This is a genomic window from Pseudoalteromonas sp. SS15, assembly GCF_049257195.1.
Classification (GTDB): Bacteria; Pseudomonadota; Gammaproteobacteria; order Enterobacterales; family Alteromonadaceae; genus Pseudoalteromonas.
The window spans coordinates 1-57,671 of sequence record NZ_JBMMUD010000013.1 but is presented as its reverse complement, the minus strand read 5'-3'; the positions used below and the strand labels follow the sequence as shown (position 1 = coordinate 57,671).

Genomic DNA, 57,671 nt, shown 5'->3' with positions numbered 1-57,671 from the left:
GCAATGCTATTAAGTTTACCGACTCAGGGTCAGTAAAAATCAAAGTCCACCTTGAACAAGATAGCGCTATGGCACATACCGTCACATTCAGTGTGATCGACTCAGGCCCTGGCATTGAAGATGACGATATTGAAAAGCTAACTCAGCCTTATGTGCAAAGTAGCGCAGGCAAAGTAAAAGGCGGTACTGGCTTGGGACTGGCGATTACCGCACGCTTACTCGAACGTTTAGGTTCAAAGCTCGAAATTGCCAGTCAGTTAAATAAAGGCAGTGTGTTTAGTTTTAGTTTAAATCTTGCCATTGGTGAGCTCAGCCTTGTACCACAACGCCTTCAAGAAACAGACTGCGTGACTGGGCTTAATATCTTATTAGTCGAAGATTTAGAGTTAAACCAAAAAATTGCCATTGAGTTTATGGCTGAAGATGAGCACAAAGTGAAGCTCGCGACCACAGGACAGTCAGCACTCGATTTACTCCAGCACCACCAGTTTGATGCCGTACTACTCGATATGAACCTACCCGATTTGACCGGTCAAGAAGTACTTAAGTCATTGAAGAAAATAGAGCATAAAAATCAGCGCACGCCTTTCCTCGCGTTTACTGCAAGTTTAAGCCCGGATGAAATCAAAGAATATATGATGCTGGGGATCAAAGACATTGTTGCTAAACCCATCAAACAAGAGAAGCTACGCCAAGCGCTCAGTGATTCACAGACACTGAAAGAGCCTACCATCAGTGTTGAACTGGCTGATGTGCTATACGATGAAACCGCGGCGAGCTCTTTACAGAAAAACTTTAATGAAGATGAAGTATCTTCTATTTACAATGAATTCGTGCTTTCTGCGCGCAACAAATTAATTAGCATTCAGCAGCAGTTAGACATAGACAACGACCAATGCATTAAAATGCTGCATCGCCAAGCGAGTACAGCCTTGCAATTAGGCTTTAATCGCTATGGGCAAATGCTAAAAACCATCGAACGCCGTTTACTAGAAGATAAATCTGCCCACGAAGAACTTACCCAAGCCATGGTCTTGTGGCAAGACAGCTTATCGGCATATTTGCAATTCGTTCGCTCCCAAACGCTGAATTAAGGCGTTTTATCGCGCAGAGTCGACACCTAGAAGTAAATTCGTCATGCTAATGACAAGTGTGGATATCACACATATAACAAAACAAAGGGAACCATTATGGCATTACTTAAAACACCACTGGCGCTGGCCGTCAGTTTAGCCGTATTCGGTGCAAGTGCTCCTGCGCTTGCTAATGCTGATAGTAAAGCAACCGATAAGGCCGCTGTAAAAACTGAAGCTAAAAAATCAGACAAGTGGGATGTACTAAACCCACCAGGTGAAAAGCAAACTATCACCATCGACACCAACGAAACGACATGGAGTAACTTAGACGTTAGTCCTGATGGCAAAAACATTATCTTCGATATGTTAGGCGACATCTATGTGATGCCTATTTCAGGTGGTAAAGCAACTGCAATTACCAATGACAGAGCATGGAACTTCCAACCGAAATTCTCTCCAGACGGATCTAAAATCGCATTTATCTCTGACCGTGAAGGCGCTGAAAACCTATGGGTTATGGATGTGAACGGCGAGAACATGCGTAAGGTCTCTGGCGAGTCTCACAACCTACTTCATAACCCAGCTTGGTCGCCAGATGGGCAGTATATTGCGGTTAAGCAAGGTCAAGTAACGGGTCGTACTATTCCAGGTGGTTCAATTCGTATGTACCACATTTCTGGTGGTAAAGGTGTAGTTGTACGTGAGCGTCTACATGGTGCGAAGTCACAGAAGAACGTTGCAGAACCTGCTTTCTCAAAAGATGGTAAGAAGATTTACTACTCAGTTGATGCCACGGCAGGTGTACGCTGGCAGTACAACAAGAACGCACTTGAATCAGTCTTTGAGATCCGCTCTTGGGATTTAGCAACCGGTGAAGAAGAAACTGTGATCCGTGGCTCAGGCGGTGCAATTCGTCCAACGCCAAGTCCTGACGGTAAATCGCTTGCGTTTGTAAAACGTATCGAGAATGGCAAAGAGATGCAAAGTGCTCTGTATATCAAAGATCTTAAGTCGGGTATCGAAACTGAAATCTTTGCAGGCCTAGACCGTGACTTACAAGAAGCAAACGGTGCACAAGGTAACACGCCTGCATTTGCTTACACGCCAGACGGTAAAGCATTAGTGTTCTGGTCAGGTGGTGTATTCCACAAAGTAGATATTGCTAGCAAACAAGCACAAGTGATCCCAACGCGTGTTGTGGCTGAAAAGCAAATCACGCCAGCGCTGAAGTTTGCCGTAGACGTTGCCCCTGACACATTCAAAGTGAAACTGGCACGTTGGTCACAAATTTCTCCAGATGGTAAAACAGCCCTATTCCAAGCACTTGGTCACCTTTACACCAAAGACATCGCGTCAGGTAAAGTAAAGCGTGTGACTAAGCAAAACGACCACTTTGAGTTCTACCCTAGCTTCTCTCGTGATGGCAAATATATTGTCTATACAAGCTGGGATGACCAAGATTTAGGCGCGGTTCGCGTGGTATCTGCAAAAGGTGGTAAAGGCAAAGTGATCACGCAAGAGCCAGGTCACTACATCAACCCGAGCTTCTCACCAGATGGTAAAAAAGTACTTTACCGTAAAGTAACCGGTGGTTACTTACTCAGCGGTGACTGGTCAATGGAACCGGGCATTTACTTAACCAGCGTTAAGGGCGGTGAAGCAAAGCGCATCATCAAACGTGGTGACAATCCACACTTTGGCGCTGACAGCGATCGCATCTTCTTCAATGTTGCAAGCAGCGAAACTAGCCGTGAACTTAAATCAGTAGATTTAAACGGTCAGCAAGAGCGCTCACACTTCAAGGGTGAGTACATCTTTGATTACCGCGTATCACCAAACGGCAAATACGTGGCCTTCATTGAAAACTTCAATACCTTTGTAGCGCCATTCACAAGCACAGGTAAAACACTGTCAATTAACAAGGGCACTAAATCATTCCCTGTTAAGCAAGTGTCTAAGTACTCTGGTGACTTCTTAAACTGGAAAGCTGACAGCAGCGCATTAACTTGGGCGTTTGGTCCTAACCTTTATCAGCGCAAGCTAACTGATACATTTGCGTTCTTAGAAGGCGCAGCAGATGATGTCAGCGAGCTAACGGCTGAAGGTATCGACTTAAGCTTCGAGAAAAAAGCGGATAAGCCAGAAGGCCTATTAGCCCTAGTTGGCGGTAAAGTCGTTACTATGCGTAACGCAGACCAAGAGCAAGAAATTATCGAAGACGGTGTGGTACTTATCGAAGACAACCGCATTATCGCAGTAGGTACGCGCAGCGATGTGAACATTCCTAGCAAAGCAAAAGTCATGGATATCTCAGGTAAGACTGTGATCCCAGGCCTTGTTGATGCACACGCGCACGGCAGCTATGGTAGCCGTAACTTACAGCCTGAGCAGAACTGGAACCAGTTCTCTAACGTAAGCTTTGGTGTCACAACCATCCACGATCCATCGAACGATTCAAACGAAGTGTTCTCAATGGCTGAGCTTCAGCGTGCTGGTCTAACGGTTGCACCACGTATTTACTCTGTAGGTCGTATTTTATACGCAGGTAATGCACCGGGTTATAAAACGCCAATTAACAATCTTGAAGATGCAAAATTCCACGTTAAGCGCCTAAAAGATGCGGGTGCTATCTCGGTGAAGAGTTACAACCATCCTCGTCGTGACACACGTCAACAAGTGCTAGAAGCAGCGAAAGAAATGGAAATCATGGTGGTGCCTGAAGGCGGGTCTAAGTTCCAACAGAACATGAATATGATCATCGATGGTCACACGGGTCTTGAGCACGCACTACCAATTCCAAACATCTACTCAGACGTTGTACAAATGTGGAGCCAAACTAAAGCGGGCTTTACACCAACGTTCAACGTCGCTTACGGTGGTATTAAAGGTGAAGATTACTTCTACGATACAACAGAAGTATGGAAGAACGAGCGCTTAAAAGCATTCGTACCTGAGTACATTCTTAACCCACGCTCAATTCGTCGCCCTACGGCACCTGAGCACCACTATAACCACATCAATGCCGCTAAATCTGCGAAGCAACTACGCGATAAAGGCGTTACAGTTCACATTGGTGCACACGGTCAACGTGAAGGCTTAGGCGCGCACTGGGAGTTATGGTCAATGGCACAAGGTGGCTTCACAGCATGGGAAGCGCTACGTAGTGGTACCATTGACGGGGCTAAATACCTAGCGCTAGACAATGACATTGGTACTATCGAAAAAGGCAAATTAGCCGACTTAGTGATCATCGACGGTGACGTTCTAAACGATATTCGTCAGTCAGAAAAAGTCGCTTACACAGTACTTAATGGCCGTATCTATGATGCTGCAACCATGAACGAAGTAGGTAACTACAACCGTCAACGTCAGCCATTCTTCTTCGAGAACGGTAGCAAAGCACCTATGCACTCAGCAACCGAAGCGTATATGGAAGAAAAAGCACACAAATATCACTGGAAGCATTAATAACCTGAGCTCAGGTTAATTATTACAGTTTGATGTAGTGTAAAAACTTCAAAAGGCCGCAAATCAGCGGCCTTTTTTACATTCATAAAAAAATAACCTAAATTTGCAACAAAATCGGACGATAACTGTAGACGCAACTAATAATTGTTCTAAACTTTGCACCTATATTAGTCACCATCTCAAGTAAGATATAATCTTAAAAAGGAATGCGCTATGACCAGCCCATTGACGTCTTTCCGCTCATTGAATTTGAGCAGAAAACTCATCGCCGCGTTTTTAACTGTGGCCCTAGTTCCTATCGTGGTAATCATTTCAATTGCGCTATATAAAGCTTCTACCGCGCTAGAACAACAAGCCTACTCACAACTCGCTGCAGTGGGTGAGATAAAAAAAAGTGCGGTTTCTAGGCATTTCGAAAGCGTCAAAGATAATTTATATACACTGGCAATCAGTCAAAAAACCGCTGATGCCTCTAAAGCATTTATTGCTAGCTTCAATAAGCTTGAAGGATTAAACAGCAAACCACAGAGTTTAACCCGTTACTATCAGCAAGATTTCAGTAGCAAGTTCAGGGCGGAAAACCCAAATACCTCTGTACCAAGCTCAATTTTAGATGGCCTTAGCCCGAAAGCACTTGAGCTGCAGGCTCGTTATATTGCTGACAATCCGCACCCGCTAGGTGAAAAGTCTGCACTAGACTCAACCGGTCACAATGATGCCTACGACCTAGCACACCAAAAATTTCATAGTTTTTTCAGTGAAGTAGCTAATGTCTATGACTTCTACGATATCTTTATTATCGATAATCAAAGCGGCTATGTTATTTATTCTGTTTACAAAGAGTTAGACTACGCGACGTCACTCAATAACGGCCCTTACGCAAACAGTAATCTCGCCTCAGTATTTAATGAAGCCAAAGACTTATTCAGCCAATCTGATTTTGCGTTTGTCGATTATAAGCAATATTTACCTTCTTATAATGCACCGGCCAGTTTCATTGCGGCCCCAATTATCTATGATGGTATGCCACAAGCAACACTGGTATTTCAGTTATCAATCGACGCATTAAATAGTATCATGACTGAGCGTGAAGGCTTAGGTGAAACTGGCGAAACCTACCTCGTTGGCCCTGATGGCTTAATGCGTTCAGACTCTTATTTAGACCCTGAGAATCACTCTGTCGTAAACTCGTTCAAATACCCGTCAAAAGGCAATGTCGATACCGAAGCCTTTGAATTAGCTATGTCAGGTCAAGAAGGTGAAAAAGTCATCACCGATTACAATGGCCAACCTGTGCTATCTGCTTATCGCAATATCGATGTATTTGGCAATAATTGGGCGTTACTGGCTGAAATCGACGAACAAGAAGCTTTCTCAGCTGTCACATTATTAAGAAATGTACTGTTAGGAATTCTGGCAGTTGCCATCGCTTTTATTGTCGCTGTCGCTATTTTCTTTGCTCGTTCACTGACACAGCCAGTGCATGAACTCATGGCCACGATGCGTCGCGTAGAAAAAGAAGGGGATTTCTCGCTTCGTGCTCCTGTTTCTTCTAAAGACGAAATTGGTCGCTGTGCAGTGGCGTTTAATTCACTGTTAGAAGCACTGCAAACTTCAATTAGCGCATCGAATCGCGTGCTTAATGAAATGGCTGACGGTAAATTCCATGACCGTATTAAGGTTGAATGTAAAGGTGAACTAAACACCCTTAAGCAAGCAACCAATAACTGTGCAAATAGTTTAGATGTGGCGATTGGTGAGATTAACCATGTCATCAGCGCTATGTCTCAAGGTCAATTCGACAAGCAATTGCAAGCACCTATGTCAGGGGACCTTGCGCACCTTAAAGACAACATTAATTATTCTTTAAACTCACTCGATAGCACCATGAATGCCATTGTTGAAACCATGGCCAATGTCGCGAAAGGCAATTTCACTGACACCATTCAAGTTGAAGCACAAGGTAAGCTAAACGAACTAAAAGTCAGTGTGAATGATTCTGTAAAAAGCATCAATGGTGCCGTTGCCGAGATTAATATGGTAATGGGTGCTATTCGTCAGGGTGATTTCTCTAAGCGTGTTAACTTACCACTGCAAGGTCAGCTTGAAGCATTGAAAGACGATATCAATTTCAGCGTTGCCAACCTAGCTGAAATCATTAGTGATATCAGCAATGTCATGGCTGCTGTAAATAAAGGTGATTTCAAACATATCGTTGAATGTAACGCTGAAGGTGAGCTAGGCCAACTTAAGCAAGACATTAATGCCTCGATTAACAGCCTAGATAAAGCGATGAGCGAAATTTCTGCGGTGATGATGGCAATCAGCCATGGGCGCTTTGACAGAACAATTGACTCTCCAATGACGGGGCAGCTTAATACCCTGAAACAAGACATCAATCGCTCGGTATTAACTCTGGACCAAGTGATTCAAGAGCTTGCAAGCGTCATGGCGGCGATGTCTGAAGGTGACTTCACTCAGAAGATTGAGTCAGACCTACAAGGCCAGCTACTTCAACTCAAAGAAGACATTAATGGTTCAACCGATACCATTTCTGATGCCATCAATGAAGTGACACAAGTGCTTAGCGCAGTGGCTCAGGGTAATTTAACACACTCAATTAATAGTGATTACCAAGGGGTGTTCTTAACCCTTAAGCATGATGTGAATAGCACCATTGCGAAACTTACAGAGGTGATCCAAGGCATTCAGATTGCCGCAAATCAAGTGTCACAAAGTGCTGGCGAAATCGCTAACAGCAACACCGAGATAAGCTCACGTACCGAAGAGCAAGCAGCCAACCTTGAAGAAGCCAGCGCCAGCACCAGCAATATGTTGGATGAAATTGGTCAAGTTGCTGACCAATCTGGCGTAGCGGTGCAACTCGCTGAAAGCGCCGAAGCTATTGCCAAAGAAGGTGGCACATTGTCACACGATACGGTATTGGCCATTGACGAAGTTAACACGGCGAGCAAAGACATTAATGAAATCGTGTCTGTTATCGACGGCATCGCTTTCCAAACTAACTTACTCGCCCTTAACGCTGCGGTAGAAGCGGCGAGAGCCGGTGATAATGGTCGCGGGTTTGCCGTTGTCGCCAATGAAGTTCGCGAATTGGCTGGTCGTAGCGCATCTTCAGCTCGACAGATCAAAGACATCATTGCCAATTCGAACGCCAAAGTAGAACAAGGCACTGAATTGGCGAATAGTTCGGGCCAAAAGCTAGAACAAATTGTTGGTGCAGTTGCGCAGGTTAACCAATCTATTGTGAAGATCAACCAATCGACCATGACTCAGCAACAGGCTATTCGAGAAGTCGATACGGTTGTGCAACGTCTAACTCATCTTATTCAAGAAAACTCAGCCATCACAGAAGAAACCATGGCTGCCGCTAAGCAAATGGCCGACCAAGCGCATAATATGCGTCGCTCATTGGAGTATTTCAATTTAGGTGAAAGTGAGTTTGCAGAGCCAACTTTGCTGGTACATCACTACAACCGATAGCCCCCTCCAGTAAACACAAAAACGGCCCATTTTGGGCCGTTTCTTTTTATGCAAACTCAGTTAATACTTTTCATTTAAGAGAGTTTGTAGCTCATCAATTTGCTCTGGTGTTAACTTGGTTTCTTTCAGTAATGACGTGATCAACTTAAACCCATGGTCGCCTTCGCCGTCTGCATCAAACGAGAACTTAAATACTTTAGGCGCTTTAGTTGGCTTAACTGGTTTTGGTGCACCTGGCGGTAACGGTGGCTCTGGTGGGAGGTGAAGTGTAAAGTCTTCACTATTATGTTGTACAAATACCACTTTGTTTACTTCGCCATCTTTACCCAGCTTTTGGACCACCTTATCTGCAAAGATAGTTACTTTGTTATCATTTAAGTCGATTTGTTCGAGCACCTCTTCAACCTTCTGACGTGTTTCAACGGTTAAATCCGCCAACTTTTCAGCTAGCACATCACTACCTAACTCCGCTTTATCAAGTTTAATGACTCGAACATTGCTGTTATGGCCTTCGCTCACCATCACTTTTACATCACCATTGATTTGTTTAACTTTAATCACATGATGTGTTTCTGTATCTGTTGCGTAGCTGCTGGCTGCAAAAACAAGGCCTGCAGCGGCAAGTGCTTGGGCGACTTTTTTATACTTAATGGTTGAAAACATGGTCTTCTCCTTATGGTGCGATTTATACACGCTGAAATAAAATATCGACCTAGCTATAGAAAAAGGCATGCCAAATAACTTTTTATAGTATTTTCATGGCGTTACTAATATTGCTTGGAAAAGCCAATGAAAAATATCCTGATATCAGGATATGAAAAGGCGGATATCGGGAATGCTTAGTTGATGAAATCTAACAGCTAAAAAGAGCACTGATTAATCTGCATAATTTCATGAACTTATAAACCACTTGCGATTTAACACTTTGGAATGCATCTTGTAATAAGTGGTTTAGAAGCGGTTTAAAGATCTAATTGGGAGAAGGTGTGACGATTAAGCGCTATTTTATTCTGGGCATTTTGGCGATATTTCTTTTACTTGCAGTGAGCCAAACCTTGCTGGTATTACATTTCAAATCACAAGTCAGTGCAGATATCACAGAACAATCTAAAGTGATCACTAAGCAACTCATTGGCAAAGCTCGAGAAGACATAAATAATATTGTACAGGGTCTTGGCACAGATGCTCCCAAAGTAGTCATCATCTCTGATCAGATCACTATTAGCAATTCACCCACGTTACCACCTCCGCCTCCTAAACCTAATACCCCATTAAGTGCCCCCAAGCCACCTGAGAGTCCCTTACCTGCCCATCCTGTAAGACCTCAAATAAACATTAAAACTGAAGTGCTACAGAATGAGCTGAACTCGGTATTTGTTCACTTCGAAGACGAAAACAAAATAAAGCAAGTCATTATGAAAGAGCATAATGATCAAACTCAAAGCCAAAGCTTTGAAAGATTTACGTCACTCATTTTATGGAGCATCGCCTTATCAACACTGATTGCCATTGGGCTTATGCTGTACTTTGTGCACCGCCTTACCCAACCAATCACTGCACTCAAGCAAGGCTTCTATGATTTATCAGACGGTAAGCTCGGCACTCAACTGCCAGCGCAAGGTGTCGGTGAAATTGCAACCTGCATTGACAGCTTTAATGCCACCAGCAGCAAGCTCGAGCAACTCAATCTGGTCGAAAAACAATTACAACAACAAAAGCAATTGGCTGAACTCGGCGAACTCAGTCGCGCTATCGCCCATTCTTTGCGAAACCCATTACATACTTTGGGTCTCACGCTTGAGCAATTTTGGCAAAGCCAAGACAGCCAACTCAAGGACAGCTTAAAAACCATTGCGGATAATAAAATCGCGCATTTAAATAAGAGTATCAGCGCTTTGTTGCAGCTCAGTAATCAGGACTCTTCTAGAGCGCAAGCTGTGCCAATTTCTGCCGTTTTACAAGATATTCAACTCGAAGTAGGCCAACTTGATTTTGACCTTAATATTCAAGTAGCTGATAACTTATCTATACAAGGTGCTGAATCGGAGATCCGCGCTATATTGCACACCCTGTTAGTTAACGCCATTGAGGCGCAACAAGCCAATCAAAACCCTCAAGCGATTGAGGTGAAAGCCTATTCAGCACAAAACACGTTATTTGTGGAAGTTGAAGATCATGGCGGTGGTTTTGAAGCACAAATTCTTGCTCAGCTATTTAACCCCCATGTGAGCAGCAAGGCAGATGGTGCAGGCATGGGGTTATATTTAGCCAAACGCTTAGCAGAACTTTACTATCAGGGTGATATTCAAGTACAAAACACACAAAATGGCGCACGTGTTACCTTGCAACTAGCGCAGTCATCGGTTGAAGAAGGAGCAGTTCATGACTAAGCCACAACCTATCTTGTTGGTTGAAGACGACCAGGCTCAAAATACCCTGATCAGCGCCATGTTAAGTGCTGCGAACTATCAGGTTTATAGCGCATTTAGTGTTGAAGATGCCATCATCACCCTTAAAAATCACGCAGACATCGAACTTATCTTTACCGATTGGAAGCTAGGAAATCTGTCGGGCATGGACTTAATTAAATATGTCCGCGCACAACAAAAACACATAGGCATTGTCGTCGCCACCGCTTATGGATCAATTGAGCACGCAGTTGAAGCCATTGAGCTCGGCGCCGACGATTATTTAAGTAAGCCGTTTCAGCGCCAAGAGTTGTTGCTAGCACTCGCTAAAGCCAATAAGGCTAATCAGTTACGTCTTGCCAACCAGCAGCTCAGCTCGCAAATAAGCGAGCAAAATCAGTTGGTCGATATCATTGGTCATGCTCCCTGTATGCAGAAAGTTTTCCAGAGAATAGAACGCGTCAGTGCCACCAGCGCCACGGTGCTAATTAGTGGAGAAAGCGGCACGGGTAAGGAGCTTGCTGCGCGCGCGCTTCATCAACTCTCAAACCGTAGTAAACAAGCATTTATCGCCATTAACTGCGGCGCTATTCCTGAGAACTTAGCCGAATCAGAGCTCTTTGGTGCACTTAAAGGCGCCTATACAGGGGCGAACCAAGACAAACTCGGTAAATTTACCGCGGCCAACAAGGGCACGATATTTTTAGATGAAGTGGCAGAGCTGAGCCTCAATGTACAAACCAAACTACTGCGCTTATTACAAGAAGGTGTGGTGACGCCGGTAGGTGATACCAAAGAGCATAATATTGATGTCCGAGTGCTTGCAGCAAGTCATAAGAACCTGCAGCAAATGGTACAAGATGGCTTATTCAGAGAAGATTTATACTACCGCTTAAATGTGGTGCCGTTACATATGCCACCACTGCGTGAGCGACAAGAAGATATTCCGCGATTAATCGAACATTTCTTAAAACGCTTTAGTAAACAGTATGGTATTGAAGCCCCCCAGTTAAGTAGTGCACTGCTAAAACATCTCCTCAACTTTAATTGGCCCGGTAATGTGCGACAACTCTCCAATACTCTAGAACAGTTTGTACTGTTACAAGATGAAGCTGAGCTAAAAGAAAACCTAAGCAACACGGCTAACACGTCACAAAACAATGGACTGTTTACCTTGCCAAGCGAGGGATTGAATTGGGATGAATTTGAGAGAGGCTGTTTGCAGCAAGCACTCAACCGAGAAGGCGGTAATAAAACCCAAGCAGCTAAGTTATTAGGCATTAGCTATAAGCAGTTTTTATATCGTCTAGAAAAGCATAATTTAAATTAAAACAGATCGTATTGCGCTCCATTGCACTATTAATATTAATTGCTTAAGCAAATGCCTCGAGGGGGTAACAACTTGGATTCAGTCACGCAAATTTTACTCGGCAGCGCAGTCGGCTACGCGACATTAGGCAATAAACTTGGTCGTAAGTCATTACTCGTAGGCGCGGCATTTGGCACCCTGCCCGACTTAGATGTGTTGATAAACTTCGGTGGTGATGTCGAAAACTTTGTTTATCATCGCAGCTTTAGCCACTCGCTGATTGTGCAATTACTGCTTAGCCCTGTATTTGCGTGGTTAATTGCAAAAATGCACTGGGCAAAATCTGTGTCGCTGACACGCTGGTCTATCGCCATATTTTTAATCCTGAGCACCCATGCTCTACTCGATACCTTTACGGTATACGGCACGCAATTACTTTGGCCATTAAGTAATTATCCATTTGGTATTTCCAGTGTGTTTATTATCGACCCCCTATATAGCCTACCTTTGCTAGTTGCGTTTGTTGCCCTGTGTTTTGCCCGCTCACAACCCTATGCAAGCAAAATTAACTCCACTGCGCTGGTATTGAGCTCGCTTTATCTGACTTGGAGCCTGAGTGCTAAATGGTTTATAGACAGCAAAATACTAGAGGCATTAGACAAGCAAGACATCACTTTTAAACAATTCGAAAGTACCCCTTCGCCATTTAATACTTTGCTTTGGCGCGCCGTAGCGACCACAGAGCAAGGCCACTATGAGATTTATGCATCGGTTTTTGATTCAGTAGATGAGGTAGATATTCGATTTCATAAAACAGCAAATCATGTCCTGGATACCTTGAGCGAAGATCAACGTATTGCCTTGCTGCAAAATTTTACCAAAGGTCTATACGGGGTTTACCAACAAGGCCAGACTTATATTTTTAGTGATTTAAGAATGGGCTTAGAAGGTTTTTATGTGTTTTCTTTTGAGATAGCCAAACAGGCTGAAAGCAGCATTAAACCAAGCGATTTCAGACAACTACAAAATCGCCCTCCCCTTAGTCGAGCAAGCCTAGTATTCGATAGGATCACCAATCCAAATATCGATTTATCACAAGTTAAAGCTAATTAATAAGACATAAAACAATAAAAACTTATCGTTTTTCGGTAAGTTTTTATTGTTTTCCAAATTTAACACGTTTATGCTTTACCTATAACAGTAACTTATTAAGGATAAAACATGAACGCATTCAAAAAATATATGGCGCGAGAGCGCAAGCAATTAAAAAGCTCAATCTTTCTAGTGGCAATGTGGAGTTTTCTCGGACTGCTCTCAATTGTTTTTTTGATCACAGGGCTAGAGCCACAAGATAACCTGTATGTTGAAGTCAGAAATGCGCTGCAATTAGGCGCTGATGGCTTAGTGGCGCTAGGGCTACTACTTGTATTTTCTAGATTACTCAAGAGTTATGAGCAAGGTCAGCAGGTATTTAATGCTATCAGCTTACAAACCAACCTACTGATCGCCAGAGTTATCTTACTCTATGCACTTATCGCTAAGCCTTTGCTGAGCATCGTACTTGAAATGATTTATTTCGATATTGATATCAGCATGATGGATTACTTTGCCAATATTGAGATCGTACTCGCCACTGCCGGATACATCCTTCATGTATTTTGTGCCAACAATAAGGTCGCCCAAGACCTCCAAGAAGAACAAGCGTTGACGATTTAATAATGGCTATCATCATCAATTTAGACGTTATGCTCGCAAAACGAAAAATGAAATCTAGCGAGCTTGCCGAACGAGTCGGCATTACGCCGCAAAACCTCAGCGTGCTAAAAAGTGGCAAAGCCAAAGCGATTCGCTTTAGTACCTTAGAGGCTATTTGTGATGCACTGGACTGTCAGCCTGGTGATTTGATTGAATTTCAAAAGGACAATAACGATGAAAATTAATACTGAATTTAACTATCAAGATAATATCATTGCCATTGAAGCAAATATGTTTGGCAAAGAGGTTATATATCTGAATGGCGAAAAGGTATCAGAGCAAAGGAACATCTCATCAAATGGTCGCCACTTAATTCAAGTAGATGAAGAACAACTTGAGATAAAGTTCAAAGTTGTCTCCCAGCTAACTGGCCCATTAATTATTGAGTTAAGTAATGAACAAGGGCTAATTGAATCGAAAACCGTTGATCTAATGTACGAGCTTGAACAGCAACAACTCAATGATGGCATTCGATTCACACCAGAAGAGTATAACTGGAAAGATGAAATTGAGTTTCCGGCACAGTTTGTTGTGTATGGTTTGCTTATTGCCCCGATTCTACTTTGCCAAATTCTAGAAAAGTCACCCATAGAGGCAACTTGGCCAGATCAGGTGACATTTTATGGCTGTATCGGTCTGGCAGTTATCGCCTGCACAGAGATTGTTTATCGGATTTTAAAACAATTTAAAATATTAAGCTCACAACAAAAACATCTGATTTAAACTAAAAATGACTAGAAAACGATATGGATGATACTGACTCAGTGCCATCCATTATTGTGTACTAGACACGCTTTGTTACTTTAGACTAACGATGATTGATACAAGTTTAGTGTTTTCTCAACAGCACCTTGCAAGGTTAAGTTAGCAGAAATATCTTGCTGTAAAAGCTCTACTTGCTGCTGATAATAAGCCGGGTTTTCAAGATATTTGGAAATTTGTTGGATCAAACCTTGAGGTGTAGGTGCTGGAAAAGTGGTGGGTTCAAAGTTATTTGCCATCAAGGCCGAAAAGTTTTTCGTGGTGATTGGCTCACCAAGATTATGAACATTGACAGGCAATACAGCCGTATTATTACATAATGCGTCCATCGCGGAACGAGCGCAGGCTAGTGCGAGACCAGCTTGCTGGTATTCTAAACCAAGCTCAGATGTATACCCTCTAAAGTCAATTACCTGCTTGCCTAATGAAGAGTTAGTTTGCTCTATTAGTTCTTTTAATTCTGACGAAAACTTCCCTTCACCGAAAACAAGTAGTTTTACGTCATTATTTAGTTGATATAACTCAGGCAAGACATCGTTGATCAACATAGTCAAAACCGCAAAGTGTCGTTTATCGATACGACTTCCATACATTAAAGTAAAAGGTTCTTTATTTTTGCTAAGAGGGTAAGGACGTACACCATTTAAAATAAGCGACGAATTTTTATGTAGCTTTGGATATTTCTTAGTTTGCTCATAGGTATTGCAGCGCACACAAATTAATTTTTGAACCCAACGACGTATCATAAATGAACGAATATCATATTTGAGCTGGCCATGTATCGTTGCAACATTCGGTGCGCCTGTTAGCTTTGATGCCATAACAGCGAGTGAAATACCTAATCTTTGATGGCCGTGAACGATATCAATTTGCTGCTCTTTAATTATCTTTTTAATAAAAAATAAGTTTTTCAGATAATTAATGTCATTCACTTTTCGCGCATAATGTTTAACCTGAGGCACCAAATGCTCTGTTTGCCCCCCCGCGTTTGACACCAGAACAACGTGATGTCCAGATTCTGCTAGCTGATTTGCGAGATCACACACATGAACCTCTGCACCACCCATATGAAAGTTTTTAGTAATCAGCAATATGTTTAGTTTTTTCATGGTAGACAGAGCTTCCTCACGTTGATGACATCTAGGCTATACGCCATGTTACTTTGGCAAAATAATGAAATTAGGCTTCAAAGCTAAACACAATACTTTCATCGCTATTGTGTTTTTATTTTAGAGCCAAGTAATCAAGTAAAAGGAGTATATCTCACCTTATTAAATCAAGAAAACCAATGTGCTCTTTCTGATCAGTTTAAACTCAAAGCTTTAAGTTAATGAGGCATAAAGCATTCCGAACCACATTCACAAAAATCGATTGAACTAATCAAAACAATCCATTTTATTTAATTAGTCAAACCCACTATCTTAGTTGCCAAGCAAAGGGGCACAGCAACAGGATGTCCCAAACGTAGTAATTACAAACTAACTAAGAGAGTAAACATTATGACTACTTCATTGATCAACACACAAATCAAACCATTCAATGCAACGGCTTACCACAATGGCGACTTCGTTGAAGTAAGTGAAAAAGACCTACTAGGTAAATGGTCAATCGTATTCTTCTACCCAGCAGACTTCACATTTGTATGTCCGACTGAACTAGGTGACCTTGCTGACCATTACGCACAGCTTCAAGACATGGGCGTTGAAGTTTACTCAGTATCAACTGACACGCACTTCACACACAAAGCATGGCACGATGCGTCAGACACAATTAAGAAAATCCAATTCCCGATGATTGGTGACCCAACAGGTCGTATTACACGCAACTTCGGTGTAATGATTGAAGAAGAAGGTTTAGCACTTCGCGGCACTTTCGTTATCAACCCAGAAGGCGAAATCAAAGTGGTTGAAACACACGACCTTGGTATCGGCCGCGCAGCTGGCGAGCTAGTTCGTAAAGTACAAGCAGCTCAGTACATTGCAAGCCACGACGGTGAAGTATGTCCTGCTTCTTGGCAGCCGGGTGAAGAGACATTAGCGCCGTCATTAGACCTAGTTGGCAAAATCTAACTATCCTTCATCTTTCGCACTGCACCAGTCTTGGCTGCGTGCAGCAAGAAATCTCTAGGATATTAATTTAGTTAATTAAAGGCTGTTACAGCAACAGCCTTTAATAAGCAAAAATAAATAGGACAATCACCATGCTAGACCAAAACATTAAAACGCAATTACAAAGCCACTTTGCTGCCATTACCGATCCTATCGAGCTAGTGCTTGCCCTAGATGACAGCAACAAATCAAACGAATTAAAAAGCTTAGCAAACGATTTAAGTTCATTAAGCACGCACATCACAGTCTCTGAACAAAGTGATGCGACTCGTGCACCGAACATGTCTGTGCGCTCTCCCAATCGTAATACACAAATCGATTTTGCGGGCATTCCTATGGGTCATGAGTTTACCTCACTGGTATTGGCACTGTTACAAACAGGTGGACACCCAAGCAAAGCCTCTGAAGAAGAGCTGAGCATCATTGATGGTATTGCTGAACCATTAAACTTTGAAATCTATATATCTCTGAGCTGCCAAACTTGTCCGCAAGTCGTGCAAGCGCTTAATACTATGGCGGCCAGAAACAGCAACATTAAAGCGACTATGATAGACGGTGCACTGTTCCAAGACGAAGTGAACGCACGCAATATCATGGCTGTACCAAGTGTATATCTAAATGGTGAGCAATTCTCACAAGGCGCCCTATCGCTGAACGATATTCTCAATAAACTAGACACCGGCGCGGCGGCCAAACAAGCCGAGAAGCTCAATGAAAAAGACCCATTTGACGTACTAGTTGTAGGTGGTGGCCCTGCAGGTGCATCAGCAGCCATTTATGCCGCACGAAAAGGCTTAAATACCGGTGTTGTCGCCGAGCGTTTTGGTGGCCAAGTTGCCGATACCCTCGCCATTGAGAACTTTATTTCAGTCAAAGCCACTGAAGGGCCAAAGCTGGTTGCACAACTTGAAGAGCACGTTAAAGAATACGATGTCGATATTATGAAAGGCCAACGCGCCGCGGGTATTTCTCGCGGTGACTACATCGAAGTGCCCCTTGAATCAGGTGCGACATTAAAAGCCAAGTCAGTGATCATGGCAACGGGTGCACGCTGGAGAAATATGAATGTACCAGGCGAGCAAGAATACAAAGGCAAAGGCGTCGCTTACTGCCCACACTGTGACGGCCCATTATTTAAAGGCAAACCGGTTGCGGTGATCGGTGGTGGTAACTCAGGTATCGAAGCGGCGATAGACCTTGCAAACATTACCTCGCACGTCACCGTATTAGAATTTGCTGACACATTACGTGCCGACGAGGTGCTTATTCGTAAAGCCAACAGCTTGTCGAATATCACTATTATTAAGAATGCACAAACCACCGAGGTACTTGGCGATGGTCAACGTGTAACAGGCTTAAGCTACACCGACCGCGTATCGGGTGAACAGCACCAAATCGACTTAGCGGGTATTTTTGTACAAATAGGCTTAATTCCGAACAGTGAATTTTTAAAAGAAACCGACGTACAACTGAGCCGCTTTGGTGAAATTGAAGTCGACAAATACGGCGCTACTAGCATGGCAGGCGTGTATGCCGCGGGTGATGTAACTGATTCAGCATTCAAACAAATTATTATCGCCATGGGCTCAGGGGCAACCGCCAGCTTAGGGGCTTTTGATTACCTCATTCGCCACAGCGATGAAACACAAGATGAAGCAAGCGCAGCGTAAGAAACTGCGCCCAAACAACCAATTTACTCCTAATACTTGCGTTACCCAAACTAATTGGTGAGACAGCAAGGCGGCAATCGAACTTATCCCCTTGAGCTTAGTAGGCTAAGTGATTGGGGTAAGTGAGAGTAGGTAACGCTGCTGACTCTTCAAGAAGGAAGGGTAAATACACCCAGCAAGTCAAAGCGGCCTTTAACCTCGGTTTCAGGCCGCTTTCTTTATTATTAACCCAAACCTGTCTACTTATTCCGCATTTGCACTGCACTTGGCTATACAAGTGTAAGGCCAGAGATTATGCTGTTCGGCCAAATTAAAGATGTTGAGGTGATGTATTATGAGCACGGCTTTTTCTCGTCGTTTTATGGAGCTGGTTGAGCAATTTGCTGGCGGAAACAAACGCCAATTTGCCATTTTAACAGGCAAGTCACCTTCGCATATTTATCGTATTTGTCGTGGTTTAAGTCGCCCTTCAATGACCTATCTTGAACATCTTTATAGCCTATTTAGTATCGACTTAAACTGGCTATTAACTGGCGAGCAACCAGTCGATAAACCGTTTTCATCTAGCCAAGACGAACTATTAATGGTGCCACAACTCGACGTTGAGGCCAGTGCGGGCTTTGGTAGCATGGGTGGCAGCGAAGATGTCACTGAACAGTTTGCGTTGAATAAACGCTGGTTAAGCTCACAGCTTGGTGTGCACAGTGACCGTTTGGCATTCGTGTCTATTCGCGGTGACAGTATGCTGCCAACCCTTGAGCATGGCGACATGGTGCTGGTTGACTTAAGTCAGCAACAAGTCAGTCGTGAAGGCGTGTATGTTATTCAAACTCAAGATGGCTTAATGGCAAAGCGCTTAAAGCAAAAATCTGATCATATTGCTGTGGTATCAGATAACGACGCCTACCCAAGCTGGCAAATTAATAGTCAGAACGCCGAGCAACACGGCGTGGCGGGTCGCATTGTCTGGTGTGGCCGTAGCCTTTAACTGCTAAAAAGCCGCATTGCTCAGCAGCAATTCGGCTTTTCCTGACAGGCTACTTACTCAAACCGCACTTGGCTCTATATTGTGCTTTTTAAGTAATTTATAAAAATCGGATCGATTGCGCTTAGCAATTTTCGCGGCCTCAGCTACATTGCCTCGGGTGATCGCGAGCGCTTTTTGCAAATACTCGTACTCAAACTGCACTTTTGCTTCGTTTAAACCAATAAATGGGGCATCTGTTTCTTCGGGTAAAGCCTCATTAATCGTTTGCAGCGAAATAAGCTTGCCCGGCGTGAGTGCCACCGCATACTCAACCACATTATGTAATTGTCGAATATTACCCGGCCAAGGGTATTGCACTAGCCTTGCTATCGCATCGCGGCTAAATGACTTGTCGGCAAATTTTGCCAAAAAGTGATTCGCTAACAGAGGGATATCTTCTGGCCGCTCTTTTAAACTTGGCAAGGTAATAGAAATAACATTAAGGCGATAATATAGATCTTCACGAAATGTGCCTGCTTCTACCGCTTTTTTTAAATCTTTGTGGCTGGCACTTAAAATTCGCACATTAATGGGAATTTCGAACTCTGCACCAACCGGTCTGATCTTGCGCTCTTGTAATACGCGTAAAAGCTTCACTTGCAGATCCAATGGCATATCGGCAATTTCATCTAGAAATAAGGTGCCATTGTCGGCCAATTGCGCCAAACCCACTTTATCTTTGGTTGCGCCAGTGAAAGCCCCTTTTTGATGACCGAATAATTCTGACTCCAATAAATTAGCGGGCATCGCGCCACAGTTAATGGCGATAAACGGGCCCTCACTCACTGCACTGGCTTTATGAATTGCCTGAGCAGTAACTTCTTTACCCGTGCCACTTTCACCTTGAATTAATATATTGGCCTGACTGCGAGAAATCGCCTCTAACTTATAGGCTAGCGTGTGCATTAAATCACTTTCATAGAATACACCATGAAACTCACCGACTTTTTTCTCAGCGCTTGAACGCCGCTCTAACACCCCGTCTAGTAAGCGCTCTAATGCTGCGATGTCGATTGGCTTAGTTAAAAAACCCGATACGCCCGATTCGGTCGCTTTAATGGCTTCTTCAATTGAGCCATGGGCGGTCATGATGATCACAGGTAATGCGCTAAAGCGCTTATTAACTTCATTAAATAGTGCCAGTCCATCCATGTGCTCCATACGTAGGTCGGTGAGCACGACATCAATGGCGTGCTTTTGCAAAATAGACAGAGCAAGAGTGGCACGATGCGCTAAATGTACTTGATACCCTAAGCTTTCTAAGCGCAATGACAGCAACTCTGCAAAGTGGACATCATCGTCAACAATCAATAAATTTGTATTCGCCATCCTCTACTCCTCATCGTTTAAGGGTTGTAGGCTTTGCTCTAAACGCTTGCGTTGCAACTGCGCGAGCTGTGCTTTTAAGGTATCTAATTGAGTTGCCACTTCGTTCAATTCTGCGGTTAAGCGTTTTACGGCTTTTTGCTGAACATGCAATGCGCCAGCAAGCTTTTGAGTGTGTTGGTTTTCTCTTTTCAGTAACGCAAAAAAGTGTTGATACGATTCTGGCCAAGGCGCTTGTTTTTGCACCCGCTTTAGCGCAGCCAAACGGCTCGTGCTACTTTTTGCTCGGCAATAGCGGTTAAAAAAGTCATGTAAATACGATTCATGCAAATATCTATCGTTGTGCTGAAAGGACTGCTTCTCACAAGCTACTAAGTACCAAGACATCAATACCGATACGGGCGCATAACTAGGCAGTTGCACCACTGGCACTTTAGGCTCAACGGGACTTGGATCACTACTCAGTACACAACCAGTCAGTAACCAAGGACAAATAAACCAAACAAATCGTTTCATACTAAGCCGCTCCTAGGCCAAATTTAATGGTGACATGACCACCTTGTTGAGCGCGAATGATCAGCGCACCTGACATCGCTTTACAGCATTCATGCGCAATTGATAAACCTAAACCACTGTGCATATGTGCCTCGTTGTTGTGTTGCTGATCAGCGCCTTTATAAAATGGTTCAAGTGCTCGACTGGCCGCCTCTTCATTAAAACCTTGCCCGTCATCGGTTACCACAAACTGATAACCGTCCGCAGCTTTGCTAAAGCACACTTCAACATGGTGTTTAGCAAATCGCAGAGCATTACTGATCACTTGTGTCAGTGCCAGTTTGCAAGGTAAAAACGGCACACTTAATTGTTCTAAATCGTCTAATTGCCAGTTCAGTTGCTTATGTTGTGCCATGGGTAAATCAGCAAAATACTGTTGCAACTCAGCTTTTAATTCGCCGCAGGGTTTGTTTTGCTCTAGCTGGGTCAGCTTAGCGGTACCGCTAAATAACAATAAATCTTCAATCAGCGCTTTAAGTTGCATAGCGCTTTTGTCCATGATTGATAACACCCTAGTTTGCTGCGCATTTAATGCCCCGAGCACTTGCTCGTTGAGTAATGATGTACCTTCGACCATGGACGCAAGGGGGGTTTTAAGCTCATGACTGACATGACGCAAAAAGGTATCTTGCTCTTCATGTTGGCTTTTTAAACTCAATCTTAACCAGTTTAAGCGCGCGCCTAATTTAGCCAACTCGGCACTGCCCGATAATGCGATAGGTTTTTCCCATTCACCGACACCTAGCTGATCAGTGGCTTTTTCTATGGCCGATAACTTGCTGCGAATTTTCACTAATAAACGAATACTCACCACAGCCAACAAGGGCACCAGTACACTCAAGCCAATAAAAAACAACCATTGTTGCTGAGCAATATGTGCATCGAGTTGCTGTTGCGTTTGCGCTAAATCAGCCTTTAGCGTGTCGGTCAATTGATAGTAATCTCGCCAAGTCCTGGCAAAAGTATCGTCTGATTTAGTGTGCAATTGCATGGTCTGTTGCAGCTGTTGCAAATCGGCAACAAAGCCCTCTGAGCGGGCATATTTTTTTAATGCCACCGCCATATTTTCAACTTCAAACCACTTATTTGCGAGAGTTTGAGTTAACTGGCTGTCTTGTAATATTTGGTTATTTTGCTCGGCGTCTTGTAGCGCTTTTAGGGCTTGCGAAACAGCCTTAAAATCTCGCTCAACTTGTTGAGATAGCTTATAAAAGTTACGCATTTCTGAAGAAGACTGCTGCAGAGAAGACGAGAACCACAAGGTCAATGCAATCAGTGGCAAAGTCGATACGACAACTGCGAAAACGGCCTGATGTACAAAAGAGCTAGAAATTTTTAATTTTTTACAAATTACGCGCCACGCTCTGAACCTAGTTTTTAACCCTGAAGCCATTGTGCTCGTCCTTCGAAAGTTCGCTTGTCGCAAAAAAGCAACAAGCTAAATACATGATTTTAAATGACAAATAAAAAGCTAACTCGTTTAACTGTTGCTATTTAGCAACACTGCAACTGAATCACTTCTGAATAAAACCCCATTAAAAATTATAAATAACTGATAATTATAAGCTTTTTATTTTTGGCACCGTTTTTGAGTTATCTACTTCGACATTGACGAACACCACACTCAATAACGAGGTGGTCCAAAAGAAGGAAATGAAGATGAAAAAACATATTAATTCAGCACTACTTGTAACGAGCATCGCATTAGTAGGTAGCAGCTTCAGTGCATTAGCGACAACCACTTTTGAGCAGTTCGACAAAGATGGTAACGGCAGCATCAGCAAAACTGAAGCAAGAGCAGATCCGCGCCTTAACGACCAGTTCAAGAAATTAGATAGCGATGGCAACGGCGAACTGAGTAAAACCGAGTTCGGTAAATTTGAAGGCTAATTCGCTTTAGCTTTATCACCCTTTTCTTACATTTTTAAAAATTAGGAGCTCATTATGACGCTTTCAAAAACATTACTTATGACAACTTCACTTTTCATCAGTGCCTTTGCACTTGCAAGCGACGTGCAATTCTCAAGCGTCGATGCCAACAAAGATGGCGTTATTTCGCAAACTGAAGCAAAGGCGGTTCCAAAAGTAGCTGCACAGTTCTATCAACTTGATAAAAACAAAAACGGCGAGCTTTCTGAAGCTGAATTCAAAAACTTTAAGCAATAATCACATTAAGGATCAAGACTATGAAAACTATGGTTAATTTATCTATTATCGCTGCTGCAACTTTGATCAGTGCACACGCATTCGCCGCTTCTTTCAGTGACTTTGATACAGATAGTGATGGCTATATCAGTCAAAAAGAAGCAAAAGTATCAAACACCTTAACGCAGCTTTTTGACCGCCTAGACGCTGATGGCGACGGTAAAATCTCGCAAAAAGAGTTTAAGGCGCTCGACTCAGAGCAGTAATCGGCGCTACATCAGTCCTCTAAATTGAGTGTGCATTTGGAGGATTGGTGATCATCATTCCAATACGCAGAATAGCCTAAAGGATCCCCCCTCTACACGGATGTAGAAACACCACAAAACCCTAAAAGTTACCAAAGTGTAAATAAATAGAAATCTGACCTCTTAATATTTATTTTTAAAACAACCACCACCCCCCCCTATTTATAAGCTCAAAACTCAAACTTCACGTCAATATGAAAAATTATCATTAACATTTTATTTGCATTTAATCTATCAGTACCCATAATCACCACTCGATTAAAAAAACAACAAGGACACCCGTTGTGAAAAAACTCAACCTATTAACAACAAGTTTAGCCATTGCGCTTTCAAGTGCATTTGCAGCCCAAGCACAAAGCGACATCTTGCCATTTATTCCTGAGCAAGATGATGCTGAAATCACCCCTCAAATTGTTGGCGGTGGTCCTGCGAACACGGCGAACTGGCAGTTCTACACGCAAATCTTGAACTCGAATGGCACAACCGCTTTTTGTGGCGGTAGCTACATTGGTGATGGCTACGTACTGACTGCCGCGCACTGTGTCAGCAGTAAAGCAGCCCGCTTTATTGATGTAAAAGTGGCAGGTTTTAGACTCGGTGGCACAGATGGCGACCGCATTGGCGTTGTAGAAAAATACGTGCACCCGCAATATAACCGCAGCACATTGAACTATGACATCGCACTATTAAAACTTGAGCGCACGCCAACACAAGGCCAAGCAGTGCGTCTCGCTTCAGGCTCTCTAAGCCAATACGCCCGCAGCGGTGACTTATTATCTGTTGCCGGGTTAGGTCGTTTATCAGAAGGCGGTAGCCGTCCTTCATTCATTCAAGAAGTCGACGTACCTCTTGTTTCTGATGCTATCTGTAATCAATCAGGTGGTAACTATGCCAATGTAGGCAGCGTCGCATTTTGTGCAGGCTACCCGCAAGGTCAAAAAGATTCATGTAGTGGCGACAGTGGCGGCCCTATCGTGATCAACCGCGGTGGCGAGATTGTACAACTAGGTACAGTCAGTTGGGGTATAGGCTGTGCGCGTCCAAGCAAATACGGTGTATATGCCGATGTGGCAGCACTGAGTGGTTGGATCGACGAAATTAAATCTGCTGGCGGCGGCTCAAACCTAGTTTATAAGCAAAGCCAAACCTTGGCTGACTTCACATTATATGAAGTTGTTTCGCACCGCTTTAACATCAGCAATACAGGCAGTGAGGCAGCTGCACTTAATGCGGTTACAGTGCGCGGCAGTGGTGTAATAAGTGGTTTGGTTGTGACTTCTGATACTTGTAGCAACCGCACACTGAGCCAGAATGGCAACTGTAGTGTTAATGTTGAATTCACAGCTACTCAGTCTGGTACTGCTGGCGTGACCTTTGAATTTACAGAAGCAGGCAGCAACACCAATCACTCAGGCACTATTTCTGCAAAAGCAGCTGACATTCCAGTATGTGCAGGCTCTTGGGATGCCAATACCGTTTATCGTAAACCTGATCGTGTAACTTATAACGGCAAAGTGTACGAAGCGAAGTGGTGGACGCTAGATGAAAAACCGGGCTCTTCACAAGTATGGCAACTGATCGGTAACGATCCGAACTGTCAGCAATAAATCACATCAATGGGGGGAGAAGCCCCCTTTTTATCGTTTATTAAAACAAGGAAATATCATGTCTAAAATGATGAAACTCGTCGCAGTAGCGGCATTAAGCTTTGCTGCTACAACGTCTGTGGGTGCAGCTGCCTATTTTGACTGCCAGAGTTATTGTGAATACTGGGCAAAACAAGAGCAAGGCCGTTTTTGTTCACGTATTGGCGGTGGTTCAGCGTGCGCAACCAGTCAAGGTGTTTATCAACACTTTTTGGATCAATGTAAACAAGGCATGTGCAAGTAAGCTAAAGCTTATTTAACCACAAGCACACATTCACTGACTGTGTGCTTTTACTTTAATTGGCTTAGACGATTGATGTCTGATTGCGGTGTTAAACTCTGAGTAAATAGCAACGATTGTGTTGTCTCATCAAAGACAAACGGAGCCGCTTTACTAAAACTCGATTTAGGCAATCGCAATAACTTCTCAGTAGTTTTACTATTTAAATCATAAGCATGAATAAAATTATAGTCATCGCCTAAGTGCTTATAGAAAACCTTTTCTTGCGTCGCTAACCAAGCATATCGGGTATTAAATTGCGCTTTTGCAATTAACAACGCCTGCTTCTCACCTTGCTTTATCCACAAGCCTTTACCATTAACAAACAGCAGTTCATGCTCAGAAATATACTGCCCGGATCGGGCTGGTTTAGTTAACAGACCTGAAAGTGCCATGGTTTCAACATTTAAGCGAAAAAGTTGCCACCCATCATCCGTTGATTGGCGAATAACAATATCTTGCCCGTTACCATGCCAGAACGGTCGGCCTATTTTGCCAAAAGACAAGTCAAGGCGGCGTAATTGCTTCGAGCCATAATCGAACACATAGAGCTTGTCGTGGCCATCGGCTTCATCTGAACTCACGACGAGTAGTTTATCACCTTGCAGAGACCAACTTGGGTAGCGTAGGTTACGATGTAACTGGGTGATTTGTTCTCGACTCGTGCCATCTAAGTTCGCCAGCCATAGCTCATAATACCCAGATTCATTTGATAAAAATGCCAGCTTTTCATGGGCACGCGATAAAGACGGATACTGGTTTGAATAGTGAGATTCAATCAGCGGCGATGGCATAGACATCACTTCACTGTCTAATGCAAAACTGGCGATAAAATAATTCTCTCGACGTTTCTGATAATACAAGTTCCCAGAGTCATCAAAATGGGGGTAACTAAAACCTCTCGGAGTCAACTTGGTTTGCGCTTTAGTTTCTAAGTCAATGACATAGCCACGACGTTTATCCGCAGACTGCGCACCATATACCAGGTATTGACCATTAGGATGAAAGCTCATACCAACAATGTCTGCATGACTTGAGTCCAGCACTTGAAACTGCTTTTTATCTAGATGATAAAGACTCAAACGCTCTTCTGAGGTGCTTTTACGCTGTGTGATCGCTAAATACTGCCCATCTGGCGAAAAAGCCACATCTCGATCTCTCAGGTCGCATTCACTATCACAACTCAGTCGCTCTGGTGTTGCGTCGTCTTTGCTTAAATCAAGTAAATAAATGCCATCTTGCGACGCCAAAGGCGCTTTACCATTAAACGCTAAGGTTTTACCGTCAGGGCTGATCGCAATGTAGTTATAGCCTGAATCTGGCGGACAGCTGGTTAAAACCAGCTGCTCTAGATCGGCTAAAGAGAGCCGAACAATTTCACACACTTGGCTGTTCTTCTGGGCAAAATATAAATATTGTTGATCGGGACTCCAGACTGCTTTCCAAGGCCTTTTATCTGAAAAAGTCAGTTGCGTAATAGGCACATTCGGGTGGGTTAAGTCTTTTAAATAAAGCTGACTGACTTGCCCCTGCTGCCAAATAAACGCTAACTGTTTACCGTCTGGTGAAGGGCTCGGGCGCAATTCACTGCCCGGCATTTTCGTGATTTCATCTATTTGAGAGGCTGACTTTGCAGGCCGTTCAATAGGAGCCTTCAAGAGGGACCAAACCACTAAAACCATCATGATGCACACTAAGCCAAAAGCAACTTGATACTTATAAGACTTTTTCTCAATCGGTGACGCTGGTTTAGCTGTTTCTGAGGATAAGCTCAGGGGCTCAGGTGTTAGTGTCAGCTTGTAGCCCTTTTTACGGATCGTTTCGATAACATCAAGGGGCGCACTTGGATGAGCAAACAATTGTCTAAGCTGCCAAATTGTATTGGTGAGGGCTTTTTCACCAATGATTTCATTACCTTGCCATACCCCTTCAATCAGCTCATTGCGACTCACAACTTCAGGGTATCGTTGCACTAGAACTTGTAATAGCTCCATCACTTTTGGTTGAGCCGCCACCTTTTCGCCATTCAGCATCACCAAGTGCTCATCAATAAACACCTGATACGGACCCAACTGAAACGACTTTTCATACTGCATGCTATTCGCTCTACTTAACCACTTTACTAACAGCCGCTACTTTTTATTCATATTTATTCAGTGCGGATGAATAGTTTTATCTTACCTTATTTATGAAAAACAGGGAGTAGCAAGTGTTATTTAATTGCAACAAATAATTTTACTTAACAATTTACAAGGTACTGAAAAGTAATAAAAAGATATAAAAAAGAGATAAATCGGATGTTCTCGAGGTTGAGTTAGGTGGGCAATTTATCAAGTCTCATGTGTCCTTGATTATCAAGGTATAAGAAACACAACACAAAAACAGACATCACTTTAACAAGTTAACTCATCAAAACGGGAACAACCATGAACAAGAAGCAACTTTGCGTTGCCGTGCAAGCCGCTCTATTTGGTGCCGTATTCAGCACCCATGCACAGCAAAATGATTTAGATGCCGTAAAAGTAAAACAAAACCAAACGACAATAGAACAGGAAGAAGAGAAAGTTGAGAAAATTGTCGTCACTGGTTCACGTATTAAACGAGATAGTTTTAGTGTCGCCACACCGCTGGTGACTATGAATAAAGATGCAATTTCAGATACTGGCTTAGGCTCTCTGTCTGAAATTCTAGTCGACAATATCCCTTCAATTAATGCCTCTATCAGTAACACCACCAGCCAATCGAGTGTTGCGTCGACGGGTATCTCGTCTATCAGCCTGCGAGGCTTAGGCTCAGATAGAACGCTTACCCTAATCGATGGCCGCCGCGTCGTATCAAACAGTTACAGCGGTAACGTGGTCAGCTTAAGTACTATTCCAAGCGGTATGGTGCAGCGTATTGAAGTTATCAGTGGCGGTGCATCAGCAACTTATGGTGCCGATGCGGTTGCCGGTGTAGTAAATATCATCACACAAACTGACAAAGAAGGCGCAACATTTAAGGCGCGTACCGGTGAGTCATTTGATGGCGGAGGCAAAGAGTTCACGCTAGATTTTGATTTAGGTAGTAGCTTTGATGATGGCCGTGGTTATGCTTTTGTCAGTGCAAACTGGGATCGCCAATTTGGTATGAGCTTCTTCGACCGTGACCGTGCTCAAATTGAAGACGCATACCGCTACAGTGAAAGCGAAATGTGTAACCAAATGCAGACCGCAACAGGTTACCAGTGTATGCGCGACATCACTCAGGCAGACTGGGTAAGCAAGAGCGACGGTATTCCTGGTGGGGTATTCTTAGAAAACTCACGCAACGACAAACAATTCTGGTATGACGGCCAAACACTGCGCGACGACTGGAAAGACAACGAAGAAATTTACGGTATTAACACACAACAATATGTGATGTTAAAAGTGCCAAATGACAGCTTTTCTATCGCGGGCAAGGTCGACTATGAGCTAACCGATGACGTGAGCTTTTATGGTCAGGTGCAACTCAGTATCGATGAATCATTCAACGACAAGTCGCCTGAAGACGAATACGAAGGTGCAAGTCAGACTGTGTATAATCCAGAAACCGGTGAGCGTTTAGGTCTTATTAGACCGGGCTACATCCCTATTGATAACCCATTCGTTCCACAAGCCATTCTGGATAGCGAACCATACAAAGATCGTATTTATTGGGACAGACGCTTCAATGAAGTCGGTAATATTGCCACCGATAACACACGTACCACCATACGTTCATGGGCTGGCTTGAAAGGCACAGCATTCGACGGAGAGTGGGATTGGGATGTGTCAGTCGGTCTAGGTAAATTCCATCAAGAGCAATTGCGCTATAACGAACTCGATGTGCGTAAACTAAGCTATGCCCTAAATGCTGAAAAACTCGCCGATGGCACTATTCAATGTAAGGACGAAGCAGCGCGTGCAGCAGGCTGTGTGCCAATCAATCTATTTGGTGAGGGCTCTATCACTCCTGAAATGGCAGATTGGATCCGCGTAAACCCAGAAATCAATACTTATATTGATCAAACCAACATTGTTGGTTACATGACCGGTGAGCTGTTCGAGCTACCAGCCGGTGCTGTATCGGCGGTATTTGGTGGTGAATATCGTAAAGATAAACAAGATTTACAAACCAGCATTGGTATGCGCGAAGGCGGTATTACCTTTAATGTTGTGCCGCAATTTGAAGGCTCAATCGATGTCTACGAGAGCTTTGCTGAATTTGATGTGCCACTACTTAAAGATGCACCACTAGCGAAAAACCTCTCTCTCGAAACCTCGCTACGTTTAGCGAAATACAGCATTGATGCCGTAGGCACAGTGCCAAGCTATAAGTTAGGCGTTTTGTGGCAACCCATTGAAGATCTGACTATTCGTACTAACTTTGCCCGTGCGCAACGTGCACCAACTATCACTGAGCTGATGTCTCCTGCTCGCGGTGACTACGATAGCTTTACTGACATTTGTGACGGCCTAACAGCCACTTCAACCAATGCGGGGCATGATAAGTGTCGTCAAGATCCTGTGTTCGCGGCTTTACTCGCTGAAGATCCAGACTTTGAATTCGACCCAAGCTCAGGTAGTAAATATTCACCTAATGCGGGTAATGCTAACCTAAGAGAAGAAACGGCTGACACCTTCACATTTGGTTTTACTATGGCGCCAAGTGCCATTGAAGACCTGCAAATTGCCGTTGATTATTATGATATTGCCATTGAAGGTGCTATCTCAGTGATCTCTAATGAGCGCATCTTACAAGAGTGTTACGATTCAAGTGCCGCATTTGGCAGTAGCAATCCATTCTGTAACGAAATCAGCCGTGATGATGAGGGTAACATTACCGAAATCGTACAACGTGAAGATAACTTAGACGAAGTCAGCAGCCGTGGTATCGATGTCGCCATCGAATACAAATACGACTTTGAAAGCTTAGGTCGCCTATCTTTTAAAGCGGACTATAACCACATTCTTGAAAGCTCAACCACTTACCTTGGCTTAGACGGCCTTGAGACCGATGATTATGCAGGCTATGGTAGCTCAAAAGACAAGCTATCAGCCTCTGTAGCTTGGCGTTTAGATGAGTGGCGTGTACGCTACGCGATTAAATACTTGGGCTCGTTCACTGATAGCCTAAGCCGTGAGCGAGAATACACCGCTGCACTAGAGCGAAATGCTGAGCGCTGTGCATCAACTGAAGAAGACAATGGCTGTATCGCTAGCCCTGAAGCGCTGGCATATCACAAGTATGGTAGCTATATGCGTCACGATGTATCTGTATCATATAATACAGACTTGGCAGCTGACGTAGAGTTACGCGTGTTTGGTGGTATTAACAACCTACTAGATGACAAGGGTGACTTTATGCCGGGCGGTCGTGGTAACTTCTATAGCCGATATGGCACAGGTATGGGTCGCTTTGGCTACTTAGGCGCAGAAATTAAGTTTTAATTTTTAGCGTTAGAACAGCAGCCTTGATAGCCTCAAAGAGCGTGTAATCAAGGCTGTTCTTTTCTAAGAAGCAAACTGACACTCGTCAATTTGAACAGGATAAAAATAATGATAAGAAGCCGCTTTCGCATCACACTGTGTGCCTCACTGATATTTGCTTCACAAATCAGCGCTGCAGAATCGACCAGCAAAGAAGTCATTTCTGACGGTCCATACATTGACGTGCACGCCAGTGCATTAACAGTCAATTGGATTTGCAATGACCAAGTTAAACGCAAGCAAGTGAACCTAGAAGGGGTCTCCCTGCCCTATGGGTTTACTGATTGCGGCTTAACGGCAAATACTGCACAGCTAACTTTTGATGAGCAGTTAATTGAGTTCCAAGGTGTTAAACGCGTAGCGGCCCTCAGTGACTTACACGGACAGTATGAGCTGATGCTCACTCTACTTAAAAATAATGGCATCATTAACGCACAAAACCAGTGGGCGTTCGGTGATGGCCATTTTGTTATCACAGGTGATATTTTTGACCGTGGCGACAAGGTAACTGAAATACTTTGGTTTATTCACGACCTAGAAAAGCAAGCCGAGCAAGCCGGCGGTAAAATTCATCTGCTGTTAGGTAACCATGAAGTCATGGTATTAAATGGCGACTTGCGTTATTTGCACCCTAAATATGTCAAAGCAGAAAAGCTGCTAGATACACCTTTCGACCAGTTATTTAATAAAGATACCATTTTAGGTCGTTGGCTGCGTAGTAAGCCTGTGCTGGTAAAAATCAACGACCACTTATATGCCCATGGTGGTTTTCATCCCCAGCTCGCTGAAGATAAAGTTACTTTAGACACCATAAACAAAACCTTTAAGTCACACCTTGTTGAAAAGGAACTGCCGAAGAAACGTGAAGGCTTTGCCCGTTACCTACATAAAACCCATGGTCCTATTTGGTATCGCGGCTACTTTAAAGACGACGGTGCAACCGCTGATGAGTTGGATTTATTATTAAAGCATTTCGATGTGAACCATATTGTTGTTGGCCACACTTCTCAGAAAAAAATAGAAACTCGCTTTAATGGCAAAGTAATTGCCATCGACAGCAGTATCAAGAAAGGCAAATATGGTGAAGTGTTATTTATTGAAAATGGTAAGCACGAGCGCGGCACGTTAGAGGGTAAGCGGAAAAAGCTAAAGTAGTCAGACTTCTTACAGATCCAACATAGGCGGAGCTAGTTTAAAAAATCACTTCGCCTCTAATAAGACTGAGCCTGAACTCAGGTTAATTCCCCTTCTCAGGTTTGCCTTCTGTCACGGCATCGAGCTGCTTTTGTCTGTCGTCCATTAGCTTTTGAATATTTTTGGTGTTTTTCATCAGCTCTTTGACATCTTGCGGGTTCATCGCGTTGGCTTTGAGTGACTCACTCTCAGCGGTTTGCTGATCTTTATATAAAATGGACGTGTCTTCAGCGGCCATGATGGTGACTTTGCTGGGATCAAGCTGGTGAGTTTGGCTGTTGCCTTTTGGGTTAGGTTGGTCTGAATAAATCCAGTTCCCATTTTCATCTTGCCATTTATAAATGGTCGGCTGTTTTGTTGCCTTACTGTCATCACTGGTGGCTTGTTTAGCGTAATCTACTGCTTTATTTAAATGCCGCTTAGATTCATCTAATAAGCTTTGCGTATCGTTTTCAACTTTATTGAAAATCGCATCGATAGACAGATATGGTTGGCCATCAGGACGCTTAATTACAAACAATGATGCCACACCAATCAGCATCACCATAATCATCATATATGCTTTATAACCCACGAGAACACTCCGTCGTATCGACTCTTTATTATTTTAGTTTGCTAAAAGGAATATTACAGAGGAAATGTGGAATAAAAAAGCACAGGCTTTGAGACCTGTGCTTTTTATTTACATCAAGGCAAAATTATTAATGGCTGTATGTTTAGACTAGCTTCTAACAATTCGCCATATAAATAACCTGAACTCAGGTTAAATAAGAACTTTTCGATAAGAGTTTTTAGATACCGTCACCGTCAATGTGCAGGCCACACTCACGATTAAGGCCGAAGAAGCGCGTTTCTTCTTCTGTCATACCTGGCTCTAACTTACGAGTAGTATGCACATCACCCATAGATACATACCCTTCGTCCCAAAGTGGGTGATAAGGTAGGTCATGCTTGGTTAAATACATATACACGTCGCGGTTGCTCCACTCGATGATCGGATACACTTTTACAGTACCTCGGCTGATCTCAAGTACTTGCTTGTCGGCACGGCTTGATGCCTGATCACGACGTAAACCACTGAACCAGGTTTTTGCACCAATTTCTTCGATAGCACGGGTCATTGGCTCCACCTTGTTTAAGGTGTTGTATTGCTTAATACCTTCTTGACCTTGCTCCCAAAGTTTACCGTACTTAGCTTCTTGCCAAGCTGGACTCATTGGTGAACGATATACTTTTAGATTTAAGTCTAAACGCTCTGTTAAGTAATCGACAAACTGGTAGGTTTCTGGAAACAGGTAGCCAGTATCAGTTAAAACCACTGGAATATCTGACTTTTCAGTTGAAACCAAATGCAACATAACTGCCGCTTGAATACCAAAGCTTGAAGATAAAAATGCCGTATCAGGCAAGTTTTCAAGCGCCCATGCCACACGCTGTTGCGGTGTCATTGGCTCTAACAAAGCATTCGCTTCGGCAAGTAACGCTTTTTGCGCTTCGCCTTCTAACTCTAATAATTGTTTAAAATTACTCATGCTTGTTCCTAGGTTGGCAGGCATGCCTGCCAACTCAATGATTTTTTAAGCGTGGAAGTCTGTTTTAGAAACTTTCACTTCGGCAACGATTTCCTTGCGGATAGCGAAATCACCAAAACACTCGCCTTCGTTACGCTCTTTAGCCCACTGGCCAATTAATTCGTCTAATGCTGGTAGGTACACATCTTCACCTACGTTTTCTAGGTAAAGCTTAGGTACGCGCGTACCTTCACGGTTACCACCTAGATAAACGTTGTACTTACCAGGACCTTTACCTACAAAACCAATTTCAGCCAACATCGCACGACCACAGCCATTCGGACAGCCAACAACACGCATAATGATGTCGTCATTCGGGATTTCGTGCTTAGCTAAAATAGCTTCTGTTTTCTCGATAAGCTCTGGTAGGTAACGCTCTGCTTCAGCCATCGCAAGTGGACACGTAGGTAGCGCCACACATGCCATTGAGTTAAAGCGTTGCTCTGAGTGTGAGTCGTCAATTAAGCCGTGCTCACGCGCGATTTTCTCAATGATGTCTTTTTGATCAGCTGGCACACCGGCAACAATTAAGTTTTGGTTCGCCGTCATGCGGAAGTCACCTTGGTGAATTTCTGCAATCTTACGACAACCCGTTTTCAGCGGTTGACCTGGGTAATCAAGAATACGACCGCTTTGGATAAATAGCGTTAAGTGGTGCTTACCATCAATACCTTCTACCCAACCGATGCGGTCACCACGGTGAGTGAACTCATACGGGCGGCTTTCTTCAAATTTAACGCCAGCGCGGTTTTCTACTTCTGCTTTAAACGCATCTGTACCGAAAGTATCAAGGGTATATTTCGTTTTTGCGTTCTTACGGTTAACACGGTTACCCCAGTCACGCTGCACTGATACCACGTGCTCTGCAATTTTTAGCGTGTGCTCAAGCGGAATGAAGCCTAGGTCATCAGCTTTGCGCGGGTAAGTGTTTACATCACCGTGGGTCATCGCAAGACCGCCACCAACAAGCACGTTAAAACCAACTAGTTTGCCGTTATCAGCAATGGCAACAAAGTTAAGGTCGTTCGCGTGAACGTCTACTTCGTTGTTTGGTGGAATCGTCACCGTCGTTTTGAACTTACGTGGTAAGTAAGTAGACCCTAAAATTGGCTCTTCTGTTGTTTCAGTCTTTTCACCGTTTAACCAAATTTCAGCGTACGCTTTAGTGTGCGGTAATAGGTGCTCAGAAATCTTTGCAGCCCACTCGTAAGCTTCTTGGTGTAACTCAGACTCAACAGGGTTAGTCGTACATAGTACGTTACGGTTAACGTCACCGGCAGTCGCGATAGAGTCAATGCCAACGCTGTTTAGCATTTGGTGCATTTCTTTAATGCCCGGCTTTAACACACCGTGGAACTGGAATGTTTGACGCGTTGTTAAACGAATGCTGCCGTAAATGGTTTTATCGCCAGCAAACTCATCAATCGCTAACCACTGCTTAGGGGTAATAATACCGCCTGGCATACGGGCGCGAAGCATCACGTTGTGCATTGGCTCTAGTTTTTGCTTAGTACGCTCTGGGCGAATATCACGGTCGTCTTGCTGGTACATACCGTGGAAACGAATTAGCTGGAAGTTATCCGCTGTAAAGCCACCGGTAAGTTGGTCTTTTAAATCCGCTTCAATGGTACCGCGTAAAAAGTTACTTTGTGTTTTTAGTCTTTCGTTATCAGCAAACTTAGCATTTGGGTCTAGCTTGCTGTTAGGTTTGTAATCTGTGCTCATGGCCTATCCTAAAATTCTACTGTGACGGTCAGTGTGGTGTACTAGCACTTGCTACTAGTACACGTCTTTTTGATAACGGTTGTTGCTGCGAAGCGCTTTTAGGTAGCTCTCAGCTTGCTCGTCATCTTTGCCACCATGGGCTTTAATAATGTCGATAAGTGCTTGGTGAACGTCTTTCGCCATGCGGTTTGCATCACCACAAATATAGAAATGTGCACCTTTTTCTAACCATGCAAATACTTCTTCGCCTTTCTCGCGAAGACGGTCTTGCACGTATACTTTTTCTGCTTGGTCGCGGCTAAATGCTAGGTCTACTTTATTTAGCAGGCCAGACTTCACATAACCTTGGATCTCTACTTGGTATAAGAAATCTTGGGTAAAGTGCGGGTTACCGAAGAACAACCAGTTTTCACCCTCTGCACCGCGTGCATCACGCTCTTGTAAGAATGCACGGAAAGGCGCAATACCTGTACCTGGGCCTACCATGATAACTGGCGTGTTATCATCACTTGGTAAACGGAAGTTGTCGTTATGCTCACTAAATACTTTAACTTGTACGCCTTCTTCAGCGCGGTTTGCTAGGTAGCCAGAACAACCGCCAAAGTGTTTTTCACCAAAGGCATCAAACTCGACTAAACCAACCGTTAAGTGTACTTCTTCTTCCACTTCAGCTTGGCTTGACGCAATTGAATATAAACGCGCTTGTAGCTTACGTAGGCTATTTGCTAAATCTTGTGCGCTGATATCGCTTGGGTTTTGCTTAATGATATCGAAGATTTGACGTGCTTCGATGTATTCACGCATTGCTGCTTTGTCTTCAACTAGCTTTAAAAGCTCTGCGTTATTTGTCGATTGTGCGTACTTTTCAACAAAACCAGGGTAAGACTGAGTTAGCTCTAGTTTTTCAATTAACGCTGTACGAATTGATAACGTTTCTTCACCTAATGTGATTTCAGTCGCGCCATCAATGTTTAATAGTGCCAGCGTTTCATCAACAAGTGTTTCGTCATTTAAGAAATAAACACCTAAAGAATCACCTGGAAGATACGTGATATCAGAGCCTTCTAGTGAGATTTCAATGTGGCGTACGTCTTTCGTTGAATCGCGACCTGTGATCTTTTGTACCACACTTAGCTCAGCCGCAAATGGGTTTTGCTTAGTGTATTGACTTTGCGCTGGTGCCGCACCGAAGCCAGCCATAGGAATAACCTGAGCTGAACCTTGTGATTGTGCTTTTAGCTCAGGCTCGAACGCATCAACCGCACCACCGATCCAAGCTGCTGCTTGCTCTTCATAATCAACGTCTAAGTCAGTGCGAGCAACAACCGTTTCTGCGCCTAGTGCTTTAAAGCGCTCTTCAAAATCAATCGCCGTTTGGCAGAAGAATTCGTAGCTTGAATCACCTAAGCCGATAACCGCTACTTTAACGCCATCTAGTTTAGGTGCTTTTTTCGATGCTAAGAACGCGTGTAGGTTTTCAGCGTCTTCTGGTGGCTCACCCTCACCATAAGTAGAAACAGCAACAGCAATAAACTTTTCTTTCTTAAGTTGAGCAGGTTTATAGTCAGCCATGTTCACCAGCTTAACCGCTAGGCCTTTCGCCTCTGCAGCCGCTTTTAGCTGGTTAGCAACGCCTTTGGCATTACCAGTTTGCGAACCATATAGAATGGTGAGTGCAGCCGCTTCGCCTGCAGCAGGCGCTTGACCGCCCACTACACCGCTTAATGCAGCTGTATTTGCATTTGCAGCTAGGTAACCACTTACCCAGGCTTGCTGAATTGGGTTTAGCTCGGCCACTAAACCTTGTAATTTTTGCACTTGCTCTTGTGTCAGCGGGCTTGCCGCGGCACTAAGTTGACTTAACAACATGGAATCTATCCCCTAACCCTAAACCGTCTGCTTAGTTTGCTTGCTGAAATACTTCTACTCGAAGTAAGGTTTTCTAAGGCTGAAGCATACTGATTTGCGTTGCCAAGGATAAAGAATTAGATCTGCTTTGTTATTCCATTTGGTTATCAAAGAGCAAAAACACCATTAAAAACAGTTTTAAGAAAACTTTGCTCAAAAACAAAAAAACGCGATCTTGGAAACCCAAAATCGCGTTTTTTGTTAAATTCAAGGGCGTGTTGACCTTTGCTGTTTGTTTTTGCAGCAGTGAGTTGGGTATTTAGGCCAGGCAGAGGCTACGTAGCATAGTTGTTCTATGTAAGTCAGCCGATAACGCCGAATAAATGACCAACTCGCGCTGCTCGGAGAGTTCAACCAAAGGCTTCCACTACTTTGTCATTCGCCACTCACATAACCCATTATGCTTCGTAGCTCATTTCGTGTATTGAAAGCCTTTGATTTGAACAAAATTCATACCTCAAAGATAAACACGCCCTAGCTTAACCTTCAACTGGGTAAATGGTGATTTCGATCCCCGCACCAATCGCCGAAATTCTCAGTAATGTATCGGCACTAATTGGCTGAGAAAAACACTTAGGGGCAGCGCCTGAATTAAAACCAATATCAAAAGTACGCTTAGAACAAGATAACCATTGCTTAAGCGCGCTTTTAGAGCAAGACTCTATTAGCTCGCATAAATGATTAATCGCTTTATCAGGACTTACCACATCAGCGTTGGCTTCAATGCGCGCTAAATGACGATAGTCGTCTTTATCATAGTGCAGCACCATAGCGTTCTTCTTTAAATCGTCTACCAAGGCACTAATATCCTGTTTTGATTCAAGCTCTAGGTCTACATTTAAGAATTGGATTTCTGACATTATGACTGTTCTCTTTTTAAGCTATATTTTTTAAGGTGTAACAAAGCGATACTTAATATAGACAAGTGTAACTAACTCACCGAATGGTTGCTACCGCTAACGCATTTTAAAACTGAACAAATCTTGTTCAACATCGAAAAACCAGATTTAATACGACTTTTAGGCTGAGACAATTTGTCGCAGTGACAGAAAAGCCTTTTTAGGTACACTGAGCACTTTTCTCATTTGCTTGGATAAAAATAATGACAAAAACAGCATTTAAACCCATTCGAAAAATACACAAACGGCTTGGCTACCTACTCGCTATTCAAATATTCGCTTGGTTATTAGGCGGGTTTGTCATGAGCGCCATTCCGCTTGAAAAAGTACATGGCAAACACTTAGCTCACCGTCAGCTCGATAACCCATTTAAACGAGCCGATTACTCTGCAGATTTGAATCTCATTACAAAAAACCAAGGTGCACTTTCAAGTATTGCGTTCAAGCACCTATTAGATATACCCGTTATTAAAGTGCAGGGTGATAAAACGACTTGGTTTAACGGTATTACTGGTAAACCATTAACTGCACCAAGCGAAGCTTTGATCAAACAGCAAGCCGACGCTCACTATTTAGGCAATGGCGAAATCAGTGCTGTTCAATTGTTAGCTAAAGGCCCAAGAGAAATCGGCTACAAAGAAAACGTCTGGTCTGTTACTTACAACGACTGGTGTAGTACAACACTCTATTTAGAGGCGCAAAGCGGGCAAATCATTACAGTAAGAAGCACCATTTGGCGTATTTTCGATTTTTTCTGGATGCTACACATTATGGACTATGACGAACGAGAAGACTTTAATAACCCGCTGCTCATTAGCTTTTCTGTTGTCAGTGTGCTGTTTTGTCTTTCTGGCATGTTCTTATTATTCCAAGCTCCGCCTTGGCGAAAGCGCAGAAACAAAGCAACTTAATATATCTTCTGCCCTAACAAACTAAAGCATTATTTTAATAAGGCTATTGCAATCAATAAGATAATTTCAAAGCCTTTATTGCGGTGATATAGTGCATTTTTCTGTAGTCCACTTAGGTGAGAGAAATGCGCCCGCTATTCGCGTTAATGGCTTTGCTATTGCTGAGCCCGCCAACTTTTGGCAAAGAGTTTTCAAGCTTTTCACAAGCAAAAAAATACCTCAATAAAACCCTACCTAAAGATGCCACAACGCTTTACTGCGGCTGTAAGATCAAGCGCCAAGGTAAAAAGCTCATCCCTGATGCTAACAGTTGTGGTTATGAACCAAGAAAACCCTATACCCATGCAGGCAAACCAAATAGCCGTGCCACTCGTATTGAATGGGAGCACATTGTGTCGGCTTGGGAGTTTGGCCACCAGCTACAGTGCTGGCAAGATGGTGGTAGGAAAAATTGCCGAAAAGTCAGTGCTAAATTTCGCAAAATGGAAGCAGATATTAACAATTTAGCACCTGCTATTGGTGAAATAAACGGTGACAGAAGTAATTATCGTTTTGGTATGTTGCTTAATACTGCATTAAAGCATGGCGATTGCCCTGTTAAAGTCAATTTTAAAGCCCGCACAGTAGAGCCGCCTGATTTTGCCAAAAAGCGCATTGCGGATGCTTACTTTTATATGCAAAGCACTTATGGGTTGAAGTTATCTAAAAAGCAGCAACAATTATTTACAACTTGGCAAAAAAAGTACGGGTACAATTAGCATTAAATTTGCTTTATCAAGTTGTACCAATTGTGTTTACAAACACTTGTTGGTATTTTGATCACACACGATGTGATAGGAATATATTATGAAACTAAATACATTAAGCTTCAGCATTGCGCTTGCTTTATCTGCAACAGTATTGGTTGGTTGTGGCGGTGGTAGCTCAAATAACGAAAATCAACAAACAGCAACACCTACAACGCCCTCAACAAACACAGGCAGCACTGGTGGAACAGTAACAGAGCCTACTTGGACGCTAAATAAGTACGATCCCTCGAGCAGTTTTGTTAATCAATGTAAAACGCCTCGCGTTGGCACTGACCCATACGAAAACGCACCTTACCCTGATAAAGCAGGGACTGAAATGCATGAAAAAATGTTCTTACGCTCATATACCAACGAAACTTATCTTTGGTATGACGAAGTAGAAGACAACGACCCTAAATCATTTGATTCAGTCGGTGAGTATTTCGCACAGTTAAAAACGACCGCGATTACCGACTCAGGCAAGGCAAAAGACCAATTCCATTATTCTGAAAGTTACGATGACTTTAAAAAAGAAGCGCAATCGGGCGTGGTATCAGGTTATGGCGTAAGATGGGCGTTCATTAGTACCACCCCGCCTCGCGTGCTTAGAGCTGCTTTCACACAAGACGGTTCTCCAGCTGACAAAGCAGGCCTGCTTCGAGGTGACACGGTTATAGCCATTAATGGTACAGATATAAATACCTCTGATTCGGCTGGTGTAGATAAACTAAATGCAGGTTTACTGCCTAAAGCTGGTGAAGAACACACCTTTACTATTCAGCGTGAAGGTGAAGAGAATCCTATCGAGATTGTAATGACGGCAGGTGATGTGCAATCAACCCCTGTTCAAAATGCACAAGTGATACAGCACGCTGACAAAAAAGTAGGTTATGTACAATTCAACCAATTTATTTCTGTTGGTCAAGATCCGCTCGTTACAGCATTCCAGCAGTTTTCAAATGAAAACATCAATGAGCTTGTACTCGACATGCGCTACAACGGTGGTGGCTTAGTTGTGATGTCTGCTCAGCTTGGTTACATGGTAGCCGGTGAAGAGCAAACACGAGCAAGTGAAAATAACGGAGCTGCTAAGAGCGCGCAAAATAATGCAAAGGTGTTCAGTCGTACGCTGCGCAATGACAAAATTGAAGCGGCTAGCACTGAAGAAGATTATTATACGTTTGAAAATCGCAAAATTGATTGGAACGCGAGCGTATACACTAATCAAATCTTACCAAGTGTAAGCCTAGATACTGTATATATACTTTCAAGTGCAGGCACTTGTTCTGCCAGTGAGTCATTGATCAATGGCTTGCGCGGTATCGATGTGAATGTGGTACTGATTGGTGGACAAACCTGTGGTAAACCATATGGCTTCACCCCGACTCCAAACTGTGGCGAAGTCTACTATACAGTACAATTTAAGGGCGCAAACGCCAAAGAGTTCGGTGACTACGCTGACGGATTTATCCCAGTTGAAAACGAAAACTCTGAAGCAGGCCTATCAGCGAGAGTGCCAGGCTGTAATGTCGCCGATGACTTCTCAAAACAGCTTGGTGACAAGCAAGAAGGTATGCTAGCTGCGGCGCTAACACATATTGAAACTGGCGCTTGTCCTGTTGCGGCAAAAGAAACCGCTAACCGTGCGCCAAGTATGCAGAAAACAGTGTTAGATGACAGCCTTAATATCGCTCAGCCATTCCACCCAATGCGCAATAGCATGGTTGATATCAAGGTGAAAGAGCAGTAATGCACTGCAGACTCGTTACCCTACTTTTGGGTGTAACATTGTTGGTTGGGTGTACACACACCCAACCGATAAAACCTATTCCTGCGGTTATAAAACATACCACCCCGACCATGAAAGCGGAATTACAGCAAGCCATCGTTTCACTAAAAGGCGGAGTCGCACCGCTGTTGTCTGATACGGTTTTCCTGAACAATAACGAATTATTGCTAGAACATGGCCGCTCAACTGATGATGCAGGAAACCCTATTCTCGGTGCACATTCACTGACTGTTCAGCGATTTGTGCTACAACTAAGAGAAACAGGCTGTGTGCTTTTCTACCCTAAGACTGCGCAATTTGTATTACTAAAAAGCGTTTCTTGCCAACCCATGGTAGAATAACCTGCTTTTAGAGGCGTATGGACCTCGCCAACTCATCAACTTTGGGGCTGTTATGAAAATACAATGGATTAAATTATTGGCTTTTGGGGCATTAGCTGGACTACTCACCGCTTGTCATCACACGCCGACACCATTAGGTAAGCCTGAAAAAGTATATGACTTTGATCACAAAATCCATTACGAACAAACTAAATTCAGCGATGACCACTACTTCTTAAAGATCCGCTCAGATGATTACGCACACTTCACCCGGCAGAGCGTATTTTTATTAAGACATTCAGAAAAGCTTTGCCAAGGCATGAATGCGCAGCTGACCTTACAAAAAGGTGTGCAAGACTTTGAAAGGTTACCGACTCACCCCCGTGCTTATCAACCAGACCTGCAAGCCGAAGTAAAATGCGTGCCTAGATAAAAAACTTTACTGCGCTTAGCTATTAAACGTATGCGCCTTCATCACGGTTGCAATCATTCGAAACGTATCAACCCATGCTTGGCGCAACTCAGGTGTCCAAGCATCCCCTAACCCCATTTTTAAAGTATATAAAAGCGCATTGCCTACCGGAGTAAAGTCTTTGGCCTGCACCCCATACCCCACATGCCGCTCAGCCAATTGATGAAGTACGGGCACCAGCGCATTTATGTCATCAAGCCCCCTCACTGCTACGCGCAAGGTCATCATTAACTTTTGCCCTTGGCTTTTAATATCACTTTTAAATAGCTGCTTGAGTGACGGATCATATTGAAAGAGGGTTTGATAGAAAAGCGCTGCAGCTTCTTCTGCATGGGGCTCTATTTGCACAAAGCTACGTTGTACTAGCTTTTTTTGCCTTTCGGTGATCGACATAACTAACCTCATGTTGGCTGATGCCGAATCATTCGACACCATCACGATAGTTCTAAAGCTAGTCGCAATAGTGTCAAAAAGCGAATTAAGACTAGTCTTTATAACCCCAAGGTGCTTTTGGTGGTGCGATCGGTTTCGTTAAATCAAAATCAACTCTAAACTCGCGACCTTCACGCACTAAACGGTAAGTAAACTGATCGTCATAAATGTACATTTGCCACGTGTTGCCTATTGATTGAGGAATACCTTGGCTAACAAACAACTCTTTTGAATACTGATCAGCTGGGAAAGACTGCACGTTTGCAAAGCCTGCATCAACGGTATGGCCGCCATACATGGTTGACGGATCATCATCGCCATTTTCTAAACGGTGGTCGTGCTTCAAACTCAAACCACTGCCTGTTTTAGTGATGATCCAAGTACGAGATGCATCTTTACCCACATGAAAAGGCACTTGCAGTTCTTTTTCACTGCAACGACGCACGTGCATCACAAGCTTGGATTCATTAAACTTGCTCGGGCCTTGGTTATCCAGGGTTACTTTACCTTGATACGCTTTACCACAATGCGCTGCAATTTTATCGAAGAATGCATCATGGGTTGGAATTGATACCAGCGGCGCTGGACGCGCGATGGCTGAACCACTAACAAGTAGCGCAAGAACGGCTAGGCTTTTTTTCATTATGCTTGTCCTAAAAAAGAAAAACCAGAGAGTAGTCAGCTCTCTGGTTAGATGCAAAGAAACGCGATTAACGCTGAGTTGTTAGTTTTATTGCCAAGGGCGATCAGCGGCTAAGTTAGCTTCAAACGCATCGATTTGTGTATTCAATTGCTCAGTCTCACCAATAAAATCTAAGCCACTTAATAAACGCGCTTTGATATCTGAACGTACATCAAAGTTGATGGCATCGAAATACTGACTGCGGATCTGCTGATTTTCTAAATCGATTTCAACCTGAATATCTTGATGCTGCTCGGCAATCGCAAACAGGCTATCTAATGTGTCTGCCGATAGTGCGATACACAACATCTGGTTATTACCACAGTTGTTAAAGAAAATATCTGCAAAACTTTGCGCCAAGATCACAGTAAATCCATACTGCTTTAATGCCCAAGGGGCATGCTCACGAGATGAGCCACAACCAAAGTTATCACGCGTTAATAATACCGAAGCCCCTTGGTAACAGTCAGCGTTTAACACAAAGTCAGGATTCGCACTGCCATCATCTAAATAGCGCCAGTCATAAAACAGTGCTTTATCAAAGCCGTCACGACTGGTTGAAGTTAAAAACTGCTTTGGAATGATTTGATCGGTATCGACGTTATTTTTGTCTAAAGGTGCCAATAAACCTTGATGATAAACCGCCATTACACCGCTCCTCTAATATCTGTAAAGTGACCGGCTATCGCCGCTGCTGCCGCCATCGCAGGACTCACTAAGTGAGTTCGACCACCGCGGCCCTGACGACCTTCAAAGTTACGGTTAGAGGTCGAAGCACAGCGCTTTTCAGCGCCCAACTTGTCATCGTTCATTGCAAGACACATAGAGCAACCTGGCTCACGCCATTCAAACCCTGCCGCTTTGAAAATATCCGCTAAGCCTTCTTGTTCTGCCTGCTGTTTTACTAGGCCTGAACCCGGTACTATCAAAGCTTCAACGCCAGTCGCAACCTGCTTGCCATTGACAATTTCAGCGGCTGCACGCAAATCTTCAATGCGGCTGTTAGTACAAGAACCGATAAATACGGTATCGACTTTTGCATCAGATAACTTCTGGCCCGCTTCAAGACCCATATACTTCAACGCTGCACGCATGGCATCAGCTTTGATTAAATCTGCTTCTTCGTCTGGGTTTGGTACTCGCTCATCAATGCCAATAACTTGCTCTGGGCTTGTGCCCCAAGTCACTTGTGGCTGAATATCTTGTGCGTCTAACTCAACCACTAAATCAAAGTGTGCGTTTTCGTCTGACTTCAGTGTCTGCCAATATTCAACGGCGGCTTTGAAATCATCCCCTTTGGGTGCGAACGGACGCCCTTCTAGATAGGCAAACGTCGTCTCGTCTGGCGCGATTAAACCCGCTTTGGCACCCATTTCGATGCTCATATTACACAGCGTCATGCGCGCTTCCATTGATAGCGCTTCGATGCCTTCGCCACAAAACTCTGCCACATAGCCCGTGCCACCAGCGGTGCCTAGCTTGCCAATCACAGCTAGAATTAAATCTTTTGAGGTCACGGTTGGACGCAGCACACCATTAATTTGGATCTTCAATGATTTGGCTTTTTTCTGCTGTAGTGTTTGCGTTGCTAATACGTGCTCTACTTCAGACGTGCCAATACCATGCGCTAAGGCACCAAATGCACCGTGTGTTGAGGTATGGCTATCACCACATACAATTGTAGTCCCCGGTAAGGTGATCCCCTGTTCAGGACCCATGACATGCACAATCCCTTGGTTAATCGAGTTTAAGTCATACAACTCAATACCAAAGTCTTTACAGTTTTGCGCAAGCGCCATTAATTGGTTTTTCGATACTTCACTTGCGGCATCTAACGAACGACTCTTAGTCGAAACGTTATGATCCATGGTCGCAAAAGTTTTCTCCGGGCAACGTACTTTGCGGTTATTCTCGCGCAGTCCCGCAAATGCCTGTGGTGAGGTCACTTCATGTACTAAGTGACGATCAATATAAAGTAAATCGGTTTGTTCGTTGATTTGTGCAACCACATGAGATTGCCAAATTTTATCGTATAAGGTCTGAGCCACTTGCTACATCCTCTTATCTTGGCTGCATGACGGTGCAGCCATCAGCCAAAATTAAATACGTGAAACGATTGCTTGTGCTACGTCTTGTGTGGTGTAACCGCCTTGAGGGTAGATATCTGGCGTGCCAACACCTGCAGCAACGGCTTCTGCCACAGCCTTCTCAATTGTGCGTGCCGCTTCATCTTGCCCTAAAGAATAACGAAGCATTAAGGCCGCACTCAGAATTTGTGCAATCGGATTTGCAATGCCCTTACCTGCAATATCTGGCGCCGAGCCACCTGCAGGCTCATATAAACCAAAGCCTGATTGGTTTAAACTGGCCGATGGTAATAAGCCCATAGAGCCTGTGATCATCGCGCATTCGTCTGACAAGATATCGCCAAACAGGTTGTCGCAAAGTAACACATCAAACTGGCTTGGTTGCTTCACAAGCTGCATTGCTGCATTGTCTACATAAATATAATCAAGCGTTACTTCTGGGTAGTCTTTGCTGACTTCGGTGACAACTTCGCGCCATAGTACGCTTGATGCCAATACATTAGCTTTATCAACTGAAGTAACATGGTTACTGCGAAGTCTCGCTGCTTCGAAAGCAAAACGCGCGATGCGCTCAATTTCAGCACGAGAATAACGTTGTGTGTCGAATGCAGCTTCACTCGCACCCTCGCCTTCTCGGCCTTTTTCACCAAAATAAATACCGCCTGTTAACTCGCGCACACATAAAATATCAAAACCTTGCGCACTGATATCCGCTCGAAGAGGAGACGCGGCGCTCAGTGCAGGTAATAGCTGTGCGGGACGCAAGTTACAGAACAAACCAAAGTGCTTACGAAGGGGTAGTAAAGATGCTCGCTCTGGCTGTTCGTTCGGTGGTAAGTGCTCCCACTTAGGGCCACCTACTGAGCCAAATAAAATGGCATCCGCTTTTTCACATGCCGCTAAAGTAGAGTCAGGAAGCGCAGCACCAAATTCATCAATGGCAGCACCACCAATGGCATGGTGCTCACGTTGTAGCGTAAAATTAAACTTCGCGCTAACCGCATCTAATACTTGCTCGGCGGCAGACATGACTTCAGGGCCGATGCCATCTCCAGCTAAAACGGCGACTTGGTAACTTTGTTGGCTCATCCTGCTTTCCTTTGTTGTTTTAAGTCAGACACTTTTTGTGCTCTGTCAATTAAGTTATATACGCGGATCATGGCGCGTACTGAGGCTTCTACGATGTCGGCAGCAAGGCCGGCGCCGTGATATTGGCGACCATCGTATTTAGCAATAATATTTACCTGGCCAAGTGAGCTTGCACCTTGGCCTGTGGCATCTAGGTTGTATTCAATCACTTCAACCGCCATGCCCGTAATACGTTCAATGGCTTTGAATGAGGCTTCGACCGGGCCATTGCCCGTGGCAGCTTCTTGCCTTGATTGCCCACCAACTGTCATGCCAATAGTCGAGCTGGCGACTGATTGAGAGTTTGACGCTGAGTTTACAAACTCAAGTTGGTAAGTTTCGTCTTTATCACTGATCTGATTAAAGTAGATCATGGCTTCTAGGTCATAGTCATAGACTGTGCCTTTTTGGTCCGCTAGCGCTAAGAAGCTGTCATATAAGCTATCCATGTCATAGTCAGACTTTTGATAGCCTAATTCTTCTAAGCGATGCTCAATGACATGGCGACCTGAACGCGAGGTCATATTTAATTGGTTGTTTGGTACACCCACGGTTTCTGGGGCCATGATCTCGTAGGTGTTTTGTGCTTTTAACACACCATCTTGGTGAATGCCTGAGCTGTGCGCAAAGGCGTTTTCACCGACAATAGCCTTATTCGGCTGCACAGGCATATTGCAAATGGTTTCAACTTGGCGCGACGCACGGTAAATCTCTTCGCTGCGAATATCGGTGTAAACACCTAAATGGTCGTGACGCATCTTCATAATCATCGCCACTTCTTCTAACGAACAGTTACCCGCTCGCTCACCAATACCATTAATCGTACATTCGATTTGTCGCGCACCGGCTTGCACTGCAGCAATCGAGTTTGCCACCGCCAAACCTAAATCGTTATGACAATGCACACTTAAACGCGCTTGGTCGATATTTGGCACGTTATTCATTAAATGGTGGATCATCGCGGCATACTCGTCAGGCGTCACATAGCCCACGGTATCAGGTAAGTTGATGGTTGAAGCGCCCGCTTTAATCGCTTGCTCAACAATGCGACATAAATCCCAATGCGGAGTACGGCCGGCATCTTCACACGAAAACTCCACGTCATCGGTGTAATTGCGAGCTAGCTTGATTGATTTCACCGCCATCGCAGTCGCATCATCTAGGCTCATACGTAACTTGTGTTCAAGGTGTAAAGGGCTGGTTGCAATGAAGGTATGAATACGACTTTGCTCTGCAGGTCGCAATGCTTCACCACAGGCTTCGATGTCTTTTGCCACAGCGCGGGCTAAACCACAAATCGCAGGGCCTTTAATTTCAGTGGCGATGCGCTGTACTGCCCGAAAATCTGCAGGGCTTGAAACCGGGAAGCCGACTTCCATGACATCCACATTAAGGCGGCTAATGGCATGTGCAAGCTGTACTTTATCATCTTCAGTTAAGCTCGCCTTTAGCGCCTGCTCACCGTCTCTTAATGTTGTATCAAAAATCCAAACCTTATCATTCATACCTTAGCTCCTCACCCCTTTGTATCGCCCTTTGAACACCATCGCTATAAGCAAATAGTTTTAATCAGTCATTAGATAACAGCGTACAAACAAAAAACCCCGCAATGTGCGGGGTTTTCGTTATGCTGCATTTCACACGCACACCGCCCCGCACCGATACTTGATCAGTAAGAGGTTTAATAGCAGTGACAATTGTGTGAACTTTTTCATTTTTAAATCTGCATGTTTTGTATTTATGCTGTAACTGATGCGATTTTTAACATGCCACAACACATAAGATCAAGCATAAACAATTCAACAAACCAGCAAAAACAGAATCAAGAAAGAAACAAAAAAGCAGATGAAGATATGCAGGGGAATAAAAAAACCCTTAAACATAAAAGTTAAGGGTCTTTTTAAATTTGAACAGTAAACAATCGAGTAGATTAATTTTTATATGATTTTTTTATGAAGGCTTTGAATTTACTTGATGTGTGCCGTAATGGTTCGCGCCCTTGGCGATATAACGCAACTGCCAAATCAGGCGTTCGGTTAATTCTTCTCGTTGCTGTGTGTCTTGATCTAGTGCATCTGCACCAGCATTAAATACCAAGGTAACCATCGCTTCAGCTTGCATATAAGCATGATTCGCATCGCATGGGGTTTCAGCTTCTAAGTAATGCGCAAGCTCTAAAATAAAATGCTGAATTTCACGAGCGACTGCAGCACGAAATGCTTTTGATGTGCCTGAACGCTCTCGTAACAACAATCTAAATTGGTTACTCGAGGTGTCGATGAACTCCATAAAAGTCAGCACAGAGGTATTGATCACACTGCCACCACTTGCTATTCGACGGCGTGCTTGTCGCATCAGTTGGCGTAATGTTAAGCCCGCTTCATCAACCATGGTTAAACCGAGTTCATTCATGTCCTTAAAGTGTCGGTAAAACGAAGTCGGTGCAATACCCGCTTCTCTTGCCACTTCTCTTAAACTCAAATTAGAAAAACTATGTTCCGCACTGAGCTGGTTAAATGCAGCTACAATCAAGGCTTGTCGGGTTTTTTGTTTTTGTTGTGCACGAACACCTGACATATTTTCTCCCTAGAGTTTATCGATAACTTGTGCAGTCTAATACTTGACGTGATGAGAATGAAATACTATTTTAGCGTACAAGTGTACGCTGAGATTTTTTAAGATGAAAAAACCCCCTCTCATTTGGACAAATGTTTTATTTTTTGCCCTGTCATTTTTGGCAGCCATTACCCTAGTGCCGTGGTATGGAATAACCCATGGCTTTGAAACCAGCACTTGGATAGCTTTTGTTGCCTGTATGTTTTATGCCGGTTTATCAATCACCGCGGGTTACCACCGCTTATGGGCGCACAAAACATATGAAGCTCACCCAGCAGTGCAATGGGTATTTGCACTAGGCGGTGCATTCGCACTGCAAAATAGTGCATTGCACTGGAGTAGCGACCACCGTGTTCACCATGGTCAAGTCGATGATCCTATCAAAGACCCATATGCCGCAACCAATGGCTTTTGGTATAGCCACATTGGTTGGATGTTGCGAGACTACCAGGGTAAAAACTATGGCGATTACAGCAATGCCAGAGACTTACAACGCAACCCTATCGTGATGTTTCAACACCGTCATTACATGAAACTTGTGTTACTAACGAATGTGGGTATTCCATTACTGCTAGGTGCACTTTTTGGTGACATTATTGGTATGTTGCTATTAGCGGGTGTGTTAAGACTGGTATTAAGTCAGCACTTTACTTTCTTTATCAACTCACTGGCGCATATTTGGGGCTCTCGCCCATATACAGAGAAAAATACCGCCCGTGATAATGGCTTTTTAGCATTGTTCACCTACGGTGAGGGCTATCACAATTTCCACCATATTTTTGCCAGTGACTATCGCAATGGCATTCGTTGGTACCACTACGACCCAACAAAATGGATGATCCGTGCATTTGCGGCAGTCGGCCTTGCCAGCAAACTCAAACGCACACCAGTCGAGCGTATCGAAAAAGCCAAAGCTGAAACCTTGTTACTTAAGACTAAAGTTAAGCTGGCAAAATTGCCTTTAGCCCAAGATCAGCTTACATTGTTACAACAAGAATATGATTTGCTTCTAAAAAAGTTACAAACCTTTTGTGCGGCACAAAAGCAGTTATTAGAAGCAAAAGCTGATTCCATGCGTGAGCAATGTGATACTTCGGCAATTGCCAAGCAATACAAAGAACTTGAAGCTGCTTGGCAAACGCAAAAACAAGCATGGTTAGCACTAAATGCAAGGCTATTATCGAACGCCTAACGGTGATAGCCAACTCGCAAGTTGAGGAGGGGCTGTGGCCAAACAAAAAGCAGAATCAAATACAGACAAGCCGGCGTCATTTATGTATGACGCCATTATCATAGGTTCAGGTCCTGGCGGTGAAGGTGCCGCCATGAACCTATCTAAAAGCCACAAACGAGTTGCTGTTATCGAACGCCATAAAGCGGTTGGTGGTGGCTGCGTTCACTGGGGCACTATTCCTTCAAAAGCACTCAGACACTCTGTTAGTCGCTTAATTGAATATAAGCAAAACCCACTTTTCAGCCTCACTGAAAAACCGCAGCGTTTAACCTTTGGCGATATTCTTAACCATGCCAGTAATGTGATCTCTAAGCAGTCAAACCTGCGCAGTAGCTTTTATGACAGAAACCGCATTGAGTTATTTCAAGGTGATGCCAGCTTCATTGACCGTTACTCAATTAAAGTGACACATGCAGATGGATCTTATGAAGTGATCACGGCACCGATTATTGTGATTGCCACAGGCTCACGCCCATATCGTCCACCTGGTGTCGATTTCTCTCATCCTAGAATATATGACAGTGACACCATTTTAAGCCTAGAGCATGACCCTCAGCGCGTTTTAATCTATGGTGCCGGTGTTATTGGCTGTGAGTATGCTTCTATCTTTAAAGGTCTAGGTGCAAAAGTTGATTTGATCAATACCCGCGATAGATTACTGGCATTTATGGATGCAGAGATCTCTGATGCGCTAAGTTACCACTTCTGGAATAGCGGCATTGTTATTCGCCATAATGAAGAGTTTGCCAAAGTTGAACCACATGAGCATGGCGTCGTGCTGCATCTGCAATCAGGTAAGCGCGTACGTGCCGATTGCATTTTATTTGCCAATGGTAGAACCGGTAATACAGATAAGCTTAATCTTGCCGCTGTAGGCCTAAAAGCCGATGGCCGTGGACAATTAAAAGTAAACGATAGCTACCAAACAGAAATCGATAACATTTATGCTGTTGGTGATGTGATTGGTTATCCAAGTTTAGCCAGTGCCGCATTCGACCAGGGCCGTATCGCAGCCAAAGCCATTGTTTCAGGTGGTTGTAGCGAGAAGCTGATCAATGACATTCCTGCAGGTATTTATACCATTCCTGAAATGAGTTCGGTGGGCAAAACAGAGCAAGAGCTAACAGCAGCTAAAATTCCTTACGAAGTCGGTAGAGCACAGTTTAAACACCTTGCACGTGCGCAGATCACAGGCACACAAGTAGGTAGCTTGAAGCTGTTATTCCACTCGGAAACTAAAGAGATCTTAGGTGTTCACTGCTTCGGTGAGCGTGCCTCAGAAATCGTTCATATCGGCCAGGCAATCATGGAACAAAAAGGCCCGGGAAATAACATCGAGTACTTTGTTAATACCACCTTTAACTATCCAACCATGGCTGAAGCCTATCGTGTAGCTGCATTGAATGGTTTAAACCGATTAAGTGATTAAGAAGCTCACCACATAAGAATGCAAAAACCCGATAAACTGAGTTTATCGGGTTTTTTATTCATTCAAGTTTTGGCTTATGCAATTAATTGATTTAAAGGTTCCACGCCCCATAAGAAAATTAACGCCGCCGCTAACAGAGCAAAGATGATATAAGCGATCCAGCCAGCCTTCATTTTTGGTTGTTGCAAGCTTGATTCTGCTGTGCCTGTTAAAAGCGTTTTGATGAGGTTTTTACCTTTAAAACGATAGGCAATGATAGCCAAAATATGTAATACAATTGCGGCAATTATAAAATCGATATTACTGTGGTGTATTGACCCTGCTAACTCAACAAGATCATAACTGACATACTGTACCAAAGGGCCATCCACAAGAATATCATCTGTGGTAAATAACCCTGTGACGAGTTGTAGAAGGATCAACACAAAAAACAGCACAACCATCAGACTGCCTGCAGCATTGTGACCTACTCTGTCTTCTTTGCCTTTTAATGCATTAACAACCTTTGTCGGATGATTAATCAACTTGCTTAGCCTAGCTGTTTCACTACCAATTACACCCCAAATTAATCGGGCTAACATCAGTGCTAACAACACATAACCAGTCACAAAGTGTAACTCTAACCAGCCTTCTTCACCACTGATATACAGCACACCTAACGCAATAACCAACAACCAGTGAAAGCCTCGAATAAAGCCATCCCAAACCTTAACTTTGCCCATATTAATCTCAAACTATTTTATGCCATGCGCACCATTATGACGTACTGCGGGAGCGTGTCTAGATAGTTGAGATTTAACGCAGAGTTACTTTCAGCACTGACTTTGATCTAAGCGGAGAAACTAGCTACAAACAGTGCGCTTTGTTTAATCAATATCTCCAAACTCATCATCACCTAAGCATTCGCGTAAGCGCTTTTGTTCAAAATAATCTTCTAACCTTTTTCGAGCACGGCGCTTTTGAATGCTAGAAGACTCTGTATTTAAATCATCTAACTCCGCACCAAACTCATCATCAATAGGCGCATCTTCAGAAAAGGAATTACGCATGGTGACAACCTCATGACTATAAGCACAATACTGAATTAATAATTAGCTCGATTTTTAAGGTTTGCAAACTTTACGATGCGACTTAGCATGGAGACCTCAATGTTAAAAATCGTAATAATTGGTTAAATAAACCACTTTTATTTTTATTTCAGCTATAAACACACTTACAAAAAGAAAACAAAAACACGTAACAATATGAATTTAAATAACTTTAATTTTTGGCATTCATCTTGATAAGTAATCATCGAGTCTATCAATAGGAATGATAATTATGAAAAAGTTTATGCTAGCAACAACGCTAATTTTAAGTACTTCAGCAATCGCACATGAGGATCACGGTATTCAAATTAGCAGCGACCAGTGCCAAGTCGATTTCCAGAATGATGTTCGCATCACGCCGAATCAACTACAGATCACTGCAGAGAATAATAAACAACTAACGATTGACAGCTATGGTGAGCTTTATGTTGATGGACAAGCAATCACCCTAACCTACGATCAAAAAACAGCCCTAGCGAATTATGCAGATTCACTCAGGGTACAACTACCACAAGTGGCAAATATCGCTCTTGACGGCGTAAAGCTTGCTGGTGTTGCATTGGATGAAGTAGCGCAAGCGTTCAACCTACAAGGACTAGAGTCTCTTAACGGTCTGATGGATGAACTACACGTTGAGATCAGTGATACCTTCTATCAACAAGGTGCATTTGTCATGGGCGAAAAGACCTTTCATGAGTTCGGAGAAAATTTTGATAATCACTTTGAAACTCACATAGAAGAAGCCGTCGAGTCAGCCATGATGGAATCAATCGGTAGTATCTTAATGATGGTCGGCTCTGAAATGGTCAGCTCAGGCGGCGACATGGAAAGCTTTGAAACGCGCATGGAAAACATGGGCAAACAAATTGAAGAAAAAGTGCAGTTACAAGCAAAGCAAATTGAAGAACAAGCAAATGGCTTATGCGATAAATTTGAAGGTATTGCACATGCAGAAACTAATTTAGTTGCGCAGATCCCAGCAATGAATGGCTATCAGCTTTTCAACTTTAAATCTAAATAAGCATTATTAGATTACAGTATTAATTATCTCCCTTTATGAGCTGACTAATGTCAGCTCTTTTTATAGCCTCATTTTAAGTGCCCCTCGACAGACTTTAACGACTGCGGGTGTCTCTCCTATCATTTCGCCATCAGCTTCAACTAACAGATCAGGATCAGAGATTTCATACTCCATCAACTCACTCACCTCAAGATGAGATGACTTTTCATGCTGATGTACTAGCATCAGTAAAAAGCTCCAAAGTCTACTCAGTAAAGACTCAGCCCTAAAATGCAGCATTAATAGCTTGCCATTATCAACCCTAGCACTCGGCGCTACTTTTAAGCCTGCAGCAAAAAACTGACCATTTGCAAATACACGCATCAGAGAGGGGTCATGCGATGAAGTATGTTTAAAGCTAAGTAAGTGCTTAATGCCCGCAAAAATATAGCTCAGCTTATGACGGGTTTGGAACGTATTCATATCTTTTACAACTGCAGCATTAAACCCTATACCAGCAACATTAATGAAAAAACGATGATTGACTTTACCTAAATCTAATAACCTAAAAGATTCAGAAAAAACCAGGGCTCGCCATTGCTGCTCTGAATAACCGAACTGCCTAACAAAATCGTTACCCGTGCCAGCAGGCAGCACAGCAAGCGAAACAGGTGAATTCGCCAATGCATTCGCGACCAAATGTAATGTACCATCGCCGCCAACTGCAACAACCGTTTCTACTTCTGCCAGCTTTTGCTTAATAGCGGTGACATCAGTTTCAAAACATCCTGATGTAAAAAACCACTGATTTTTGAGACCTCTTTTTACACATTCTTCTTCTAACCATTTAACCTGCGCTTCTATAAAAGGCGAATCACTTGGCTTTACAACAACGAGCATAAAATTAATTAACCTAGCTTATTAAATAATTATTCACAAAGTACCGAGAAAGCCCTTAAAACATGAAAAAAAGATAAGAATAAATATTCAAAAATCATAAATCAGAACAAAAATCATTAGAAAAACTTATCCGAAAACAGCAATTTTTATTGTTTTTAAATTAATCAAATCGAATGCAAAATACACTCAATCAAGTACTACTCACTTACATAACTTAGGAGCTCATCATGATCCAGACAGCTGCGGCGTGCAGCAACACGCAACCTCGCTTAAAGAAATCAAAGATTAAAAAGCCAAGCTTTAGCTGGCAGTCTCTTTTTGCGGTCTGCGCTCAGAAACTGTCGACGGCTCATATGGCTCAATATAAGTAACCGTTTAAAGCGCTTATCTTTTTGATTTCACTATACACAATTTAACCGATGTGGCTATCTAAGCTAAAAAAAAGAATTTTTTCTTTAATTTTAGGTTAATTTTTAGGCAAACAAATCAAAAGCTATTTACAGCAGCATAATCGCTGAGTATTATCTTTGCCCATGGAGAGATGGCTGAGTGGTTGAAAGCACCGGTCTTGAAAACCGGCATACGTTAATAGCGTATCTAGGGTTCAAATCCCTATCTCTCCGCCACATTTAAAGTTTGCGCCGGAGAGGTGGCCGAGTGGCTGAAGGCGCTCCCCTGCTAAGGGAGTATAGGGTTTGTAGCCCTATCGAGGGTTCGAATCCCTCCTTCTCCGCCATTAACTTGTATTAAAACCGCTTAACAGCGGTTTTTTTATGCCTGAATTTTAGTCACATCAAATCCATAAACGGTTGATATCCCTTCTCTGTTCAACAATCTATTTTAACGTGAGTAAAGCAACTAAACAGAAAGTGCTTTATTAATATATTAAGTCATTGTTCTACATAACCGGTTCATTTTCACTATGCTTGAATAAATTTTCAATAAGATGCAAACTGATTGAAAAAAGAGCGAAACGAGTTATGCAAAAAGCCATTATTTTCACAGCCGTGTTATTCGTCTTATCAGCCTGTGGTCAAACTGATGAAATGAATAATACCGAACAGGCAAAACCACAGAGCGCTGGAAAGGTGACCTCTACAACGGAAGATAAGCCTGCGTCAGCACCTAAAGTAACCGAGCTGCCAAAGGTAGATAAAGCTGAGCTAGGTTTAGAAAAGGTATCTCAAGAAACTTTAAACTCTCTTAGAGCTGATATAAGCACAATAGAGAAAAACAATGAGTGTGACTCCAATGCACAATGTAAGGTAATAGCTGCTGGCAACCGAGCTTGTGGTGGTCCTAGCCACTATATGCTTTACTCAACTAAAACTACAACTGATGAGACAGCCAAAACTGTTGCAGATAAACTGACAAAGTACGAGAGTCTTTATAATGCGCAATCAGGTATGCAAAGCATCTGCGCCATGTTAACTAAGCCGACGACACAATGTATCAATAACAAGTGTGTTACACTAAACGACAGTACTTATATCGCGCAATAAAAGGAACATACATGAAAACAGTTTTGGCCCTAGTTACATCAACTCTGCTCATGTTGTCAGGCTGCCAGTCCTCAACAGGTACTCAGATCGAAGAGAGCAACACCCTGAAAGCTTATGTAGCTGATCTAAGCTGTGATGCGAGCTTTCAATGTAAAGTAATAGGTGTGGGTGAGAGAGCTGCGTGTGGTGGCCCAAGTAACTATGTTGTGTTTTCGACTAAGAATGTTGATGAAAATGAAGTGGAACGCCTAGCTAATGCCGAAACTGCACAAGAGCGCATACTCAACGAAAGACAAACCCCTGATGAAACTTGCAAGCAAGTGCTTCCTATTCAATCTCTGTGTATTAAAAGCAAGTGTGAGAGCTTCACAGTAAGTAACTAAAACAGCAAAGCCCCTATTGCTGACAATGTCATAATCAATAGGGCGCACCCCCCAGCTTTATAGATCAGCATTTGATCCATATCTTTATGAACCCAATAGCGATAAATAAAACGCGCAAAATAACTCGCTGATGTGCCGAATAAAGCAAACATAACAAGTAAATAAATTAAGTATATCGACACACATCTAACCTTTTCAAAATACCCCTTAAGCATAGCCATTAGTTAAGCTTGTTTCAAATTAGGTGCAAAGTTAATGACAGCGAGCAAAGCGAGTACATTTGCTTTGCGCAAGGTGAGATAAACCAGTTTAGCCGATGTTGAGGGCGTCTATATTAAGCTCGGTGAAGGCTGCTCATTTCACCTTGCGCTATCGTGCAAAATTAGCGACTGCGAACGCAGTGAGAGCGCTTCTTTTGCGCAAGTATAGTGCGAAAGGTTTATGACAAGCGCGCAGCGCTTACATTCTTTTCGCGCAAGGTGAACTGAATTAGTTTAACTGAAGTTGAGGGTTTAGTTATTTACGCGTGTGAAAAGAGTTTCAAAATGAACAGAGTGGCTACTGTGAAGGCTGCTCTCTTCACCTTGCGCTAATTCATCTTTTTATCACCGAGCATTACCTCATCACCGTGCAGGACGATTTAGCACCATAAAAGCAAAAAAGCCCGACTCTTTCGAATCGGGCTTTCTCTAATTAGGCCCTGGCGATGTTCTACTTTCACATGGGAAGCCCACACTATCATCGACGCTGTTTCGTTTCACTTCTGAGTTCGGCATG

At 43.4% G+C, this 57,671-nt stretch carries 50 protein-coding genes and 2 tRNA genes (1 of these 52 running past the window's edge); 31 read left to right on the top strand and 21 right to left on the bottom strand.

The features are described 5' to 3' along the window. The 3 genes from AAEU28_RS19815 to AAEU28_RS19805 all read left to right on the top strand — a co-directional run. Positions 1-1,094: the 3' portion of an ATP-binding protein gene (locus tag AAEU28_RS19815; RefSeq protein WP_421965648.1), read on the top strand. The gene continues 1,066 nt to the left of window position 1, outside the view; the window shows 1,094 of its 2,160 coding nt (coding positions 1,067-2,160); the start codon falls outside the window, past its left edge; it ends in the stop codon at positions 1,092-1,094. Positions 1,095-1,190: 96 nt separating this feature from the next. Then, positions 1,191-4,544, top strand: coding sequence for an amidohydrolase family protein (locus tag AAEU28_RS19810; protein ID WP_421965647.1), 3,354 nt, complete (start codon positions 1,191-1,193; stop codon positions 4,542-4,544). A gap of 213 nt (positions 4,545-4,757) precedes the next feature. Continuing rightward, a complete protein-coding gene (locus AAEU28_RS19805) occupies positions 4,758-8,048 on the top strand; it encodes a methyl-accepting chemotaxis protein (RefSeq protein ID WP_421965646.1) in 3,291 nt (1,096 codons plus the stop codon). 60 nt (positions 8,049-8,108) lie between these two features. On the opposite strand, the gene AAEU28_RS19800 is transcribed toward AAEU28_RS19805, so the two are convergent. After that, positions 8,109-8,711, bottom strand: coding sequence for a hypothetical protein (locus tag AAEU28_RS19800; RefSeq protein WP_421965645.1), 603 nt, complete (start codon positions 8,709-8,711; stop codon positions 8,109-8,111). A 323-nt stretch (positions 8,712-9,034) separates the two neighbouring features. On the opposite strand from AAEU28_RS19800, the gene AAEU28_RS19795 reads away from it, so the two are divergent. The 6 genes from AAEU28_RS19795 (at position 9,035) to AAEU28_RS19770 (ending at position 14,243) form a co-directional block, all read left to right on the top strand. Further along, entirely contained in the window at positions 9,035-10,438 is a 1,404-nt protein-coding gene (locus AAEU28_RS19795; RefSeq protein ID WP_421965644.1) for an ATP-binding protein, read from the top strand. After that, positions 10,431-11,786: a sigma-54-dependent transcriptional regulator gene (locus AAEU28_RS19790; protein ID WP_421965643.1), complete on the top strand. Its 1,356-nt coding sequence runs from the start codon at positions 10,431-10,433 to the stop codon at positions 11,784-11,786. The genes AAEU28_RS19795 and AAEU28_RS19790 overlap by 8 nt, the downstream gene beginning before the upstream one ends. Before the next feature lie 72 nt (positions 11,787-11,858). Further along, positions 11,859-12,878 carry a metal-dependent hydrolase gene (locus AAEU28_RS19785; RefSeq protein WP_421965642.1) on the top strand — a complete coding sequence of 340 codons (1,020 nt, stop codon included), beginning with the start codon at positions 11,859-11,861 and terminating at the stop codon, positions 12,876-12,878. Between the two features lie 108 nt (positions 12,879-12,986). Then, positions 12,987-13,481 carry a hypothetical protein gene (locus AAEU28_RS19780; protein ID WP_421965641.1) on the top strand — a complete coding sequence of 165 codons (495 nt, stop codon included), beginning with the start codon at positions 12,987-12,989 and terminating at the stop codon, positions 13,479-13,481. 2 nt (positions 13,482-13,483) lie between these two features. After that, positions 13,484-13,705: a helix-turn-helix domain-containing protein gene (locus AAEU28_RS19775; RefSeq protein WP_390448727.1), complete on the top strand. Its 222-nt coding sequence runs from the start codon at positions 13,484-13,486 to the stop codon at positions 13,703-13,705. Continuing rightward, the gene (locus AAEU28_RS19770; RefSeq protein ID WP_421965640.1) at positions 13,695-14,243 is read left to right on the top strand and encodes a hypothetical protein; all 549 of its coding nucleotides are present in this window, start codon (positions 13,695-13,697) and stop codon (positions 14,241-14,243) included. Before AAEU28_RS19775 ends, AAEU28_RS19770 begins: the two co-directional genes overlap by 11 nt. Before the next feature lie 80 nt (positions 14,244-14,323). Here the strand turns inward: AAEU28_RS19770 and AAEU28_RS19765 are convergent, their stop codons facing one another. Then, entirely contained in the window at positions 14,324-15,391 is a 1,068-nt protein-coding gene (locus AAEU28_RS19765; protein ID WP_421965639.1) for a glycosyltransferase, read from the bottom strand. Between the two features lie 390 nt (positions 15,392-15,781). Here AAEU28_RS19765 and ahpC point away from each other — a divergent pair, with 390 nt between their 5' ends. The 3 genes from ahpC (at position 15,782) to AAEU28_RS19750 (ending at position 19,048) form a co-directional block, all read left to right on the top strand. Continuing rightward, complete coding sequence (gene ahpC, locus AAEU28_RS19760) at positions 15,782-16,351, top strand: alkyl hydroperoxide reductase subunit C (RefSeq protein WP_404392651.1); 570 nt, start codon at positions 15,782-15,784, stop codon at positions 16,349-16,351. Between the two features lie 131 nt (positions 16,352-16,482). Next, positions 16,483-18,060 (top strand): alkyl hydroperoxide reductase subunit F, encoded by a 1,578-nt coding sequence (ahpF, locus tag AAEU28_RS19755; RefSeq protein WP_421965638.1) that lies wholly within the window; start codon positions 16,483-16,485, stop codon positions 18,058-18,060. A gap of 334 nt (positions 18,061-18,394) precedes the next feature. Next, positions 18,395-19,048: an XRE family transcriptional regulator gene (locus tag AAEU28_RS19750; protein ID WP_421965637.1), complete on the top strand. Its 654-nt coding sequence runs from the start codon at positions 18,395-18,397 to the stop codon at positions 19,046-19,048. A 57-nt stretch (positions 19,049-19,105) separates the two neighbouring features. Here AAEU28_RS19750 and AAEU28_RS19745 read toward each other — a convergent pair whose 3' ends face one another. From AAEU28_RS19745 to AAEU28_RS19735, 3 genes are read right to left on the bottom strand one after another with little or no spacing between them, the layout of a single operon-like run. Continuing rightward, positions 19,106-20,416: a sigma-54-dependent transcriptional regulator gene (locus tag AAEU28_RS19745; protein ID WP_421965636.1), complete on the bottom strand. Its 1,311-nt coding sequence runs from the start codon at positions 20,414-20,416 to the stop codon at positions 19,106-19,108. 3 nt (positions 20,417-20,419) lie between these two features. Further along, positions 20,420-20,929, bottom strand: coding sequence for a hypothetical protein (locus AAEU28_RS19740; RefSeq protein WP_421965635.1), 510 nt, complete (start codon positions 20,927-20,929; stop codon positions 20,420-20,422). Between the two features lies 1 nt (position 20,930). Next, entirely contained in the window at positions 20,931-22,361 is a 1,431-nt protein-coding gene (locus AAEU28_RS19735; protein ID WP_421965634.1) for a sensor histidine kinase, read from the bottom strand. A 266-nt stretch (positions 22,362-22,627) separates the two neighbouring features. Here AAEU28_RS19735 and AAEU28_RS19730 point away from each other — a divergent pair, with 266 nt between their 5' ends. From AAEU28_RS19730 to AAEU28_RS19710, 5 genes are all read left to right on the top strand, one after another. Further along, positions 22,628-22,858, top strand: coding sequence for a hypothetical protein (locus tag AAEU28_RS19730; protein WP_421965633.1), 231 nt, complete (start codon positions 22,628-22,630; stop codon positions 22,856-22,858). Between the two features lie 54 nt (positions 22,859-22,912). Continuing rightward, positions 22,913-23,134: a crotonobetainyl-CoA--carnitine CoA-transferase gene (locus tag AAEU28_RS19725; RefSeq protein WP_421965632.1), complete on the top strand. Its 222-nt coding sequence runs from the start codon at positions 22,913-22,915 to the stop codon at positions 23,132-23,134. 20 nt (positions 23,135-23,154) lie between these two features. Then, positions 23,155-23,379: an EF-hand domain-containing protein gene (locus tag AAEU28_RS19720; protein WP_421965631.1), complete on the top strand. Its 225-nt coding sequence runs from the start codon at positions 23,155-23,157 to the stop codon at positions 23,377-23,379. Between the two features lie 323 nt (positions 23,380-23,702). After that, complete coding sequence (locus tag AAEU28_RS19715; protein ID WP_421965630.1) at positions 23,703-25,025, top strand: trypsin-like serine protease; 1,323 nt, start codon at positions 23,703-23,705, stop codon at positions 25,023-25,025. A 58-nt stretch (positions 25,026-25,083) separates the two neighbouring features. Then, complete coding sequence (locus tag AAEU28_RS19710; RefSeq protein ID WP_421965629.1) at positions 25,084-25,308, top strand: hypothetical protein; 225 nt, start codon at positions 25,084-25,086, stop codon at positions 25,306-25,308. A gap of 47 nt (positions 25,309-25,355) precedes the next feature. Here AAEU28_RS19710 and AAEU28_RS19705 read toward each other — a convergent pair whose 3' ends face one another. Beyond that, the gene (locus tag AAEU28_RS19705; RefSeq protein ID WP_421965628.1) at positions 25,356-27,440 is read right to left on the bottom strand and encodes a winged helix-turn-helix domain-containing protein; all 2,085 of its coding nucleotides are present in this window, start codon (positions 27,438-27,440) and stop codon (positions 25,356-25,358) included. A 330-nt stretch (positions 27,441-27,770) separates the two neighbouring features. Here AAEU28_RS19705 and AAEU28_RS19700 point away from each other — a divergent pair, with 330 nt between their 5' ends. Further along, on the top strand, positions 27,771-30,797 hold the full coding sequence (locus AAEU28_RS19700) for a TonB-dependent receptor plug domain-containing protein (protein ID WP_421965627.1): 3,027 nt from the start codon (positions 27,771-27,773) through the stop codon (positions 30,795-30,797). Between the two features lie 108 nt (positions 30,798-30,905). Further along, positions 30,906-31,991, top strand: coding sequence for a metallophosphoesterase (locus AAEU28_RS19695; RefSeq protein WP_421965626.1), 1,086 nt, complete (start codon positions 30,906-30,908; stop codon positions 31,989-31,991). Positions 31,992-32,073: 82 nt separating this feature from the next. On the opposite strand, the gene AAEU28_RS19690 is transcribed toward AAEU28_RS19695, so the two are convergent. The 5 genes from AAEU28_RS19690 to AAEU28_RS19670 form a co-directional block, all read right to left on the bottom strand. After that, positions 32,074-32,604, bottom strand: a complete 531-nt coding sequence (locus AAEU28_RS19690) for a DUF4124 domain-containing protein (RefSeq protein WP_421965625.1) — start codon at positions 32,602-32,604, stop codon at positions 32,074-32,076. 217 nt (positions 32,605-32,821) lie between these two features. After that, positions 32,822-33,562, bottom strand: coding sequence for a phosphoadenylyl-sulfate reductase (locus AAEU28_RS19685; protein WP_058028427.1), 741 nt, complete (start codon positions 33,560-33,562; stop codon positions 32,822-32,824). A 45-nt stretch (positions 33,563-33,607) separates the two neighbouring features. Next, on the bottom strand, positions 33,608-35,326 hold the full coding sequence (cysI, locus tag AAEU28_RS19680) for an assimilatory sulfite reductase (NADPH) hemoprotein subunit (protein WP_010562227.1): 1,719 nt from the start codon (positions 35,324-35,326) through the stop codon (positions 33,608-33,610). Between the two features lie 54 nt (positions 35,327-35,380). Then, positions 35,381-37,195: an assimilatory sulfite reductase (NADPH) flavoprotein subunit gene (locus tag AAEU28_RS19675; RefSeq protein ID WP_421965624.1), complete on the bottom strand. Its 1,815-nt coding sequence runs from the start codon at positions 37,193-37,195 to the stop codon at positions 35,381-35,383. 518 nt (positions 37,196-37,713) lie between these two features. Further along, positions 37,714-38,094, bottom strand: a complete 381-nt coding sequence (locus AAEU28_RS19670; protein WP_421965623.1) for a hypothetical protein — start codon at positions 38,092-38,094, stop codon at positions 37,714-37,716. 242 nt (positions 38,095-38,336) lie between these two features. Here AAEU28_RS19670 and AAEU28_RS19665 point away from each other — a divergent pair, with 242 nt between their 5' ends. From AAEU28_RS19665 to AAEU28_RS19645, 5 genes are all read left to right on the top strand, one after another. Continuing rightward, positions 38,337-39,044 (top strand): hypothetical protein, encoded by a 708-nt coding sequence (locus AAEU28_RS19665; RefSeq protein ID WP_421965622.1) that lies wholly within the window; start codon positions 38,337-38,339, stop codon positions 39,042-39,044. 125 nt (positions 39,045-39,169) lie between these two features. Further along, complete coding sequence (locus tag AAEU28_RS19660; RefSeq protein ID WP_421965621.1) at positions 39,170-39,802, top strand: endonuclease; 633 nt, start codon at positions 39,170-39,172, stop codon at positions 39,800-39,802. Positions 39,803-39,890: 88 nt separating this feature from the next. Further along, entirely contained in the window at positions 39,891-41,582 is a 1,692-nt protein-coding gene (locus AAEU28_RS19655; protein ID WP_421965620.1) for a S41 family peptidase, read from the top strand. Next, positions 41,582-41,962, top strand: coding sequence for a hypothetical protein (locus AAEU28_RS19650; protein ID WP_421965619.1), 381 nt, complete (start codon positions 41,582-41,584; stop codon positions 41,960-41,962). The genes AAEU28_RS19655 and AAEU28_RS19650 overlap by 1 nt, the downstream gene beginning before the upstream one ends. A gap of 52 nt (positions 41,963-42,014) precedes the next feature. Next, on the top strand, positions 42,015-42,374 hold the full coding sequence (locus AAEU28_RS19645) for a hypothetical protein (RefSeq protein ID WP_421965618.1): 360 nt from the start codon (positions 42,015-42,017) through the stop codon (positions 42,372-42,374). Between the two features lie 15 nt (positions 42,375-42,389). Here the strand turns inward: AAEU28_RS19645 and AAEU28_RS19640 are convergent, their stop codons facing one another. The 7 genes from AAEU28_RS19640 to fabR all read right to left on the bottom strand — a co-directional run bounded on the left by AAEU28_RS19640 (position 42,390) and on the right by fabR (position 49,319). Further along, positions 42,390-42,806, bottom strand: a complete 417-nt coding sequence (locus AAEU28_RS19640) for a globin family protein (protein ID WP_421965617.1) — start codon at positions 42,804-42,806, stop codon at positions 42,390-42,392. Positions 42,807-42,897: 91 nt separating this feature from the next. After that, positions 42,898-43,488 carry a hypothetical protein gene (locus tag AAEU28_RS19635; RefSeq protein ID WP_421965616.1) on the bottom strand — a complete coding sequence of 197 codons (591 nt, stop codon included), beginning with the start codon at positions 43,486-43,488 and terminating at the stop codon, positions 42,898-42,900. A gap of 87 nt (positions 43,489-43,575) precedes the next feature. Continuing rightward, positions 43,576-44,175 (bottom strand): 3-isopropylmalate dehydratase small subunit, encoded by a 600-nt coding sequence (gene leuD / locus AAEU28_RS19630; protein WP_421965615.1) that lies wholly within the window; start codon positions 44,173-44,175, stop codon positions 43,576-43,578. Then, positions 44,175-45,575 carry a 3-isopropylmalate dehydratase large subunit gene (gene leuC / locus AAEU28_RS19625; protein ID WP_421965614.1) on the bottom strand — a complete coding sequence of 467 codons (1,401 nt, stop codon included), beginning with the start codon at positions 45,573-45,575 and terminating at the stop codon, positions 44,175-44,177. The genes leuD and leuC overlap by 1 nt, the downstream gene beginning before the upstream one ends. A 51-nt stretch (positions 45,576-45,626) precedes the next feature. After that, positions 45,627-46,703 (bottom strand): 3-isopropylmalate dehydrogenase, encoded by a 1,077-nt coding sequence (leuB, locus tag AAEU28_RS19620; protein WP_138480089.1) that lies wholly within the window; start codon positions 46,701-46,703, stop codon positions 45,627-45,629. Then, positions 46,700-48,247: a 2-isopropylmalate synthase gene (gene leuA, locus AAEU28_RS19615; protein ID WP_421965613.1), complete on the bottom strand. Its 1,548-nt coding sequence runs from the start codon at positions 48,245-48,247 to the stop codon at positions 46,700-46,702. Before leuA ends, leuB begins: the two co-directional genes overlap by 4 nt. Before the next feature lie 445 nt (positions 48,248-48,692). After that, positions 48,693-49,319: an HTH-type transcriptional repressor FabR gene (fabR, locus tag AAEU28_RS19610; RefSeq protein WP_058028411.1), complete on the bottom strand. Its 627-nt coding sequence runs from the start codon at positions 49,317-49,319 to the stop codon at positions 48,693-48,695. Positions 49,320-49,422: 103 nt separating this feature from the next. On the opposite strand from fabR, the gene AAEU28_RS19605 reads away from it, so the two are divergent. After that, a complete protein-coding gene (locus tag AAEU28_RS19605; RefSeq protein WP_421965612.1) occupies positions 49,423-50,550 on the top strand; it encodes an acyl-CoA desaturase in 1,128 nt (375 codons plus the stop codon). A gap of 82 nt (positions 50,551-50,632) precedes the next feature. Further along, positions 50,633-52,021 (top strand): Si-specific NAD(P)(+) transhydrogenase, encoded by a 1,389-nt coding sequence (gene sthA / locus AAEU28_RS19600; protein ID WP_421965654.1) that lies wholly within the window; start codon positions 50,633-50,635, stop codon positions 52,019-52,021. Between the two features lie 74 nt (positions 52,022-52,095). Here sthA and AAEU28_RS19595 read toward each other — a convergent pair whose 3' ends face one another. Both AAEU28_RS19595 and AAEU28_RS19590 read right to left on the bottom strand, forming a co-directional pair. Then, complete coding sequence (locus AAEU28_RS19595; protein WP_421965611.1) at positions 52,096-52,743, bottom strand: cytochrome b/b6 domain-containing protein; 648 nt, start codon at positions 52,741-52,743, stop codon at positions 52,096-52,098. A 144-nt stretch (positions 52,744-52,887) separates the two neighbouring features. Continuing rightward, positions 52,888-53,070, bottom strand: a complete 183-nt coding sequence (locus tag AAEU28_RS19590) for a PA3496 family putative envelope integrity protein (RefSeq protein ID WP_138480097.1) — start codon at positions 53,068-53,070, stop codon at positions 52,888-52,890. Between the two features lie 271 nt (positions 53,071-53,341). Between AAEU28_RS19590 and AAEU28_RS19585 the strand changes: the two genes are divergently transcribed. Continuing rightward, positions 53,342-54,130, top strand: coding sequence for a YggN family protein (locus tag AAEU28_RS19585; protein ID WP_421965610.1), 789 nt, complete (start codon positions 53,342-53,344; stop codon positions 54,128-54,130). Between the two features lie 60 nt (positions 54,131-54,190). On the opposite strand, the gene AAEU28_RS19580 is transcribed toward AAEU28_RS19585, so the two are convergent. After that, positions 54,191-55,009 (bottom strand): diacylglycerol/lipid kinase family protein, encoded by an 819-nt coding sequence (locus AAEU28_RS19580; RefSeq protein ID WP_421965609.1) that lies wholly within the window; start codon positions 55,007-55,009, stop codon positions 54,191-54,193. Positions 55,010-55,544: 535 nt separating this feature from the next. Here AAEU28_RS19580 and AAEU28_RS19575 point away from each other — a divergent pair. From AAEU28_RS19575 to AAEU28_RS19560, 4 genes are all read left to right on the top strand, one after another. Then, positions 55,545-55,635, top strand: a tRNA-Ser gene (locus AAEU28_RS19575). A gap of 17 nt (positions 55,636-55,652) precedes the next feature. After that, a tRNA-Ser gene (locus AAEU28_RS19570) sits at positions 55,653-55,745 on the top strand. 244 nt (positions 55,746-55,989) lie between these two features. Further along, complete coding sequence (locus tag AAEU28_RS19565) at positions 55,990-56,511, top strand: hypothetical protein (RefSeq protein WP_421965608.1); 522 nt, start codon at positions 55,990-55,992, stop codon at positions 56,509-56,511. An 11-nt stretch (positions 56,512-56,522) separates the two neighbouring features. Continuing rightward, on the top strand, positions 56,523-56,894 hold the full coding sequence (locus AAEU28_RS19560; RefSeq protein ID WP_421965607.1) for a hypothetical protein: 372 nt from the start codon (positions 56,523-56,525) through the stop codon (positions 56,892-56,894). Positions 56,895-57,671 lie beyond the last annotated feature (777 nt).

Excerpts from the sequence above, each read along its gene's own strand:
- AAEU28_RS19810 (WP_421965647.1), top strand. The coding sequence starts at position 1,191 with ATGGCATTACTTAAAACACCACTGGCGCTGGCCGTCAGTTTAGCCGTA.
- AAEU28_RS19805 (WP_421965646.1), top strand. The coding sequence starts at position 4,758 with ATGACCAGCCCATTGACGTCTTTCCGCTCATTGAATTTGAGCAGAAAA.
- AAEU28_RS19800 (WP_421965645.1), bottom strand. The coding sequence starts at position 8,711 with ATGTTTTCAACCATTAAGTATAAAAAAGTCGCCCAAGCACTTGCCGCT.
- AAEU28_RS19790 (WP_421965643.1), top strand. The coding sequence starts at position 10,431 with ATGACTAAGCCACAACCTATCTTGTTGGTTGAAGACGACCAGGCTCAA.
- AAEU28_RS19780 (WP_421965641.1), top strand. The coding sequence starts at position 12,987 with ATGAACGCATTCAAAAAATATATGGCGCGAGAGCGCAAGCAATTAAAA.
- AAEU28_RS19775 (WP_390448727.1), top strand. The coding sequence starts at position 13,484 with ATGGCTATCATCATCAATTTAGACGTTATGCTCGCAAAACGAAAAATG.
- AAEU28_RS19770 (WP_421965640.1), top strand. The coding sequence starts at position 13,695 with ATGAAAATTAATACTGAATTTAACTATCAAGATAATATCATTGCCATT.
- AAEU28_RS19765 (WP_421965639.1), bottom strand. The coding sequence starts at position 15,391 with ATGAAAAAACTAAACATATTGCTGATTACTAAAAACTTTCATATGGGT.
- ahpC (WP_404392651.1), top strand. The coding sequence starts at position 15,782 with ATGACTACTTCATTGATCAACACACAAATCAAACCATTCAATGCAACG.
- ahpF (WP_421965638.1), top strand. The coding sequence starts at position 16,483 with ATGCTAGACCAAAACATTAAAACGCAATTACAAAGCCACTTTGCTGCC.
- AAEU28_RS19750 (WP_421965637.1), top strand. The coding sequence starts at position 18,395 with ATGAGCACGGCTTTTTCTCGTCGTTTTATGGAGCTGGTTGAGCAATTT.
- AAEU28_RS19745 (WP_421965636.1), bottom strand. The coding sequence starts at position 20,416 with ATGGCGAATACAAATTTATTGATTGTTGACGATGATGTCCACTTTGCA.
- AAEU28_RS19740 (WP_421965635.1), bottom strand. The coding sequence starts at position 20,929 with ATGAAACGATTTGTTTGGTTTATTTGTCCTTGGTTACTGACTGGTTGT.
- AAEU28_RS19735 (WP_421965634.1), bottom strand. The coding sequence starts at position 22,361 with ATGGCTTCAGGGTTAAAAACTAGGTTCAGAGCGTGGCGCGTAATTTGT.
- AAEU28_RS19730 (WP_421965633.1), top strand. The coding sequence starts at position 22,628 with ATGAAAAAACATATTAATTCAGCACTACTTGTAACGAGCATCGCATTA.
- AAEU28_RS19725 (WP_421965632.1), top strand. The coding sequence starts at position 22,913 with ATGACGCTTTCAAAAACATTACTTATGACAACTTCACTTTTCATCAGT.
- AAEU28_RS19720 (WP_421965631.1), top strand. The coding sequence starts at position 23,155 with ATGAAAACTATGGTTAATTTATCTATTATCGCTGCTGCAACTTTGATC.
- AAEU28_RS19710 (WP_421965629.1), top strand. The coding sequence starts at position 25,084 with ATGTCTAAAATGATGAAACTCGTCGCAGTAGCGGCATTAAGCTTTGCT.
- AAEU28_RS19705 (WP_421965628.1), bottom strand. The coding sequence starts at position 27,440 with ATGCAGTATGAAAAGTCGTTTCAGTTGGGTCCGTATCAGGTGTTTATT.
- AAEU28_RS19700 (WP_421965627.1), top strand. The coding sequence starts at position 27,771 with ATGAACAAGAAGCAACTTTGCGTTGCCGTGCAAGCCGCTCTATTTGGT.
- AAEU28_RS19695 (WP_421965626.1), top strand. The coding sequence starts at position 30,906 with ATGATAAGAAGCCGCTTTCGCATCACACTGTGTGCCTCACTGATATTT.
- AAEU28_RS19685 (WP_058028427.1), bottom strand. The coding sequence starts at position 33,562 with ATGAGTAATTTTAAACAATTATTAGAGTTAGAAGGCGAAGCGCAAAAA.
- cysI (WP_010562227.1), bottom strand. The coding sequence starts at position 35,326 with ATGAGCACAGATTACAAACCTAACAGCAAGCTAGACCCAAATGCTAAG.
- AAEU28_RS19675 (WP_421965624.1), bottom strand. The coding sequence starts at position 37,195 with ATGTTGTTAAGTCAACTTAGTGCCGCGGCAAGCCCGCTGACACAAGAG.
- AAEU28_RS19670 (WP_421965623.1), bottom strand. The coding sequence starts at position 38,094 with ATGTCAGAAATCCAATTCTTAAATGTAGACCTAGAGCTTGAATCAAAA.
- AAEU28_RS19665 (WP_421965622.1), top strand. The coding sequence starts at position 38,337 with ATGACAAAAACAGCATTTAAACCCATTCGAAAAATACACAAACGGCTT.
- AAEU28_RS19660 (WP_421965621.1), top strand. The coding sequence starts at position 39,170 with ATGCGCCCGCTATTCGCGTTAATGGCTTTGCTATTGCTGAGCCCGCCA.
- AAEU28_RS19655 (WP_421965620.1), top strand. The coding sequence starts at position 39,891 with ATGAAACTAAATACATTAAGCTTCAGCATTGCGCTTGCTTTATCTGCA.
- AAEU28_RS19650 (WP_421965619.1), top strand. The coding sequence starts at position 41,582 with ATGCACTGCAGACTCGTTACCCTACTTTTGGGTGTAACATTGTTGGTT.
- AAEU28_RS19645 (WP_421965618.1), top strand. The coding sequence starts at position 42,015 with ATGAAAATACAATGGATTAAATTATTGGCTTTTGGGGCATTAGCTGGA.
- AAEU28_RS19640 (WP_421965617.1), bottom strand. The coding sequence starts at position 42,806 with ATGTCGATCACCGAAAGGCAAAAAAAGCTAGTACAACGTAGCTTTGTG.
- AAEU28_RS19635 (WP_421965616.1), bottom strand. The coding sequence starts at position 43,488 with ATGAAAAAAAGCCTAGCCGTTCTTGCGCTACTTGTTAGTGGTTCAGCC.
- leuD (WP_421965615.1), bottom strand. The coding sequence starts at position 44,175 with ATGGCGGTTTATCATCAAGGTTTATTGGCACCTTTAGACAAAAATAAC.
- leuB (WP_138480089.1), bottom strand. The coding sequence starts at position 46,703 with ATGAGCCAACAAAGTTACCAAGTCGCCGTTTTAGCTGGAGATGGCATC.
- leuA (WP_421965613.1), bottom strand. The coding sequence starts at position 48,247 with ATGAATGATAAGGTTTGGATTTTTGATACAACATTAAGAGACGGTGAG.
- fabR (WP_058028411.1), bottom strand. The coding sequence starts at position 49,319 with ATGTCAGGTGTTCGTGCACAACAAAAACAAAAAACCCGACAAGCCTTG.
- AAEU28_RS19605 (WP_421965612.1), top strand. The coding sequence starts at position 49,423 with ATGAAAAAACCCCCTCTCATTTGGACAAATGTTTTATTTTTTGCCCTG.
- sthA (WP_421965654.1), top strand. The coding sequence starts at position 50,633 with ATGTATGACGCCATTATCATAGGTTCAGGTCCTGGCGGTGAAGGTGCC.
- AAEU28_RS19595 (WP_421965611.1), bottom strand. The coding sequence starts at position 52,743 with ATGGGCAAAGTTAAGGTTTGGGATGGCTTTATTCGAGGCTTTCACTGG.
- AAEU28_RS19590 (WP_138480097.1), bottom strand. The coding sequence starts at position 53,070 with ATGCGTAATTCCTTTTCTGAAGATGCGCCTATTGATGATGAGTTTGGT.
- AAEU28_RS19585 (WP_421965610.1), top strand. The coding sequence starts at position 53,342 with ATGAAAAAGTTTATGCTAGCAACAACGCTAATTTTAAGTACTTCAGCA.
- AAEU28_RS19580 (WP_421965609.1), bottom strand. The coding sequence starts at position 55,009 with ATGCTCGTTGTTGTAAAGCCAAGTGATTCGCCTTTTATAGAAGCGCAG.
- AAEU28_RS19565 (WP_421965608.1), top strand. The coding sequence starts at position 55,990 with ATGCAAAAAGCCATTATTTTCACAGCCGTGTTATTCGTCTTATCAGCC.
- AAEU28_RS19560 (WP_421965607.1), top strand. The coding sequence starts at position 56,523 with ATGAAAACAGTTTTGGCCCTAGTTACATCAACTCTGCTCATGTTGTCA.